The sequence below is a fragment of the Pseudomonas sp. R28(2017) genome (genome assembly GCF_002112505.1).
Lineage (GTDB): Bacteria > Pseudomonadota > Gammaproteobacteria > Pseudomonadales > Pseudomonadaceae > Aquipseudomonas.
Window position 1 is genome coordinate 106975 of sequence record NZ_NEHW01000014.1, and the last position, 42725, is coordinate 149699.

Here is a 42725-nt window from a genome sequence, read left to right on the forward strand (position 1 = left end):
TCGAAGCGATCAGGCAGGTGCCGAGCAGCAGCCGCGGCGCCGGGCTTGGGGCTTATGCAGTGTTCTTCGACATGGCACTGGCCATCGCCGGCCCGGTGATGGGCGCGGTGGCGGCGCACCTGGGCTATGCCTCGATCTTCTGCGTCGCTGCCCTGCTGGCCCTGGCCGGGGTCGGCCTGGCGCTGCTACTGGCGCGGCGCAGCCGTCGCGGCTGAACGCTCGGCCGGCGCTGGCGCGCCCAGGGCCTGGATGAAGAAGGCCGCCGTGTCACGTTGCAGCGAATGGTGGATGTGGCGCCGGTCGACGCCGTCGGCGTCCATGCACAGCGCCGGCATGCGCGCATGCTGCTCCTCGTCGCAGCGGGCCATGAACACGAAGTGCCCGGCCCCGGCCAGCAAGCGGTAGTCCGGGGTGATCGGCAGCTTGCGCGCCAATTCCTCGGCATTGCGGTCCACCGCCACCAGTTGGTCGCTGTCGCCGCTGTAGATCAGCGCAGGCACCTTCACACCGGCCAGCGCATGGCGGCCGAACATCAGGCTCAGCGGCGCCATCAGCATCACCGCGCCGACCCGTGCGTCAGCCTTGGGCGCCAGCTCGCTGCGGTCGGCAATCAGCACGCCGTGGGTCTTGCAGGCGTCGGCGTCACCCGGGCGTTCCAGGCAGTAACGGCGCAGGCGATCCAGGTCAGGCTGGGCGCCAGACAGGATCAACGCGGTTTCACCGCCGGCCGAATAACCGATCACCCCCACCTTGCCGTCATTCAGATAAGGGCCAAGCAGCGTGTCCTCACGGGCGGCGGTGATGGCTTCGCTGACCTGCAACGGCCGCCCATACAGGTTGCTCAGGGTGCCCAGGCGGCTGTGGTCGCGGGCATTGTCGCCCGGGTGCACGACCGCCACCACGACGAAGCCCTGGCGGGCCAGGGCGGTGGCCAGGTAATGCAGCGCCAGTGGGCTGCCGGTGTTGCCATGGGACAACACCAGCAGCGGAAACTGCCCGAGCGCGACCGGGGCCTCTTCAGCAACGTCGATGGGGTAGCCATCGATGCGGATATTGCGCGGTGTGCCATGGGATGGGTAGAACGCCAAGGCTTGCATCGGCCGGGCGTCGACCGGATCGTCGAGGGTCATGTGATGCAAACCGGCAACCCACGGGGAGGCTTCGGCATGGGCCAACAGGCTGCCGAGTAACAAAGCCAGCAAACAGCGGGGAGTGTTCATCGGTCAGCTATCGCGCAGCAGGCATCAGGATAGCGTCAGCATAGATCCGGCCTTGGCACCGGCAGATGAAAACTGGATGAAAAAAACCGGCTGGCGCTCGAAGCGCCAGCCGGTTTTTTGTCGCCAAGGGATCAGGCTGCAGCGAACAGCTCGTTGGCAATCTGCGCCTGGGCGGCGTCGATGGCCTGGGTACGGTGTTCCGGGCCATAGGCCAGGCCGTGGGCACGTACGACTTCGAGGTCGGTGATGCCGATGAAGCCGAGGAACACCTTGAGGAAGTCCTCATGGCCAACGCCGGTAGGCTGGCCAGCGTGCAGGCCACCGGCGGTGGATACCAGCACCACCTTCTTGTTGCCGCACAGGCCTTCCGGGCCGGCTTCGGTGTAACGGAAGGTCTTGCCGGCTACGGCCACACGGTCGATCCAGGCCTTGAGCTGGGTCGGTACGCTGAAGTTGTACATCGGCGCGCCAATCACCACGGCGTCGGCGGCGAGGAATTCTTCCAGGGTTTCGGCGCTCAGCTTGGCTTCGAAAGCCTGGGCGGCGTCACGGGCTTCTTCCGGGGTACCGGCTGCCACCAGGGTGGCGGACGAGAAGTGGGCGATGGCGTCGGCGGCCAGGTCACGGTAGACCACTTCGATGCTCGGGTCTGCGGCCTTCCAGGCGTCGACCACTTCGCGGCTCAGTTGGCGAGAGGCGGAATTGTCGCCCAGGATGCTCGAATCGATATGCAACAGTTTCATGGGACTCTCCAGTGAGTGAAGACCGCGGCGGTGGGCGATCACGATGGGGAGAATCCTACCGGGGTGTCGAATGGCTGATAAGTCGGTAAAAATGCGTTAGTTTGTCCCACAGATGGAACAGTGAGACATTCCCATGCAAGACCTCAATGACCTCTTCTATTTTGCCCAGGTCGTCGAAGCCGGCGGTTTCGCCGCGGCCGGGCGCCAGCTGGGCATCCCCAAGTCACGCCTGTCACGGCGCATCGCCGAGCTGGAAGAACGCCTCGGCACCCGCCTGCTGCAGCGCACCACGCGCCAGCTCAAACTGACCGCCGTCGGTGAACGCTACCTGCACCATTGCCAGGCCATGCTGCTGGAGGCCGAGGCCGCCGACGAAGTCGTGGCGAGCATGAGCAGCGAGCCGCGTGGGCGCCTGCGGGTGTCGTGCCCGGTGGCCCTGGCCCATGCGTTTCTTCCCGATGTGATCAGCCGCTTCCTCGAGCAGTACCCGCAGGTGCAGCTGGACATGGTCCTGCTCAACCGCCGCGTCGACCTGATTTCCGAAGGGATCGACGTGGCCCTGCGCGTCCGTGACCTGGGTGATGAAGACCCGGCACTGGTCACCCGTCGGCTGCGCCAGGCGCAGATGCAACTGGTGGCCGCACCCGGCTTTGCCGAGCATATCCGTGAACCGTCCGAGCTGGCCACGTTGCCGGTGCTGGGGGCCGCCGAGGCCGACCGCCTGGTGCACTTTCGCCTGTTCGGCCCCGATGGCCGGCAGCAGGAGATCGCGCTGGAGCCGCGGCTGGCCATCGACGATTTTGTCGTGCGCAACGCCGCTGTGCGCGCCGGCCTGGGCTTCACCGCACTGCCCAGCATGTTCTGTGAAGAAGAACTGGAACGGGGCGAGCTGGTCAGGTTGCTGCCCGACTGGTCGTTGCCAGGCGGTTACCTGCAGGCCGTCTACCCTCATCGACGTGGCTTGCTGCCGGCCGTGCGGGCATGGATAGACCACCTGGCGGCGTCGTTCGAGGCGTGTGGAGAGCGTTATGTCTAGGCAGAAAATGACCGAGGAACAGGTAGCCGCGTTCTGCCTGAGCCTGCCGGGTGCGCGGGAAGACTACAAATGGGGCGGCATCCGGGTGTTTTCCGTGGCCGGCAACAAGATGTTCGCCGTGCTCGACCTGGCCGGGGCGGGGTTGTCGTTCAAGGTCGCCGATGAGCTGTTCCTGGGCTATTGCGACCGGCCTGGCGTGCGGCCGGCGCCGTATCTGGCACGTGCCCGGTGGATCAGCATGGAACCGCCCTACCCCATGGGCCGGGATGAACTGTGCGACCTGCTGCAGCGCTCGCACCAGCTGGTGGTGCGGCGGCTGCCGAAACGGCTGCAGGCAGGGCTGCTGAGTTGATCAGTTGAACGGCAGGAACCGGCTGCCCAGGAACAGGTAGTCGAGCCAGAACACCTGATGCAGCAGCACGATGCCCCAGAACACCAGCTGGTAGGACAGTTTGCGTGTCTTGTGGCGCAGCAGTTGCTGAGCGACCAGCGCGCCGGGCCAGCCCCCCAGCAACTCGCTGGCATGCAGCACTTTCTCTGGCGTACGCCAGGCATTGCGCTGAGCCTGGCGCTTGTCCTGCCAGTACAGCAGCAGGCTGACCAGGCTGACCAACGGGTACAACGCCAGTGGCACCCAGGTCTGCCCGCGCCAGCCCATCTGTGCCGCGCCAAGCCCCGGCAACAGGCACAGCACACCCAGCAGCAACAGTTTCAGGCGCGCATTGCGCACGCCCGCTGTGCGGTCGGCGCCGCGTGGCGCCGTGCCCTGTGCGCGTGCCATGTCAGCTGTGCGCCGTCGACCAGTCGACCCAGCCGAACTGCCAGGTCGCCAGAATGAACAGCCCGAAGACGATGCGGTACCAGGCAAAGGCGGCGTAGCTGTGGTTGGCGATGAACTTCAGCAGCGCCCGCACGGCGATCATGGCGAAGATGAACGAGGTCACGAAACCGATGGCGAACACCGGCAGGTCGCTCGGTTCGAACAGGTGGCGGTACTTGTAGCCCGAATACACGGCCGCACCGACCATGGTCGGCATCGCCAGGAAGAACGAGAACTCGGTGGCTGCCTTGCGCGACAGGCCGAACAGCAGCCCGCCGATGATGGTCGAGCCGGAGCGCGAGGTACCCGGGATCATCGCCAGGCACTGCACGAAACCGATTTTCAGGGCATGGGTCCAGCGCATGTCATCGACATGGTCGACCGCCACGGTGTGCTGACGACGCTCGGCCCAGAGCATGATCACGCCACCGATCACCAGCGCCGTTGCCACGGTGATCGGGTTGAACAGGTACTCGTGAATCAGGTCGGCGAACAGCACGCCCAGCACCACCGCCGGCATGAACGCCAGCAACAGGTTGCCGGTAAAGCGCCGCGCCTTCGGCTGGCTGGTCAGGCCGAACACCACGTCGAGGATCTTGCCGCGAAACTCCCACACCACCGCCAGGATCGCTGCCAGCTGGATGATGATGTTGAACGCCATGGCCCGTTCGCCACCGAAACCGATCAGGTCGGCGACGATGATCTGGTGGCCGGTACTGGATATCGGCAGAAACTCCGTCAGCCCCTCGACCACACCTAAGATGATTGCCTGGAAGGCAGTCCAAAAATCCATTCTTCCCCCGATGGAGCACTGCTGCTTGCAGGCGCCTTGTTCTTGGTTTGCTTGTGATTGCCGCACGCGGCGCGGCCTTTTTACAGCGACTTGTGGGACCGGCGCCAGTGGAAAAGTTCAGCCTGGCTAAAGGTTTCATCTTGCCCGGCCGAGATCCTATCAAAGCGGCATGGCAAAGGCTCGTGCGGGCTGTGGCAGAGTAGCCAATAACTAGCACTTAGCCATTAGTCGAGTGCCTGCCGCCTGCAAAGCATGCTTGGATGCAGCTGAATAAAAAGAACAATGCGGGAGTAGATTCGATGAAGGCATTGCGGTCGATGTCGATCAGCCGGCGTCTGTGGCTGATTCTGGTGGTTGCGGTGGGCATGCTGGTGGTGCTTGGCCTGTTGATGCTGCGCCAGATCCATGGCGACCTGTACCAGGCCAAGGCGGAAAAGACCCGCCACGTGGTGCAGACCGCCGCTGGCGTGCTGGCCTACTACCAGGGCCTGGAGGCCGCCGGCACGCTCAGCCGCGAAGCGGCCCAGCAACAGGCCCTGCAAGTGGTGCGGGCGCTGCGCTACGACCAGAACGACTATTTCTGGATCAACGACCTGGGGCCGAAGATGATCATGCATCCGGCCAACCCTAAACTCGACGGGCAGGACCTCTCCGCGATCCGCGACCCGGACGGCTTCGCCGTGTTCAACGAGATGGTCGCCCTGGCCCGCAGCCAGGGCGCCGGCCCGGTCGACTACCGCTGGCCCAAGCCGGGTGCCAGCGAGCCGGTGGCCAAGACCTCCTATATCCAGCTGTTCAAACCCTGGGGCTGGATCATCGGCTCTGGCGTCTACGTCGACGATGTACAGGCAGAATTCGCCCGCCAGCTGCGTGATGCCTCATTGGTCGGCCTGGCCATCGCCGTACTGATGGCCCTGGTGGTCATGCTCATCGCCCGCAGCATTGCCCGCCCCTTGCAGGAAGCCGTGCAAGCGATGGGCAACATCGCCAGCGGCGAAAGCGACCTGACCCGTCGCCTGGACACCCACGGCCGCGACGAGATCAGCCACCTGGGCCAGCACTTCAACCAGTTCAACGGCAAGCTGCAGGGGGTGGTCGGCCAGCTCCAGGGCGCCGCCCACGCCCTGGCGCAATCGGCCGGGCACGTCGGCGACAATGCGGGCGCCGCACAGCAGCACAGCGCCCAGCAGTCGCTGCAGATGGACCAGGTGGCGACGGCGGTCAACGAAGTCACCTATGCCGTGCAGGATGTGGCCAAGACCGCCGAACAGGCCGCCGGCGAGATGCGCGCCGCGCAGCAGCAAGTGGCGCACGGCCAGCAGGCCATTCACGGCAGCCTGCAGCAGATCGACCGCCTCTCGGCGACCATCGAACAGGCGGTGCAGGTTATCCGTGATCTGGCCGGGCACAGTACCCGGATTGGCGGTGTGCTGGAGGTGATCCGCGCCATCGCCGAGCAGACCAACCTGCTCGCCCTCAACGCCGCCATCGAAGCCGCTCGCGCCGGCGAACAGGGCCGCGGCTTCGCCGTGGTCGCGGACGAGGTGCGCCTGCTGGCGCAACGCACCGCGCAGTCGACTGCCGAAATCCACACCATGATCGAGCATTTGCAAGGCCAGTCCGATGCGGCGGTCAAAGCCATCGACACCAGCAGCGAAGCCTCGCGCCAGACCGTGCAACAAGCCCGCGAGGCCGGCACCAGCCTGGATGCGATCAGCCAGGCGCTGCACAACCTCACCGCCCTCAACGCCTCGATCGCCAGCGCCACCTTGCAGCAATCGCATGTGGTCGAGGAGATCAACCGCAATGTGCTGGACACCGCCGGGCTGTCGCAGCAAACCGCCGATGCCGTACGCCAGTCCAGCGACGCGGGCGTGGCCCTGGGCCAGCTCAGCGAGGAGCTTGAACAACTGTTGCGCCAGTTCCGGGTCTGAGCCCGGTGTGATCCATCGGCCCGTTCGCCCCCGGCCCGGCGAACGGGCCGATCCAGGTTGCGCGCTACACCTGCTGCCCCGCACAGGCTACAATCGCCGCCCTTTGCCAACCAAGGAACGCCGATGTCCGGCCTCGAACTCATCGCCGCCGTGCTCGGCGTCACCGCCGTGTGGCTCACCGTCAAACAGAACGCCTGGTGCTGGCCGATCGGCCTGATCATGGTGCTTATCTATGGCTGGCTGTTCTACGAGGTGAAGCTGTATTCGGGCATGCTGCTGCAGCTGGCCTACGCCGTGCTGCAGCTGTACGGCTGGTGGCAGTGGAAGCGCCCGGACCGGGTCGAGGACGCTCGCCAGGTCTCGCGCCTGCCCGCCCGGGCGCTGATCGGCGGCCTGGCGGCAGGGCTGCTGCTGAGCGTGGCACTCGGTGCGGCAATGGCCGCCTGGACCGACGCCGCCCTGCCCTGGCTAGATGCCACGCTGACCGGTTTCAGCCTGGTCGCGCAGCTGTGGATGGCGCAGAAGCGCGTGCAGTGCTGGCCGCTGTGGATCGTGGTGGATGTGGTGTATGTCGGCCAGTACCTGCACCAGCAGCTGTACTTCACGGCCGGCTTCTTTGCCGTGCTGACCCTGATCGCGGTACGCGGCTGGCTGGAATGGCGCCGTGACCCAAAGTTGGTGCAAGCATGAAGGTTTTGGTCCTGTGCGGCCCCGAATCCAGCGGTAAGAGCTGGCTCAGCGGTGAAATCCAGGCGCATTTCGGCGGTTTCGTGGTGGCCGAATACGTGCGCCACTTCATCGACCAGGAATGCCGCGACACCTGCTATGCCGATGTCCCCACCATCGCCCGCGGCCAGCTGGCCTGGGAAGACCAGGCTCGCCAGCAGGCACCGGAGCTACTGATTCTCGATACCCACCTGCTCAGCAACATGCTGTGGAGCCACGCCCTGTTCGGCGCCTGCCCGCCCTGGCTGGAACAGGTTTTGCTTGACCGTCGTTACGACCTGCACCTGCTGCTCAGCCCGCAAGGGGTGGGCTGGGTCGCCGATGGCCAGCGCAGCCAGCCGGACATTGCCGACCGCCAGGTGTTCTTCGAAGACAGCCGCCAGTGGTTGCAGCGCCATGGGCAAACCGTGCAGATCATCGAGGGCGACTGGCCGCAACGCAGCGCAACGGCCCTGCTTGCCGTGCAGCGGCTGCTGGAAGGGAAAACCCCGCATTGCCCTACCGAGTGTTAACCCCGTGACACACCCGAATGGGGCCAACCCCCCGTATTTGCGGACTTCCGGCCATTAAAGGGGGCAGTGTCAAGGTTGTGAAACAATCGTGAAAAAGGCCCTTTGAGTAACGCAAATGCTGGGCCAAACGCCGGTTGACTGAAATTCTGTCTCAGCGCTGAAACAGATAATTCACGGCGATTTCAAACAATGCGTTCAACCCTCTGATTTACAAGAGATAAGCAAAAACGGCACGACTTTCGCTCTCCTCCTTCGCAACGCTGACAAGACCAGCGCACTCAGAAGGAGTAGCCGTCATGGGGAAACGGGATAAAGGCATTTTTCGCCTGCTGCTGGTCGGTTTTGCACTGGGTTCGGCGCTGCCCGCACTCGCCGACAACGGCATCATCGTAATTACCCGCGATGTACAACCGCGCATGGCCATTCGAGCGCCCATGGCGCCCGACCCCAACCCTACCACCGCCAACGCCAACCCCTCCGCGTACGTCATCAAGCAGACCAACGAACTGAGCGATGGCGACTTTGCCAGCATTACCAGCGGCACCGGCATTTCCTCACTGATTACACAGCAGACCAACAACCTTGGCGGCCCTATCGGCAACCAGACGCAATTGGCGAATCAGGCGGCCGGCCGTGGCACCGGTTCCGGCAATGGCATCGCCAACATGGTCAACTCGAGCGTCCAGCGCGGTCTTGCCCCCCTGCAGATCCTCACCGGAGGCAAATGAGATGAGGCAGACGCTGTTAATCCTGGCCCTGCTGAGCAGCGGCCCGGCACTGGCGCAATCGCCGGTTCCAGTGATCAACGACGCCACCATTGATAATTCCGGCGCGCAATACCAAGGCAACTTCAGCGTCAACCAGGCCGCGGGCGACGGGCAGCAACAGGCCAACGCCCGGGCACTCGCCACGGGCCATGGGGCCACTGCGACCACGCAGATCCGCCAACGCCAGCAGTCCATCGTCGACCCCAACATGGGCGCCAGTGCCAGCATCCAGGGCGATGCCTTCAGCCATGGCAGCGGCGCACTGGGCGTCAACCAGAGTGCGGGGGCTGCAACCCAACAGGCCAACGCCCTGCGCATCAGCATCAGTACTCAACCGCAAAGCATCGATGACAGCGTCCTGCTGCAACAGAACGTGGCGCTGATCAACAGCTCCGATCCATCTGATACCTCACCCGGCTATCGCCACGTCACCACCGGTGACCAGGCATTCACCGGTAGCCGCGGGGTCATCCAGCTGAATCAGAGCGCCGGGGTGGGCAACCAGACGGCAAACACCCTGAGCGTACGGGTCGCGAACTGACCCTGCAGGTAAACAGGTAAGAACAACACTTAACCTAAAGACGGAGAAACACCATGAAACCCTCGATGGCAATCAAGCCTCTGGTTTTCGCAATTGCTGCGGTCATGGCTGTTGCTGCACAAGCCCAACAAAACGATCGTCGTGGTCACGATCACCACAACAACCACACACCACCCGCACGTGCGGTGCTGACCGATGCCACTGCCAATGCCAATGACGGTCAGAGAAGCACTGGCAACACTATCAGAAACCAAGGCACCATCAACGAAGCCGAGATGAGCAGCTCGGGCACTGGCGCCAGCGGCAACGTGGGCGTCAACGTGGCGGCCGGTAACGGCAACCAGCAGGCCAACGCATCGGCTATCGCCAATACCTCGTCCGACAACGCGGCGATCGACAACAGCTTCGTCTTTGGCACCTCCACTGCCACTGCCGAGATCACCCAGCGCAGCAACAACAACAAGGTCAACAACTGGTCAACCCAAAGCTCCGCCATCATGAGCGGTTCGGCTGAGGGCAGCAGCGGCAACCTTGGCATCAACATCGCTGGCGGCGATCTCAACCAGCAGAAAAACAGCATGGCCATCGCCAACAACGCCGCAGCCATCGGCAACTCCACCGCCACTGCTTCGGCCAACCAAAATGGCCCTGGTCTGGAGGTGAACAACTCGGCCGACCGCACCTACACCGTCGATACGCTGACCTTCACCACTTCTTCGAGTGGCTCGTCCTCGCGTAGCGGTTCGTTCGATGCCAGTGTCGACAAGAGCTCCAGCTCGAGCTACAGCGCGTCGGGCAGCCAGTCTGCCAGCGCCAGCGGCAGCAAGAGCAGCAGCTCCAGCGGCTCGACCAGCATGACCGCCAGCGGCTCCAACAGCAGCAGCTCCAGCGGCAGCAACAGCATGAGCGCCAGCGGCTCCAACAACTACGCGGCAAACGGCTCTTCCAGCCGCGACCACAGCTCGACCTCCAACACCACCGTCAGCGCATCGCTCGATGCCAGTGCCAATGGCAGCGCCTCGTCGTCGCAAACCTTCGGCAACTTCACTCGCTCGCGCAGCAGTGACTTCGACGCCTCGCTCAGCGCTTCGCTGGATGCATCGGTCGACAAGTCGCATGACTCGTCCAGCAACTCCTCGTTCGACAAGTCGCTCAGCTCGTCCTTCGACAGGGCCTATGACTCTTCGTATGACCGCAGCCATGACTCGTCCTATGACAAGTCTCGCGATACGTCCTACGAGAAGGCCAACGCATCGGCTTGGGATAAAGCCAGTGAATCGGCCTACGAGAAAGCCGGCGAGAAAGCCTCGCAGTCGTCGGACAGCATCTCGAAGAGCTTCAGCGAGTCTAGCGAGTACGCGCTGAGCAACACCGTATCGTTCCAAGTACTGACCCCGACCGGCTGGGCCAACCCTGTGACCAACACCGCCACCCTGAGTGGATCGGTAAACGGTGGCAGCGGCAACCTGGGCGTGAACGTGGCAGCGGGTGTAGGCAACCAGCAAAGCAACTCGCTGGCCATCTCCAACACCTCGATGTAACAACTGCGGTCTGGAGGCTCCCTTCGGGGAGCCTCTTTCTAACAAGAAAAAGGCAGGGGGCGTCGAACATGCGCATTATCGCCTTGGCATTTCTGCTGTGCATCGCCAGTGTCAGCGAAGCCTCTCAGATGCCGTTGTCCGTACTGCCAGGTGGTGCAGTGATCTACAAACCGATCCAGAGCATCCGCGAACGCAAGTTCGCCGACCTGGTCCAGCAGAAAACCGATTTCAGCTGTGGCGCGGCATCCCTGGCGACCATCCTGCGCCAGGCCTACTGGCTGGACGTGGATGAGCACCAGGTGATCGAGGGCATGCTTGCGCATGCCAACGAGGACCTGGTCCGTACCCAAGGGTTTTCCATGCTCGACATGAAGAAATACGTGGAAAGCCTGGGCATGCGGGCACGCGGCTACAAGGTAGCCCCCGACACGCTGCACAGCATCCGCATTCCGGTGGTCGTGCTGATGGACATCCGCGGCTACAAGCACTTCGTGGTCATGCAGAAAGTCGACAGAGGCTGGGTCTACATCGGCGACCCGGTACTGGGCCACAAACGCTTCAAGCTCGACGACTTCGTCAAGGGCTGGAACGGCATCATCTTTGCCGTGATCGGCCAGGGTTACGACAAGAACAATATCCTGCTCGACCCGCCGCTGCCGCTGAGCGCCAAGAATCGCATCAGCAATTTCACGCCGGTGCAAGACGCAGAGTTGATGGACTTCGGTTTCATTCAAAGCGACTTCTTCTAACGACTTAGGGCGAGACGCGCCGGGAGCATCCCATGAAGACTTCCCTGTGGCTGGCAGCCATCTGCCTCGCCGCCAGCCTGCCGACCCATGCAGAAACGTTCAAACCCATCGAACTGAAGGACCAGGAGCTGGCCAACCTGCGCGGGCGCTATGTGATGCCTGGGCGAATCGTCAGCTTCGGCATCGTCATGAGCAGCACCTGGCAGAATGCCAATGGTGAAGTGATCGGTGCGACATCCACGATGCAGATCCAGCAATCGACCATCAAGCCGCAGTTCTATGTGTCGATGATCGATGAAAAAGGCGCTGGCAACAGCCAGGCCAGCAGCACCGGCACCGGAACCGTCACGGGCGGCAGTGGCCTGAACACCACCGAGGGCGTGACCCAGGTGGTACGGGCGGCTGGCGACTTCAACATGGCCCACAACAACGTCGACATCAACGTCACCAAGGGCAACCAAGCGCCGGCCGACCAACCGCAGGGCCAGGCCCTGGCGGCGGGCTCAACGTTGCTGGGGGCCAATGGCGCGGGCTCGATGAGTGTTTCGTCCAGCGGCACCGGGGTGCAGATGAACATCATCGCCAGCGGCAACCAGGGCAGCAGCCTGCAGCGCCTGGGCCAAGGTGGGTTGATGCAGAACACCACCCTGCTGGGCAGCAGCAACCGGGTCAGCAACCTGACATCGCTCAATGTCGTGCTGCGTGACAATGCGCCGATGGCCGGTTCCGTGAGCGCCAATCTTGAGCAGCTCAAAGGCCTTCGCAATCTCGGATACTGATCTACGCTCAAGTCTCATCGTATGTAGTCAGAAGGGACGGCTAATCCATGCACCGTTTGTTGACGTTCAGAGCTTTGGTTTGCGTTACGACATTGGCCCCGGCCACTCTGCTACAGGCGGCAACCGACCCTCAGGTCGAAGCACTCAAACAGGAACTGATTGCGCTGAAACAGCGCTACGAAGCCCAACAGAACGCACTGATGGTGCTGGAACAGCGGCTCAAGCAGGTCGAGGAGGCCCCCGCCCAGCCGGCACCCAAGCGCCTGACCAAGTCCCCGGCGGAGGGGGTAAAAGGTGGCCAGACCGTGGCCACCGGCACGCCGGGCAACAGCGGCAGCTCCTACGGGCAATCGCTGCAGGACAACTCGGAGCCGGCGCAGAGCGTGTCCAACCTGTATGACGAAGCCAGCGGCTTCTTCGGTGGCGGCAAGTTCAGCGTCGAAACCGGGCTGACCTACACCCATTACGACACCCGCGCACTGACCCTCAACGGGTTCCTGGCACTGGACTCGATTTTCCTGGGCAACATCAACATCGACCGCATCAAGGCCGATAACTGGACACTGGACCTGACTGCCCGGTACAACGTGGATCAACGCTGGCAGTTCGATATCAACGTACCAATCGTCTACCGCCAGTCCACCTATTCGTCTGGCGGCGCAGGCGGTGCGGCAGGCACCACCAACGACGAATCGGTGACGCGTGACCCCGCGATTGGCGACGTCAACGTCGGTATTGCCTACAAATTCCTCGACGAGGACGAAACCTGGCCCGACGCCGTGGCCACCTTGCGTGTGAAGGCACCGACAGGCAAGGACCCCTATGGCATCAAGTTGATCCAGAGCCCTGGCAACGACAACCTGGCCGTGCCGGAGGATCTGCCAACCGGCAACGGTGTCTGGTCGATCTCGCCCGGCCTCTCTCTGGTCAAGACGTTCGACCCGGCCGTGCTGTTCGCCAGCCTGCAATACACCTACAACATGCAGGACTCGTTCAGCGACATCAGCCCACAGGTCAATACCAAGGTGCCAGGGGACGTGAAACTGGGTGACTCGTGGCAGATCGGCGGGGGTATCGCGTTCGCCTTGAACGAGAAGATGAGCATGTCGTTCTCGGTAACCGACCAGTTCTCCCGCAAGAGCAAGATCAAACCTGACGGTGGTGACTGGCAATCGGTTACCAACAGCGACTACAACGCGGCCAACTTCAACGTCGGCCTGACCTTTGCTGCTACCAATAACCTGACGATCGTGCCGAACTTGTCGATTGGCCTGACAGATGATGCGCCGGACTTTTCCTTCAGTCTGAAATTCCCGTATTACTTCTGACAGCCGGGGCGCATCGCGCCCCCAATTGGTTACCAACCTTGTAGCCAACGGCTTTCCTGGTATCGGCCTGTTATCATCGCGCACAGATATGTGACGATTTCATGGCAAAAAGGAAAGTTTTCGTGAAGAACCTGCAAGGCCCACCACGCACCCGGCTGCTGGCCCTGACAACGCTGGTGCTGGTGATCCCGCTGGTCGTGCGCGCCCTGTTGGGTTGGTCCAGCCCGTATGGCTACCTGTCGGACCTGGCGCTGGGCAGCCTGCTGGTGCTGCTGTTGCAGCGCCGCCCGTGGTGGCTGGCGCTGCCGGTGCTGCTGGCCTGGGCGGCGCTCTGGGTGGCCTCGGCCGAACTGGTCAGCGCCGTTGGCAGGCTGCCGAACAGTGCCGACCTGGCCTACCTGTTCGACCCGCAGTTCATGGAAAACTCCACCGGTGGCGGCCTGGCCCATGCCTGGCTGCCCATCTTGCTGGCGGGCGGCCTGCTGGCCTGGCTGGGCAGCGCCTGGCGCAGCCGACGGCAACCCGGCGCCAAGTTCGCACGCAAGGCCTGGGCCATCCCGGCACTGCTGTTCGCGGCGCACTGGGGCAGCCAGCAGCTCGCGCCCAGCGAAGCCGACCAGTGGCGCCAGTACAATCTCGCCCATCAGTTGCTGTCTGCCGCCACCGGCGACCTGCAACGTCACGTCCAGCACTGGGCTGGCCACGCGCCCACGATCACGCCGTTGCCAAGCGCTGGCCTGACCCAGCATGACCTGAGCGGGCAAAGGCTGCTGGCAGCGCCGGGCCGCGCCCGCAACCTGCTGGTGATCACCCTGGAAGGCATCCCGGGTGCCTATGTGCGCCCCAACCGCCAGGCCCTGCACAGCCGTTTCGATGAAGACCTGATGCCCAGGCTCAGCCAATGGGCTGAACGCGGCATGAACACCCCGGACTACGTGTTGCACACGCACCAGACCATCCGCGGCCTGTATGCGATGCTGTGCGGCGACTACGACAAGCTCGCCAACGGCACGCCCAAAGGGGTCGAGCTGCTCACCCAGCACCAGCGCAACCAGGCCTGCCTGCCGGCACAGCTGCGCCAGGCCGGCTTCACCACCCACTACCTGCAAGGCGCAGGCCTGCGCTTCATGGCCAAGGACCGGATCATGCCGCACATCGGCTTCGACTCGGTGCATGGGCAGGAGTGGTTCAGCAACGACAACTACCTGGAGTTCCCGTGGGGCAAGGATGATCGGGCGTTCTTCGAAGGGGCCCTGGATTATGTCGGCCAGTTGCGCCAGCAGGAGCGCCCGTGGATGCTCACCTTGCTGACCGTGGGCACGCACCAGCCCTACTCCGCCCCCGAGGACTACCTGCAGCGTTACGACAGCGCCAAGCAAGCGGCGGTCGCCTACCTCGACGATGCGATCGGCGCGTTCCTCGACAACCTCGAACGCCAGGGCGTGCTCGAGGACACGCTGGTGGTGGTCACCTCGGACGAATCCCACGGTATCGATGGCATACGCCTGGCCTCGTCCTGGGGCTTCAACCTGACCCTGGCACCCGAGCAGGCACAGCTGCCGCACATCAAGAACGGGACCTACGGCCACATCGACCTGGCCACCTCCCTGCTCGACTACTTTGCCCTGCCCATCCCGGTCGCGCTCGGTGGGCGTTCGCTGTACCGCGATTACGACAGCGGCCGGGAGATGATTTCCTACACCAACGGCATGCTGCGCTACCACGATGGCAAGGGCGTGTTCACCGAATGCGACTTCCAGCAGCGCTGCCGGCGTTACGACAGCCCGGGCTTCATTGCCGACCAGGCCAGGTACCTCGGCCCCGGTGACGGCGCCCTCGGCGCACAGATCGGTGCATTGGCCGGGGTGCTCGACCAGTCCCTGCTGCAAACACCGCTCAACCTGCGTTACCAGTTCGGCGGCCCGTCCGCCATTCAACTGCAGGCGCGCATCCACGACGACTGGGCAGACAACCTGATCGGCGCGCAGTACCTGGAGATGCCCGAGGGCTCGCACACCCGGGTGCGGGTCAAGGTGCGTGCGCTGGATCCGCAGCACGCGGCCTACATCCAGCTCAAGGCCAAGGAACTGGAGCAGGACGTGCCGCTGGGGTTGCCCGAGGAGATCCGGGTGACAACCGACGAACCGCTGGAGATGGAGTTCGGCTTCGATAACCCGACCGTGCGCAAGGCGTTTTCCTTCCATTTGCTCGGTTATGGCGGCGGCGAAGTCGAGATCAGTGATTTCAGCGTGATTACCGCGCTACCGGGCGAAGAGGAGCCGTTGGACGACCTGTCTGACGGGCATATCGCCCAATCCAGCTGATCAGCGAATCTGGTGCTTGTGCAGCAGCCGGTAGAAGGTCGGCCGCGATACCCCAAGCACCTTCGCGGCAATGCTCATGTTGTTGCTGTGCCGGTCCAGCACATCGCACAGCGCCTGGCGTTCGGCCCGGTGCTTGTAGTCTTCCAGGGTACCCAGCGGCTGCTCTTCCTGCTCCAGGCCCTGCAGGCCAAGGTCCTGGGCCTCGATCTGGCGCCCTTCGGCCAGCACCAGCCCGCGCCTTACCCGGTTGGCCAGCTCACGAACATTGCCCGGCCAGTTGTGGCGCCCCATCGCTGCCAGTGCATGGTCACTGAATGACCGCGGCCTGCGGCCGGTTTCCAGGCTGTAGAAGTGGGAAAAATGGTTGGCCAGCATCGACAGGTCACCATGGCGGTCCCGCAGCGGGGCCGTCACCACTTGCAGCACGTTGAGCCGGTAGTACAGGTCTTCGCGAAAGCGCCCCTGTTCGATGGCTTTTTCCAGGTCCATGTGGGTTGCTGCCAGTACCCGTACGTCGACCGGTATCGGCTGGCTTCCACCGACCCGCTCGATGTGCTTTTCCTGGAGAAAACGCAGCAAATTGGCCTGCAACTCCAGGGGCAAGTCGCCAATTTCGTCGAGGAACAAGGTGCCACCATGGGCCGCCTCGATCCGCCCCACCTTGCGCTGGTGGGCGCCGGTAAAGGCACCTTTCTCGTGCCCGAACAACTCGGACTGGATCAGGTTCTCAGGGATCGCCCCGCAGTTGATGGCGATGAACGGCATTTCGCTGCGCTGTGATTGCCGGTGCAACGTGCGCGCCACCAACTCCTTGCCCGTGCCGCTCTCACCGCGGATGAGGACCGGGGATTCGGTCGGCGCCAGCTTGCCGAGCAACTTGCGCAACTCCAGGATCGGCCGGCTGTCACCGAGCAGTTCATGTTCAAGCCCGTCCACCCGCACCGCGCCCTTGCCGCGCAGGCGGGCCATGCCGAACGCCCGCCCCAGCGTCACCAGCACGCGGGAGAAGTCGAACGGCAAGGTATGAAAATCGAAAAACCACTCACAGACGAAGTCACCGACATTCTGCATGCGCAACTGCTCGGCGTTGAGCACGGCAATCCACTCGGTGTTGCTGCGCTTGATCATGTCCTTGACCGCGTCCGGATGCCGCAGGTGCGATGCCTGCAGGCGCAACAGGCCGATATCGCATCGGTGCTCCAGGGCCAGCTCCAGGCCACAGCTGTGAACCTCCCAGCCGGCACTTTCCAGGCCGGGTAACAGACGGTGGCAATCGTCGCAGGGGTCGACGATGAGCAAGCGACGCAGAGCGGCAGTCTCGTGCATGACCGTTCCTTGGCGCCAATTGTTAGTTTTTTACGTGAAAACAGTAAGTTGCGGCGCCGAATTAACAGTAGCAACGAACTTGACGCTCCCCACGACCGTCTGTCTGCCGGATTCTGCCAGGCCAGACCCGTCCGGGAATTTTTCATATTTATTGGCGTCACAGCCGGCGCCGGTAAACGAAAAAATGTGTAACCGGCAAAAAATTTACATGGCCTGTGTGACTCCACCCCTAACTTGGAGCATCAGTACGAATAACCCCGCGCTGCGGATCGCGATAACACCTGAAGCGACGTAGCAGTCAAGCGGACCTTATTTCGATGTTTGGGACCATAGAGAGACCGAACCATGAATGCCCCGCTCCGTGTCAACGAAGCTCTGCTGATTGCCGACCACGCGTTCGAACCTTTCCAGTGCGTGGCCTGGGATGCGCCTAACGGCACCGGTGAACTGAGCCTTGCGGTCATCGACCGGACCAGCACCCGTATTGGCAGCAAGCAAGTGTCGTCGCGTATCTATTCGGACCCTGCGCAATGGGCCAGCCTGATCGAAGAAGTGCGTGCCGAACTGTGCCAGAAAGGTTATGACCTGCAGCCTTGGTCGATGCCCAAATAATATTGATGTGCCCCTGCAAGTGCGTGCCCGGCACGCACTTGAACAACTTTTAGTGGCCCCGCCAGGCAACTTTCTTATTGCGACATAGTGTCGCGCCTGCCCCTTTCGCTTCACTCACTCCATTACCTTGAATTGCTCAAGATGCTGATACTCGGCCCGTAGTTCCGTGGCCAACTGTTGTGCCCGCCCGAGGCGAACGGGCGCCAATTCCATGTCCACCAATACGGTGGCGCAAGGCATGGGTTGCACAGCATGCCAACGCTGCAGGCGACCATCGGTAAAGACCAGGCAGCGCTGCAACTCGTGGGGGTGGACTTTTTGCCGCGCCTGCAGCCAGCGCCGGGCCTGCTCGAGCGCCGCGATCAAAGGCGTGCCACCGCCAGCCCCCAGCGCCTGCAACCAGGGCTGCAGGCTTGCCGACGCCTTGAGCCCATGACGCTGCCATTGCGGTGCGCCACCGCTGGCGGTCAGCAAGGCAAGGCGGGCGCGCTGCCGATAGGCCTGGTCGAAAAGCTCTGCCAGCAGCCCTTTGCACTGCCCCAGGGCCTGATGGCGCCGGGTCGAAGCCGAGGCGTCGACGATCACCAGCCACAATTCACTGGCCTGGGCTTGGCGCTGTTGCCAGCAGAGGTCCTGGCGCAGCGTCGGGCGCCCCTTGAGCAAGGTCGGCAGCCAGGCCACCCGGCCAGAGGATGCCACACGGGCGCGGCCACGACTGGCGCCGGCCAGTTTGCCGGCTCGGGGCATGGCATCCGCCAGCTTCACACCTGGTTGACGGATGCTCAGGGCTTTTTTGCCCAGTTCGGCACCTCTCGCCGCGCGCCGCTGCTGACAGGCTGCGCGGGCAGCGCCCCCCAGTCGCCCTGCCCGCCCTCGCCCGGCCTGTCGCGGCCATCCGCTGCACCTGGCGGCGGCGCGGAGGCTGGCGCATCAGGCGCCGTGCGGCGGCGATGGCGCAAGGCGAACTCGGCCACGGCCTCGACATCCCCTTCCTCGATCGCCTGCCCACCGCGCCAGGCGCAATGGGCACGGGCGGCGCGCAGCCAGACCAGGTCGGCACGCAGGCCATCAACCCCGGCAGCAAAGCAGCGCTCGGTGATCCAGGCCAGCGCCTGATCGTCCAGGGCGATCGCCGCCAGCCCCTGGCGCGCCGCCTGGCAGCGTTCGCGCAGTTGCGCCTGGGCGCGGGCCCACTGTTCACAGAACGCCTGCGGGTCGCTGTCGAAGGCCAGCCGCCGGCGAATGATCTGCTGCCGTGCCTGCGGGGCGGGCAGGCCTTCGAGCGCCACATTCAGGCCGAAGCGGTCGAGCAGTTGCGGGCGCAACTCGCCTTCCTCGGGGTTCATGGTGCCGATCAGCACGAAACGGGCACTGTGCCGATGGGAAATGCCATCGCGCTCGATGCGGTTGGTGCCACTGGCGGCCACATCCAGCAACAGGTCGACCAAGGTGTCGGGCAGCAGGTTGACTTCATCGACATACAGCACGCCGCCATCGGCATGGGCCAGTACGCCGGGAGAAAACTGCGCCTTGCCCTGGCCGAGTGCGGCATCCAGGTCCAGCGTGCCGACCAGGCGCTCTTCACTGGCCCCCAACGGCAAGGTCACGAACGGGCCCTCGCCCAGCAGGTCGGCCAGGCCGCGGGCCACGGTGCTCTTGGCCATGCCACGCGGGCCTTCGATGAGCACGCCACCAATCTTCGGGTCGATGGCGGTCAGGCAAAGGGCCAGCTTGAGGTCGTCGGCACCGACCACGGCAGCCAGCGGAAATTGTACGGGTTCACTCATTTCAAGCCTGTTCCTCGCCGTCGAGCAACTGCGCCTCGAGCGCCTCGCGGTAGTCACCGGGGGCTTCCCAGAGCCCGCGCTGTTGGGCTTCCAGCAAGCGCTCGGTGAGGTCGCGCAGGGCCTCGGGGTTGTGCTCGCGCATGAAGTCGCGGGTCGCCGGGTCGAGCACGTAGGCATCGGCCAGCGACTGGTAGTGATGGTCATCAATCAGGTGCGTGGTGGCGTCGAAAGCAAACAGGTTGTCGACGGTCGCAGCCAGCTCGAACGCCCCCTTGTAGCCATGGCGTTTCGCCCCGTCGATCCATTTCGGGTTCAGGGCCCGGGCACGGATCACACGGTTGAGTTCTTCCTTCAGGGTGCGGATCCGCGGCCGGTCGACCTGGCTGTGGTCGCCGTGGTAACTGGCCACTGCCGCACCGGACAAGGTCTCCGACGCCGCCAGCATGCCCCCCTGAAACTGATAGTAATCATTGGAATCGAGCAGGTCGTGCTCGTGGTTGTCCTGGTTCTGCAACACCGCCTGCACCTGGCCCAGGCGCCGGGCGAACTGGGCGCGCGCCGGCGTGCCCTCATCGCTGGCACCGTAGGCATAGCCGCCATGGTTGAGGTACACCTCGGCGAGGTCATCGCGGCTGTGCCACAGGCGACCGTCGATGGCATTCTGCACGCCGGCACCATAGGCGCCCGGTTTGGCCCCGAACACCCGCCAGCCGGCCTGGCGCGCCGCCTGTTCGGCATCCACGCCTTGAGCCTGCAAGCTGGCGCGTTCATTGCGCACCCGCGCCGCCAAGGGGTTGAGGTCGTCCGGTTCATCCAGTGCCGCCACCGCCTGCACCGCAGCGTCGAACAGGCGGATCAGGTTGCCGAAGGCATCGCGGAAGAAGCCCGACACACGCAGCGTCACGTCCACCCGCGGGCGATCGAGCAGGCTCAGCGGCAAGATCTCGAAGTCGTCGACGCGCTGGCTGCCGGTGGCCCACACCGGGCGCACGCCCATCAACGCCATGGCCTGGGCGATGTCGTCACCCCCCGTGCGCATGGTCGCCGTGCCCCACACCGACAGGCCCAGCTGGCGCAGGTGGTCGCCATGGTCCTGCAGGTGCCGTTCGAGGATCAGGTTGGCCGAGGCGAACCCCAGCCGCCAGGCCGTGGTGGTCGGCAGGTTGCGCACGTCCACGGTGTAGAAGTTGCGCCCGGTCGGCAACACATCCAGGCGACCGCGGCTGGGTGCGCCGCTGGGGCCGGCCGGTACGAAGCGCCCGGCCAGCGCGGCAAGCAGGCCGTTGATTTCTGCAGCGCCGCACGCATCCAGATCAGGCGCAACCTGCTCGCGCAGGGCTGTTATCACGTCGTGCACCGGCTGCCATTCGGGCTGCTCGGGCAACTGCACCGGCCCCACCAGTGCTTGCTCGATGATGCGCAGCGCCAGCAACTCAAGGCGCTCGCGGGTATCGCCACAGGTGCGCCACGGGTCCTCGCCCACCGCCTGCAGCAGCGCCGGACGCGGGCCTGACCAGGCCTCACCCAGCTCGCAATCGAGGGGGTCGAAGCCCAGCGCCAGGGCCTTGGCCAGCGTGCGCAACAGGCTGGCGTTGCCACCGCGGCCATCGCCACGCTCCACGCGCAGCAAGGCCAGCAAGGTATCGAGGCGCAGGCGTGCCTGCGGCGACTGGCCGAACACATGCAGGCCATCGCGAATCTGCGATTCCTTGAGGTCGCACAGGTAGGTGTCCAGGCGTGGCAGCCACACGGCGGCATCGTCCAGTTGGCCTTCCAGCTGCAACTCACGGTCGATATGGTTGGCCTTGACCAGCTCGAGAATGTCGCGCTGCAGTTCGCGTGCGCGGCGTGGGTCGAGCAACTGGGCTTCGTAGAATTCGTCCGCCAGCTGTTCCAGATGGCGCAGGGGGCCATAGGTTTCGGCGCGGGTCAGCGGCGGCATCAAGTGATCGATGATCACCGCCTGGGTGCGGCGCTTGGCCTGGGCACCTTCGCCCGGGTCGTTGACGATGAACGGGTAGATATTCGGCAGCGGGCCGAGTAGCGCGTCCGGCCAGCAGTGCGCCGACAGCCCGACGCCCTTGCCGGGCAGCCATTCCAGGTTGCCGTGCTTGCCGACATGGATGACGGAATCGGCGGCAAAGGCATGGCGCAGCCAGAAATGAAACGCCAGATAGCCGTGCGGCGGCACCAGGTCCGGGTCGTGGTACACCGCGCTGGGGTCGACCTGATAACCCCGCGCCGGCTGGATGCCGACGAAGGTCAGGCCAAAGCGCAGGCCGGCCACCATCAGGCGGCCTGCGCGGTACATCGGGTCCTGCTCGGGCGGCCCCCAACGTTCCAGCACGGCCTGGCGGTTGGCCTCGGGCAGGCGTTCGAACGCAGCCTGGTAGTCGGCCAGGCTCAGGCTCTGGGCGCAGGGGCGCTGGTCGAGGTGCTCGAGGTCGTTGGTGACCCCGCCGAGCAACTGATGAATCAATTGCGTGCCGCTGCCTGGCAGTTGCGCGAGCGGATAGCCCTCGGCCTGCAGCGCCAGCAGAATGTTCAAGGCAGCCGCCGGGGTGTCCAGGCCGACGCCATTGCCAATGCGGCCATCGCGGGTCGGGTAGTTGGCCAGCACCAGGGCCACGCGCTTCTGCCCATTGGGCAGGCGCGCCAGTTCGACCCAGCGCCGGGCCAGCTCGGCGACGAAGTCCATGCGTTCGGGGTGAGCGCGGTAACAGACCACGTCGGACTGGCTGCGCTCGCTGCGCCAGGCCATGTCCTTGAAGCTCACCGGGCGGGTGATGATGCGCCCGTCCAGTTCAGGCAAGGCGATGTGCATGGCCAGGTCGCGGGCACCCAGGCCCTGCTCGCTGGCCTCCCAACCGGGCTGGTTGTCCTGCGCGCAGATGGCCTGCAGCACCGGGATATCCCGGCGGAACGGCCGCAAGTTGGGGCGCTCCGGGCTGGACAGGGCAAAGCCTGTGGTGTTGATCAACACCTCGGCGCCCACTTCATCCAGCCAGGCCTCGACCTGCTCCAGGCAGGCGCTTTCCTTGAGGCTGGCCACCGCGATGGGCAGCGGGTTGAGCCCGGCCGCCTGCAGGCGCTCGCAGAACACGTCGATGAAGGCAGTGTTGGCGGCCTGCAGGTGCGAGCGATAGAACAGCAACGGCGCCACGGGGTACTCGCTGTTCCACTGGCTGAACCAGTCCTCGAGCAGCGCACCGGGATTGCGCGGGTGATACACCGAAGTCCGCGGCAAAGGCTGCGGTTCGTCCCAGCTGTACTCGCGCCCCAGCCACTGGCTGGCCAGGCATTTGAACAGGTTGACGGCATTGCTCTTGCCGCCCTGGCGCAGGTAGTGCCAGAGCCGCTCGGCCGGCTCGCCGGTGACGTTGCCCAGGCCGGTCAGTTCCGGGTCCGGGCGATCATCGCCGGGCACCAGGATCAGCTGCACACCGCGCGCGGCCAGTTCGACCAATTGCTCGACGCCGTAGCGCCAGTAGCCGACGCCGCCGTGCAGCGACACCAGGATCACCTTGGCATGGCGCAGTACCTCGTCGACATACAGGTCGACCGAGGCATGGTTCTGCACCTGCATCGGGTTGGCCAGGCGCAGGCTGGGGAAGTCGGCCGGCAGTTGCTCGGCGGTTTCGGCGAGCAGTGCCAGGTGCGAATCGCCGCTGCAGAGGATCACCAGGTCGGCGGGCGTCTGGCCGAGGTCGGCGATGCTGTCGTCCGGCACAAAGCCGCCGGGCTGGGTCCGCAGCAGGTGCATGGGTCAGGCGCCCAGGGCCTGGCGCAGGCGCGCTTCCAGTTGCACGGCGTCGAGGTCCTGGCCAATCAGCACCAGGCGGGTGATGCGTGGCTCATCGGCGCGCCAGGCGCGGTCGAAGTGTTTGTCGAAACGGGTCCCCACGCCCTGCACCAGCAGGCGCATCGGCTTGCCAGGGATGGCCGCGAAACCTTTGGCGCGCAGGATGCCGAACTCCACCACCAGCTGGGTCAAGGCATCGAGCAGCAGGCTTTCGTCGGCTTCGGGCAGGTCGATGGAGATCGAATCGAAGGCGTCGTGGTCGTGATCGTCATGGTCGTCGCCGTCATGGTGGCTGTCGTGGTGGGTGCGACGGCCATCGATGTGCGCCTCGGACTCCGCGCCCACGCCCAACAGCACCTCCAGCGGCAGCCGGCCACTGCTGGCTTCGATCACCTTGACCGCTGGCGGCAGCTCCTCGGCCACTTCGGCACGGACCTTGGCCAGGCCTTCGGCGTCGATCAGGTCAGCCTTGTTCAGTACCACCAGGTCGGCGCTGGCCAGCTGATCGGCGAACAGTTCGTGCAGCGGCGATTCGTGGTCCAGGTTGGGGTCGAGCTTGCGTTGCGCGTCGACCTGCTCCGGGTAGGCGGCGAAGGTGCCGGCAGCCACGGCCGGGCTGTCGACCACGGTAATCACCGCGTCGACGGTGCAGGCGTTGCGGATTTCCGGCCACTGGAAGGCTTGCACCAGCGGCTTGGGCAGTGCCAGGCCGCTGGTTTCGATGAGGATGTGGTCGAGATCGCCGCGGCGCGCGACCAGTTCGCGCATCACCGGGAAGAACTCTTCCTGCACGGTGCAGCACAGGCAGCCGTTGGCCAGTTCATAGACGCGGCCGCTGGCTTCTTCCTCGGTGCAGCCGATGCTGCATTGCTTGAGGATTTCGCCGTCGATGCCAAGCTCGCCGAATTCGTTGACGATGACCGCGATACGGCGGCCCTGGGCGTTGTCGAGCATGTGGCGGAGCAAGGTGGTCTTGCCGGAGCCGAGGAAGCCGGTAACGATGGTGACGGGGAGCTTGGCCAGTGTTTTCATGTCGCGTTGCCCTTGGCAGGTTGGCGCGGGCACACGGGACGAAAGCCACAGGCCAGGCCGGCCGGGCTCGTTCGCCACCGGATCACCCCGCCCGGTTGAAAGTCGAAATCGTCTCGAGGCAGGTCTCCTGGCTTGCACCGTTCCAGCTTTTACAAGCGTCTGGCGGGATGACGCCTTCCCGCGCATTGGCGCAGTGGCTGTGTCGTCCGTTGTCGGTGCTTACAGTTGCGGGGGCAGCCGCGGCTTGTACCGCGTTCCCGTCTTAGCTTCGGCCTGGCCGAAGAACCTCGAAGTCGCAAGGCTACGCGGGGGGTGGCGGGGGGTCAACTGTTGCCTGGCAGGTGTTCGCCGAATATGTTGCAGCGCCTATGAGATCGAGCGCCCTCACTCCAGCCTTCAAAGGAACTGCCAGCATCCGCTGCTGCCTGATGCTGTACCGATTTTCAGCTTAGCTATACAAGACAACCAGCGTTGTACACCTGCTGCCCCCCCAAGATGGAGCCGGCATGAAGAAGAACCCGCTGAGTCAACGCAAGGACGATCATCTGGATATCGTTCTGGCCACCAGCATTAGCGCCCACGGCGTGGACCCAGGCTGGTCGGCACTGCGCTTCGAGCACTGCGCACTACCGGAGATGGCCCTGAACGACATCGACCTGGGCACCCAACTGTTCGGCCATACCCTGCACGCCCCGCTGCTGATCAGTTCCATGACCGGTGGCGCGGAACGCGCACGCTTCATCAACCAGCACCTCGCCGAGGCGGCCCAGGCCCTCGGCATCGCCATGGGCGTGGGCTCGCAGCGCGTCAGCCTGCGCAGTGGCCACGACCAGGGCCTGACCGGCGAACTGCGTCGCCTGGCACCGGATGTGCCGCTACTGGCCAACCTCGGCGCCGCCCAGTTGCGCGAGGCAGATGGCCTGGACCTGGCGCGCCGCGCCGTCGACACCCTGCAGGCCAATGCCCTGATCATCCACCTCAACCCCCTGCAGGAAGCCGTACAGCCTGAAGGCGACCGTGACTGGCGCGGCGTGCTGAAACGCATCGAAACCCTGACCTCCCAGTTGCCGGCGCCGGTGATCGTCAAGGAAGTCGGTGCGGGCCTATCACCCAGCGTCGCGCGCATGCTCTGCGATGCTGGCGTGGCCATGATCGACGTGGCCGGTGCCGGCGGCACCAGCTGGGCAGCGGTGGAAGCCGAACGCGCCGGTAGCGCCGCCGAGCGCGAGGTCGCCCTGGCGTTTGCCGACTGGGGCATCCCCACCGCACACTGCCTGCTGGCCGTACGCCGCGCCGTGCCGGAAATCGGCCTGATCGCCTCCGGCGGTGTGGCCAACGGCGTCGATGCCGCCAAGGCCATTCGCCTCGGTGCCGACCTGGTAGGCCAGGCGGCCAGCGTATTGAGTGCCGCCGTGGTCTCCACCCAGGCCGTGGTGGAGCATTTCGACATTCTCCTGCGCCAGCTGCGTATCGCCTGCTTCTGTACCGGCTCGCGCAACCTCGCGCAGCTGCGCCGGGCGCGCTTGCTGCCGAGCCACCTGCCACCGCCATGAGGCCTGTCGCTGTGGCATGATCAGGGTCTTCCTTCCCGCTGGCCGATGCGCATGCTGATCGACGAAGAACTGACCCTGAAGAAGCTCGAAACCTTCCTCGCCTTCATGCGCAGCGGCAACCTCGGCCGCGCCGCCGCCGAACTGTCCACCAGCGCGGTCAGCGTGCACCGGGCCATCCACTCCCTGGAAAGCGCCCTGCGCTGCCCGCTGTTCAAGCACGAAGGCCGCCAGTTGATCCCGCTGGAAAGCGCCTACGTGCTGGAAAAGAAAGCCCGCCAACTGATCCAGGACGCCGAGCAGATGGTGCGCCAGACCCGCGAAGCCGCCGGTTTCTATGCCGAACGCTTCCGCCTTGGCGCGCTGTATTCGCTGACCGTCAAGACCGTGCCCAAACTGGTGATGGGCCTGAAGCTGCGGCGCAGCGAGCTGAACATCGACCTGACCTTGGGCTCCAACGTCGACCTGCTGCAACGCCTGAAGAACCACGAGCTGGAAGCCATCCTGGTGTCACTGGACGAGAGCGTGGCCGACCCGGCCTGCGAACAGCTGCCGCTGTTCTCCGACGACATCTTCCTCGCCGTGCCGACCGATTCACCGTTCGCCGTGCAGCAAGAAGTGGACCTGGCGGACCTGGCCGACTCCACCTTCATCACCCTGACCCAGGGCTTCGCCACCCACCGTGATGGGGCACGGGTGTTCCAGCAGGCGGGGTTCGAGCCCAAGGTGGCGATGCAGGTGAACGACATCTTCACCCTGCTGAGCATGGTCAGCTCCGGGGTGGGGTTCGCCCTGCTGCCGGGGCGGATCGCAGCGGTGTACGAAAACCGCGTGAAGCTGATTGCGCTGCAGGCGCGCTATCGCTTGCAGCAGCATATCGGGGTGGTGTTTCTCAAGGCCCGGGAGCGAGAGCCGAATCTGTTGGCCTTGTTGGCTGAGTGCCGGATGTATAGTCGACAAGTTGAGTAACCTCTCCGCCTCAAACGTTACATGCTGTTACGCCTGGCCGCTGAAAAAATCAGATATAGCCCCTTCCTCGTAGGACGTTTCCCAAAGATACTGCCGACGCCCATTTTTCGTTGCACAGGGTCAACGTGGCTTCTAGTCTCGGCCGGTCGCTGCCAATTCAGCGATCGGTTTTGACAGACCGTAGACGTTGTCCTCGTGTGCACACTTTAATGGTGGCTGTACGTGCGGGCACTTCTGGTGCGCCGAGTGCCAACGTCTCGGTCTGTCAACCCGCGTACAGCTGCCACCTCATTGTTTGACAGCAAGGCCGTGGTAGCTCCACTTATCTACGTTGGAGTTCGACCATGCTCAAGATCGTCCCCGATCCACCCCACTATCTCCACGCCCTCGAAGACACGCTGATGATGGCCGCCGACTACGCACTCTGTGCCGAGGTCGTTGCCCAACAGGCAATGCTGATGCAGCCCAAGTCACCCGTGTCGCTGTTGATCATGACGTCAATGCACGAGCTCGAAACCCTACGCAAATTGCTCGAATCGGCGCTGGTTCAAATCCAGAAACCAGCCGACCCGCAGACGTTGCATTAATCCACATCATGATTTGCCTGGCCTGACGCTATCACTGGCTGGCGCCCTCGCACAGCGCCGCCCCTGAGGTTGTAGACGACCCTTAGGCATGTGGTGAACCAGTGGGAGCCCGGCTTGCCGGCGATTGGGCCAGCCCAGGCAGTTTCAACTTCAGGGAGATCAAACCATGGCCACTGAAGAAACCCATTTCACAGTCGGCAAAACCACCTTCTACCAGGGTGATAACCAGACCCATCCCCTCTTCCGCATCGAACCCGGCATCCCTTGCCAAAGCGCCCGCGAACAGGCCTCTGAACTGATGGGCTACGTGCGCGACCTGACCATCGACGGCCTGATGGAAGACAAACCCCAGCTGCTCTGGGCCTCACACTATCTCAGCGCCCTGGCCAAGGCACTGCTCGATGATGCCGAACTGGGCATGATGAAGACGCCTTGAATAAGGGCAATGAATCGAGTCGGTGTTTCTCAAGGGCCAGGAGCGGGAGCCGCCGGCCTTGTTGGCTGAATTCCGGATGTACAGCCGAGAGAATTGAGCTGGACTCTTGGGGTCGCGTTGCGGCCCCGGCCGGCCTCTGCGAACCCCCAATTCTGCCAGTAGCGCCCTCATTGTAAGTAAGGCCATGCTTGAACCCTGGAAACACAGAAGGCTCGTAGGGTGCGTATGAACGCACAACTTTTTCCATAGCGCAGGACAGCGATGCTCGACGGGAGAGTTCAGTGTTTACTTATACTTGTTACGGCTATGACACAGAGGACAGCAAACGCCCGTCGCAGTTGGGGTTCAACGGCGAGCACAGGGAGACCTTGACCAGTAGTTACGGGCTGGGCAAGGGCTACCGTTTGTACAGCACCGTGTTGATGCGCTTCAACTCGCCCGATAGTTACAGTCCGTTCGCTGACGGGGGCCTTAATGCCTATGGTTACTGCGCAGGAGATCCCGTCAACCTGATCGATCCTGACGGGCACATGCCGGTGCGCCACCCTCCCAGCCGATCGCCGAGCCCTCCAAGCCGGAGCGGAGCTCAAGCACCATTACCACGAGGCCGAGCGCGAAACCGGAGCGCAGAACAAGCACGAATAGGACGGGGCCGCGCTCCAAGCCCGAGCCCAAATCGACCGCAAGCCCCGGACGGAAATCCTGGCGGCAACGGACGAGAAAGCCGCTCAAGCTCATCGGCATCCGATGACCGCAACTACCAACAGCTTTACCATTTAAGGCGAAGCCCCTCACCACAACCACGTCCTGAAAACCTTGCAGAACAACTGATAGCAGCGGCTCAAAGGCTCAATATACGTCGGGATATACACATATATCACCATGATGGACCGGTCCAGATTATCCAAAATCCCGGGCCTAGGCAGGTAGAACAACCCAGGCATCTACCACCACTGGTTAGCGAACTGCGTGACTCACGCTCCCCTTCAAGGTGATAGAACAGGTTGGGCCTCTACTAAGGCCCAACCTTCTATCCCATCAACCTGCGCGCACAGAAATACAAGATCGAAGGAGAGATGATCAAAAGATTGAGCTGAACCATCCGCGGCTTTAGCCGCGAAGAGGCCAGTACTAGCCAACCAGTCCCCTGACGCAGAAATACAGCACTGAAGGCCCCATCAAGCACCCAAGCCCAGTGTGGAAGGTCGCAGTCAGCGCACCGTAGGGCACCAGCCGCCGATCGGTAGCCGCGAGCCCGGCTGTCACACCCGACACCGTCCCCGCCAACCCACCAAACACCATCGCCGAGCGCGGGTTGTCCAACGCCAGCAACCGCGCCGACACCGGCGTGAACACCATCACCAGGATCGCCTTGATCAACCCGGTGGCAATCGACAGCGCCACCACGTCCGAACTCGCCCCCAGCGCCGCCCCGGTCACCGGCCCGACGATATAGGTCACTGCCCCGGCACCGATGGTGGTCATGCTCACCGCATCCCGATAACCAAAGGCATAGGCCACCGCGCAACCGACGATGAACGGCAGCACCGTACCCAGCAGCAGCGACACCGCACCAATCATCCCGGCCTTGCGCGCTTCGGTGGCCTGCACCTCGAAGGCCGTGGCGACGATGGCGAAGTCACGCAGCATGGCCCCGCCCATCAGGCCGATGCCAGAGAACAGCGCCATGTCGGCCAGGCCCTTCTGCCCGCCGGTCACGGTACCGCCCACCCAGGCCAGCACCAGGCCGATGACGATGGCGATGGCCGAGCCGTGCACCCGGCCAAAGGTCAGGTACTTTGACAGCAGCACCGACAACCACATGATCCCGCCAACCACCGCAAAGGCAGTGATCAGGCCATTGTGTTCCAGGGCATTGTCAATGATCGGCCACATGATCAGCGCCCTCCTGCAGGGGCGACCTGCGCATTGGCCACCTCAGGCGCATCAGGCGCCGGCAAGGGTTCGCCGCGATGGCTGCGGCTGATCACGGCAATGGTCAGCCCGCACACCAGCACCGCACCGATCGCCGCCAGCAGTGCCACCGGCCCGCCGTGCAGGGCGGTGACCACGTTCTGCTGGGCGGCCATGGCCACCACCACCGGGATGTACATGGCGCCCCAGAAGCCGACGCCGAGCTCGCACTCCTTGCTCATGCCGCCCTTGCGCTGCATGTACAGCCGTGCGCAGATCAGCAGGATCATGGCGATGCCAACCCCGCCCACATTGGATTTGACGCCCAGCAGCACGCCCAGGAAGTCGCCGACGATAACGCCGGCCAGCGTGCATACCGCCAGCAGAGCCACACCATAGATGATCATTGTTGTTGTCCTCAGCTTGAGTCGAAGTTGCTTGTTGTTGTTCTTCGAGTTGCAGCGCCGTCATCGGTTGTCGGCCACCTCCTGGCGCAACAGCGCATCGACGGTGTCCCAGCGGGTGGCTTCGAGGGCAACCACCCTGCCCTGTTCGAACACTGGGCGGGCCAGGCCGCTGAGCACGCTGCCCGGCGGCATCTCCAGGTGCAGGCGCACGCCGCGTTCATAGGCGTTGCGCAACGTAGCACGCCAGTCGACCAGGCGGGCCATGTTGCCGGCCAGGTCATCACGCAGGCGTTGTGGGTCGAAGATCGGCCGCGCACTACTGCCACTCAGGTAAGTGATGCCCGGGCGATGGAGTTCTACGCTGGCGAAGGCCGCTGCCAGCTCGGCGGCCGGGCCGTCGAGCAATGTGCAGTGGGACGGCACGCTCACCGCCAGGCGTCGAGCCACGCCCTGGCCAAGCCCGCGAGCCTTGGCGACAACCGCGGCCATGGCCGTGTCGCTGCCGGCGATGACGATCTGGTTGTCGCTGTTGAGGTTGGCCAGGTACACCTCACCGCCCACTTCCGCCAGCAAGCGTTCGACGCTGCTCAGGTCGAGGCCGCTCAGAGCGGTCATGCCGTAACCCTGTGGGTAGGCCCGCTGCATCAGTTCGCCACGCAGGGCGACCAGGCGTACTGCATCGGCAAACGGCAGCGCCCCGGCCGCAACGGCAGCGGGATAAGCGCCGATGGACAGCCCGGCAACATACTCCGGTGCCGGGCTGCGCTGCAGCAGCCAGCGCGCCCAGGCCACCCCGGTCAGCAGCAGGCAGAGCTGCACGGCACGGGTTGCCTGCAAAGCCTGGGCACTGTCCAGGGCCAATACCTGCTCGCCCAGCACATCACTGGCCTCTTCCAGCAGCCGTGAGGCGCCCTCAGGCAGGCGCTGCAGCATGCCTGGCTGTTGCGCGCCCTGGCCTGGGAACGCGAACAGGCTGCTCACGCTGCACGCTCCAGCGCGTTCCACGGGTCAGCGACAAGGCGTGCGCCGTGGGCCGATTTGAGCAACACCCGGCGCGCCACGCCGGCCCACTCGCGCAGGGCCACGGCACCCGCTGGCGCCTCCAGCTGCACATCGATGCGGCACGGGCCGCAATCGAGGATATCCAGCAGCTCGCGTGCCTTGGCCCGGGTCATGAATTGCGGCGTGCGCACCAGCAGATCGAGGTCACTGGCGCCATGCACGACGTTGCAGCCGGTGGCCAACTGGAAACCCACACTGCCCGTCGGCCCCCAAGCCAGCCCGCAAGCATCGAGCACGGGCGTCACCGAGGCCAGCGCCTGCAAGGCTGGCCAGGGACTTTGCGCCGCCCAGCGCAATGCCTCTGGGCGCAGCTGCCGCTGGATATCACGCAAGCGCATCAGCACACCCAGGCGCTGTTCCCGCCCCTGCCCGCGCACGCCTACCGCCACCCAGCCGCTGGCGCAGGCGGCGCGTCGCACCACCACCGGCTGCCCGGCGGCGAGTGCCTGCACGGCCCAGGCAGGCGCATCGGCAGGCAGCTCGGCCGAGGGCATGCCCCAGAGCAGGTCATGTGGCTGCGGCAGGTTCATCTCAAGCCTCCTGCCATTGGCTGCGCAAGCGTGCACGCACGTCACGGGAGGCACTGCGGTTTTCACCGCCCAGGCGCGACTTCAAATCTGTCGAATGGCCGATATCGCGCACCGCTTCGGCCAGGCAGGCGCGTACCTGGGCAATATCCCTGGCGCTCGGCGCGTCGGCGCTCTCGACCTGCAGGCGCCGCCACAGCAACCCCAGCGAGGCATAACTGGCGAGGTCATAGGCCATCGGCGGCACCTCGGCGGCCAGCGCCTCCAGCTGTTCGACACTGCGCAGGGTAATGCGCGCCGCCGCCGCCTTGCCCATCGCGTGCACCATCACCCCGCTGTCATCCAGCGCGATCAGCCGTTGCGCCTGGTAGCCATGGGCCAGAAACGCGCCGGACATGGCCTTGCCGACCAGCAGGCCAATCACCGGGTGCCCCGCCAGCCGCGCCTGGGCGTAGGCCTGCACGGCGGCGGCCAAGGCCTGGTGGATGCCCAAGGCTTCTTCGCGGCGGCCATAGGCCTGGCTCGGCACATCGATGATCGCGACGATGGCCCGTTTCACGCCTTCGCGGTCCAGCGCCATTGCATCGCTCACGGCCTTGGCCAGGCCCCAGCCTTCGAGCAGGCCGACTTCGCCGGTACGCGCACGCGGGAACGGGTTGTGCGCGTCGGGCACCACGGCGATGAAGCGCGCCAGGCGGTTATCCAGTTCGCCATCGACCACCTGCAGCGAGGCGGGATAGCCCGCCTGTGGTTCGCCACCGGCCAGGCCCGGCAGCCAGTTCAGGGCACGGTTCATTGGGCTTCTCCTTGATAAAGGGCACGCACGGCAGCGGCGTCCAGTTGCGGGCAGTCGGCACCCAGGCTGGCCAGGCGCTCCAGGTACACGGCATGGCGGCTGGCGCGGTTGGCCGATGGCGCGTCCAGCAGCTGCAGCAGTTGCTGGCGGATGCGGTCGACGTCGTCCGCCACATAGGCGTCCACCAGGCCGCTGGCGTAACGTTGTTCGCCACCGGTCAGGCTCCAGATGAAGGGGCGGTCCTTGGCGTCGTACTCGGCAATACCCGCCTCCTGCTCGATCACTTGCGGGCCGTTGAGGCCCAGGCGCGCCTCGCGGGTGACCAACAGGTGACTGCACAGCCCGGCGGCGATGGACATGCCACCGAAGCAGCCGACCGAACCTGCGACCAGGCCGATCACCGGCTGATGGGCGCGCAGCTCGACGATCGCTGCCTGGATTTCGGCAATCGCCGCCAGGCCGAGGTTGGCCTCTTGCAGGCGCACGCCGCCGGTCTCCAGCAACAGCACGGCGCAGGTGGGGATGCCGTTGTGGTTGTCCTCGATGGCCAGCTCCAGGGCGCCGGCGATCTTGGCACCGCCCACCTCACCCATGCTGCCGCCCTGGAACGCACCTTCGATGGCGGCGATCACGGCAGGCCGGCCGGCGAGCTGGCCCTTGGCGATGACCACGCCGTCGTCGGCCTGGGGCACGATGCCCTGGCGCGGCAGCCATGGCGACATCAGGCGGTCGAATGGGCCGAGCAGTTCACGGAAACTGCCAGCGTCGAGCAAGGCGCGGGCACGCTGGCGGGCGCCGAGTTCGACGAAGCTGCGGCTTTGCAGCAGGCGGGCGGTGTCAGTCATGGCCAATCTCCTCGAAACCTTGCTCCAGGCGCAGGCGCACCACGCCGGGGGTGGCGCCGAAGTCGTGAATGTCGATCTTCACCGCAGGTAGCGTGCGGCCATCGAACAGGCGCTGGAACAGCTGCTGCCAGCGTGCGCTGCTGCCGTTGACCGAAGTGACCACCTGGATGTCCAGGCGGCCGGCGCTGCCGGGCTCGATCAGCACTTCCAGGTCGCCGGAGCTGACGCAGCCGACCAAGGTGCGGCCACGGCCGGGCTCGGCGGCGGGGAATTGAAAGTTCAGGGTTTCCATTTCACAGGCTCCCGGCTTTGTCGAGGAACAGGCAGGCGGCCAACAGATCGGCGGCGCCGCCCGGTGAGGCGTTCAGTTGCAGCAGTTGCGCGTCCAGCAGCCGGAGCTGGCGGCGGCCGTCGAGGGTGGCGCTGCCACCGGCATCGAGCACCGCGCGGGCGCCCGCCTGCAGGGTTTGCAGGCCTTGCGGGCCGGCGCGCCAGAGCACGCAGGTGTCGCTGAGCGTGGCCATGATTGCCAGCAAGGCATCCAGCCGCGCGTTGCTTTCGCTGGCACCGTTGGCGCGGCTGTGGCGCAGCTGCGGCAGGCCGTGTTCGAGCACGGCGGGGAAACCTTGCTGGGCCTGTTCGCGGGCACCGCTGGCGCCGTAGCGCTGGTGGACCTGGGAGCCATGGCTTTGCTGGGCAGGCGCTGCGGGGTCATCGATCAGGGCGATGCGCCCGGCACGGGCGGCAACCGCCAGGGGCTCGGCCTTGGCATCGAGGGCTTGCGCGGCCACCAGCAGGCCAAGGGCCCAGATTGCACCGCGATGGGTGTTGATGCCGCCGGTGGTGGCGAGCATGGCCTGTTCACCTTCGCGGCCGATACGGCCCAGTTCGGCGCGCAGCGGCTGTGTGATGCCGCCATGGGCCTGCGCGGCCTCGGCCATCTGCCGCAGGCAAGGCCACAGGGCCAGCGCCGAGGCGTGCATCAGGGCCAGGGTCATGTCGGTGTGGGCGCCACTGCTGCGGCGGTCGACCAGGCCGGGTTTGGGCGACAGGTCGGCTTCGTCGATCAGGGCTTCAACTGCCAGGTCGGCGAGGTGCTCAGCCAGGGAGATAATGCTTTGCTGCGCCGGCCTCTTCGCGGGCAAGCCCGCTCCCACAGGTATCGCGCCGCCCCCAAGTCCGCCGGTATCCCTGTGGGAGCGAGCTTGCTCGCGAAGAAGCTGATACGGTTTCAAGTCATGCACATTCATCACCAACTCCTGAACCGTGCGGGCGGGTTGTAGAGGCCGCCGGACCACTCGACCAGGTCGGCGATGCTGCGCGCGGCGAGCAGCTCGCGGCTGGCGTCGGTGCGGCGGATGCCAAGGTCTTCGGGCAAGGCGACCAGGCCTTGCTGGCGCAGGCGCAGGGTATCCTTGGGGTCGTGGCGCAGGCCGATGGCGGTGACGCCGGCCACGGCGGCGATCATCTGCCGGCGCTCCTCCAGGCTGCGCGCCTTGTACAGGTAAGCGATGCCTTCCTCGGTGAGCAGGTGGGTGACGTCGTCGCCATAGATCATCACCGGCGCCAGGGGCATACCGGCTTTCTTCGCCACGTCCACCGCGTCGAGGGTTTCGACGAAGGTGGGTTTGCCGCCTTCCTGATAGGTCTCGACCATCTGCACCACCAGCTTGCGGCCACGTTCGAGCAGGGTCTCGGGCACCGTCATGTCGAGCCAGGCCGGGGTCGCATGGCGCCGACCGCGGGGGTCGTGGCCCATGTTCGGCGCCCCGCCGAAGCCCGCCAGGCGGCCACGGGTGACGGTCGAGGAATGGCCGTCGCCGTCGACCTGCAAGGTGGCGCCGATGAACAGGTCGACCGCGTACTGCCCGGCCAACTGGCACATCATGCGGTTGGAACGCAGCGAGCCGTCGCGGCCGGTGAAGAACACGTCCGGGCGCTGGGCGATGTAGTCCTCCATGCCCAGTTCGGTGCCGAAGCAATGCACGCTCTCGACCCAGCCGGTCTCGATGGCCGGGATCAGGGTCGGGTGCGGGTTGAGGGTCCAGTTGCGGCAGATCTTGCCCTTGAGGCCCAGCGACTCACCGTAGGTGGGCAGAATCAACTCGATGGCGGCGGTGTTGAAACCGATGCCGTGGTTCAGTGACTGCACCTGGTGTTTCTCGTAGATGCCGCGGATCGCCATCATCGCCATCAGCACATGCACCGGCTTGATGTGGCGCGGGTCGCGGGTGAACAGCGGTTCGATGTAGAACGGCTGGTCGGCGACCACCACGAAGTCGACCCAGGACGCCGGGATGTCCACGCGCGGCAGGTCGTCGACGCGCTCCACCAACTGGTTGACCTGGGCGATCACCAGGCCGTCGCTGAACGCCGCCGGCTCGACCAGCGCCGGGGTGTCTTCGGTGCTGGGGCCGGTGTACAGGTTGCCCTCACTGTCGGCCATGAAGCCGGCAACCAGCGTGACATTGGGGATCAGGTCGACCAGCAGCCGCGAATACAACTCGATGTAGGTGTGGATGGCGCCGACTTCGAGCAGGCCGTCTTCCAGCAGCTGGCCGATGCGCAGGCTCTGCGGGCCGGCGAAGGAGAAGTCGAGCTTGCGGGCGATGCCGCGTTCGAACAGGTCCAGGTGTTCGGCGCGGCTGACGCTGGGCATGATCATGTGCAGGTCGTGCAGGCGCTCGGGGTCGGCCTTGGCCAGCGAACGCGAGAGGAAGTCGGCCTGCTTCTGGTTGTTGCCTTCGAGTACTACGCGGTCGCCGGGGGCGATCAGCAGTTCCAGGGCTTCGACGATTCGCTCGGTGGGCAGCACCACACCATCGGCCAAGTGGCGGACGCGGTCCAGGCGGCGCTGCTTCTCGGCGCGCCGCCTGGACCATTGCGGCGGTGGATTCTTTGTTATGGTCATTGGGTGACTCCACGGGTTCGCTGTCGTGGGGGCACATTAGGGCGCGCAGGAGTGGGGGATCAATCAAGCTGGGGGGCTGTTCGTTACGGTCAGCGTAATGATCAGCCTGATAGGGCCTTCGGCAATACCTTGCTAGAGTGGCTGTACTCAGCCCGGTGTGCGCTACCTATAAGGCAAAAACGCACGATGCCCCTGCAGAATTGTCGATTGTGCAAGGCAAATTCGCATGACAGGATCCAGCGATCCTCCAGCGCACTCCAGACTTCACTTGGAAAATCAATAACAAAGCAGGGAGAACGCGATGACCGCGCACGCTCATACCTCGGCAACGGCTCATGTACTGGCCGAGGTCCGCAACCAGATTGGCCACCTCACCCTCAACCGCCCTGCCGGCCTCAACGCCCTGACCCTGGACATGGTGCGCAGCCTGCGCCAGCACTTCGACCAGTGGGCCGAAGACCTGCAGGTGCAGGCCGTGGTGCTGCGCGGCGAAGGCCCCAAGGGCTTCTGCGCCGGCGGTGATATCCGCTCGTTGCACGACAGCTACAAGGCCGGCGACACCCTGCACGAAGATTTCTTCGTCGAGGAATACGCCCTGGACCTGGCCATCCACCGCTACCGCAAGCCGGTGCTGGTGCTGATGGACGGTTTCACCCTTGGTGGCGGCATGGGCCTGGCCCAGGGCTGCGACCTGCGCATCGTCACCGAACGCAGCCGCCTGGGCATGCCCGAAGTCGGCATCGGCTACTTCCCGGACGTTGGCGGCAGCTACTTCCTGTCGCGCATCCCGGGCGAACTGGGCACCTACCTGGGCGTCAGCGGCACCCAGATCCAGGCCGCCGATGCCCTGTACTGCGGGCTGGCCGACTGGTACCTGACCAGCGACAAGCTCGCGGCCCTGGATGAAGGCCTGGACCAGCTGCGTTTCGGTGACCACCCGCTCAAGGACTTGCAGAACCTGCTGGCCAGGCTCGGCAGCCAGGTGCTGGACAATGCGCCGCTGGAAAAGCTGCGCCCGGTCATCGACCATTTCTTCGCCCAGCCGGACCTTGGGGCGATCATCGAGCAGCTGCGCGCCGTGAGCATCGGCGACAGCCACCCCTGGGCGGTCGCCACCGCCGACCAGCTGGAAAGCCGCTCGCCGCTGGCCATGGCGGTTACCCTGGAGATGCTGCGCCGCGGTCGCCACCTGGCACTGGAAGCCTGCTTCGCCATGGAGCTGCACATCGACCGCCAATGGTTCCAGTACGGCGACATCATCGAGGGCGTGCGCGCCCTGATCATCGACAAGGACAAGCAGCCGCGCTGGAACCCGCCAACCCTGGCCGGGCTGTCGCGCCAGCGGGTCGACCAATTCTTCGAAGGCCTGTGAGCCCGGGAGTACACAGATGCAAGACCTGGAACTGAGCGAAGAACAGATCATGATCCGCGACATGGCCCGGGACTTTGCCCGTGGCGAGATCGCCCCGCATGCCCAGGCCTGGGAAAAGGCCGGCTGGATCGACGATGGCGTGGTACGCAAGATGGGCGAGCTGGGCCTGCTCGGCATGGTCGTGCCCGAAGCGTTCGGCGGCAGCTACACCGACTATGTGGCCTATGCCCTGGCAGTCGAGGAAATCGCCGCCGGTTGCGGCGCCACCGGCGCGATGATGAGCATCCACAACTCGGTCGGCTGCGGCCCCCTGCTCGCCTATGGCACGCCCGAACAGCAACAGGCCTGGCTACCGCGCCTGGCCACTGGCGAGGTGATCGGCTGCTTCTGCCTGACCGAGCCCCAGGCCGGTTCCGAAGCGCACAACCTGCGCACCCGCGCCGAGCGGGTGGATGGCGAGTGGGTGATCAACGGCTCCAAGCAGTTCGTCAGCAACGCCCGCCGTGCCGGCCTGGCGATCGTCTTCGCCGTCACCGACCCGGAGCTGGGCAAGAAAGGCCTTTCAGCGTTCCTGGTGCCAACCGACAACCCGGGTTTCAAGGTCGACCGCAGCGAGCACAAGATGGGCATCCGCGCCTCCGACACCTGCGCGGTGACCTTCGACAACTGCCGCATCCCGGCGGCCAACCTTCTCGGCGAACGTGGCAAGGGCCTGGCCATCGCCCTGTCCAACCTCGAAGGCGGGCGCATCGGCATCGCCGCCCAGGCCCTGGGCATCGCCCGTGCGGCATTCGAGGCTGCGCTGGTGTACTCGCGTGATCGCATCCAGTTCGGCAAGCCGATCAACGAGCACCAGAGCATCGCCAACCTGCTGGCCGACATGCAGGTACAGGTGAATGCGGCGCGCTTGCTGATCCTGCATGCCGCACGGCTGCGTACGGCCGGCAAGCCATGCCTGTCGGAGGCCTCGCAGGCCAAGCTGTTCGCTTCGGAAATGGCCGAGCGGGTGTGCTCGATGGCCATTCAGGTGCATGGCGGGTATGGGTATCTGGAGGATTATCCGGTCGAGCGCTACTACCGCGATGCGCGTATCACCCAGATCTACGAGGGGTCGAGCGAGATCCAGCGCATGCTGATCGCACGCGAACTCAAGCACTACCCCTTGTAATCCCTCTCAATGGCGCTGCCTGAAGGTCTCCGAAGGCAGCTCGCCAAAGCGCTGGCGATACACCTCGGAGAACCGCCCCAGGTGCAGGAAGCCGTAATCCATGGCCAGCTCGGTGACGCTGCGCACCGCGCAGCTGCCATCGCTCAGGCACGCGTGCACCCGCTCCAGCTTGCGCTGGCGCACGTACTGCTTGGGGGTGGTGCCCAGATGGCGATCGAACAACCCATAGAGCGAGCGCACACTCATGCAGGCCTGCTCCGCCAGCGCCTCGGCGGGTAGCTCCAGCCTGAGATTACGGTCGATGTAATCGAGGATCCGCTCCAGGCTGGCACCCGGGGTACCGAGGCTCTCGCGACGGATATTGGTGCTCATCAGGGTCATCAGCTTGCTGGCGACGATCTGGCTGTAATGGCCCTGTACGCGCGGCAGCGAATCACTGACCTCGGCTTCGTGGCACACCATGGCCAGCAGGTTGACGAAGCCATCCAGTTCTTCCAGCCGGTAGTGGTTGCGCAAGAACCGCACACCGCCATCCGGGCGCTGCCAGCGCTGCTCATCGCAGATGGTGTCGAGCAGGCGGGTCGGCACCTTGAGGATGAACTTCTCGCAGTCTTCGGAATAGGTCAGGTCGACCGGGTCGTCCGGGTTGATCAGCAGCAGTTCGCCCGGCACCAGGTGGTGCTCGCGCTGGTGCCCGCGCCACAGGCAGTTGCCGTTGAGCAGCACCTGCAGGTGGTAGATGGATTCCAGCGCCGGCGAGGTGACCCGCACGCTGCCGCCGTAGCTGATGCGGCACAGGTCGAGCTCGGCGAACTTGCGGTGGCTGAGGCTGGCCTGGGGGTGGGTGGTGCGCGCCAGGCCGATGCAGTGCTGGCCGACGTGCTGGTTGACGTAGTCGGACACCGCATAAGGGTCGGCGTGATGGAACACGCTACTGCGCTCGCTCAGCAGGCGGCTTTCCATAGGCAAGGCACTCGGCATCGTTATTGTTCTGGGCGCCGCGTCCTACTGGCCCGGGGCCTGTGGTTGCGGTCGTTCACGGTCATTCTATCGGGCCAGGGTCGGGTATCTGGGGTCAGCTGACCACTGGCGCATTAGTGACACAGCTAAGCAAAAAGGCGGGGGGTTGGGCAATCAGATGTTCGGATTGGGTGGGCGGATAGCGGACAGTGGGCTTGCGGCGCCTGGGCGATTATCGAACATGGTTGATGTTCTATTGCCTGTACTGGCCTCTTCGCGGGCGCGCCCGCTCCCACAGAGACGGCGTGAGCTTGAGGCTTGCGCGGCCCCTGTGGGAGCGGGCTTGCCCGCGAAGAGGCCGGCGAGGACAAACATCAAATCATCAATGCACAGCGAGTTCCTGCCGCCCTGCCCAGCCCTGGCTGCGTGCCCGGAACTGGCGCGGTGCAATGGCGAACAGCTCGCGAAAGCGCCGATAGAAATGCGGAAAACTGACGAACCCACTGGCCACCGCCACCTCGGTCAGCGACTTGCTGGTGTGCTGCAGCAGCTGCCGTGCATGGGTCAGGCGCAACTCCAGGTAATAACGGGGCGGCGTGGCCTGCACATGACGGCGGAACAAACGCTCCAGGTGGCGCCGCGACAACCCGGCATGCTCGGCGATCTCGTCGATGCCGATCGGATCTTCGATATTGGCGTGCATCAACTCCAGTGCCAGGCGCACCCCACGCGGCAGGCTCGGGTCCACTTCCGGCGCGCTCGACGGTACGTCGCTCAGCACCCGCGAACGGTCACACGCCAGCATCTGCTCCACGGCCCGGCGCAGCGCCTCGCCACCTTTGAATTCGAGCAGCGCCAGCATCATGTCCAGCGCACTGCTGGCCCCGGCGCAGCTCATTCGCCGGCTGTCGAGCCTATGCGCCTGGCGGCTGACGCGTACCTTGGGGAACAACTCGCTCATCATCGCCCGACCGTCCGGGTGGAAGGCGCAATCGTGGTCGTTGAGCAGCCCGGCTTCGGCCAGGAAGTAGGCGCCATTCCACAACCCGCCCAACTGGCAGCCCAGGTGGTCGGCCTGGCGCAGCTTGCCGCGCAGCAGCGCCGACGCTTCCAGGCGCACGCGGAAACCGCCGCACACCAGCAGGCTGTCGAGCCCGTGCACATCCAGCTCGGCAAGCGCACAGTTAACGGGCAGCGCGATGCCAAGGTCGCTCATCACCTGCGCGCCCTCGCCCACCACCTGGATGTCGAACAGCGGCGTGGCGCTCATCAGGTTGGCGGTGACCAGGGTGTCCATGGCGGCGGTGAAGGCCATCATCGAGAAGTGCTCGCGCAGGACAAAGGCCACGCGACGGCATGGCAGGCCCAGGGTGGTGCGGCCAGCGGGGTCGAGGTGGGCCAGGTTGGTGTTCTTCAGGATGCTTTCGAAATGGCTCATGGCGGTGACTCTACGGCGGAGTTTTGCGGTGGATTCTTCGCGGGCATGCCCGCTCCCACAGGGGGCCGCGCAAGCCTGAGGCTGACGCTAACCCTGTGGGAGCGGGCTTGCCCGCGAATGCTACGACACCGCTGTAACGGGATTACTGGCTGGCCTGGGTGGCGGCAGCGCGGGAAGCCTGCAGCCACTGATCGAACTGCTGACGGTGCGCGGCGACCCATTCCTTGGCATGGCGGGTAATGTCGGCCGGCTTTTTCTCGCCGTTCTGCATCTTCAGGTTCTGGTTGCTCTCGTCATCGGTGCTGATCTGCACCAGTGACAGAAACTTCTCCGCGGCCGGGTTCTTCTTGGCAAAATCCTTGTTCAGCACCGCCACCACCTTGTCGATGGCAAACCCAAGGTTCTTGCCGTGGTACATCGTGTCGACGTCATTGTTGCCATCCGGCAGGTCGGTTTTCGGCACTTCCAGCCAGACCACGTCCTTGCCCTCGACCAGCACGCTGGCGATCCACTGCGGCACCCAGGTGAAGTACAGGATCGGCTTGCCTTCCTTGTAGCGGGTGATGGTGTCGGCCATCAGCGCGAAGTACGAACCCTGGTTGACGTTGACGGTCTTGCCGAGGTCGTAGGCCTTCATGTGGTGGGCGATCACCAGCTCGCAGCCCCAGCCTGGGTTGCAGCCGGTCATGTCGGCCTTGCCGTCGCCGTCGGTGTCGAACAGCTTGGCAATCTCGGGTTTCTTCAGGTCGGTGATGTACTTGATGTGGTATTGGTCGGCGGTCTTCTTGTCGATCAGGTAGCCCTGAGCGACCCCCGGCAGGATGTTGCCGGTCTTGACCATCACATCGTCACCACCGGCCTGCTGGTAGAACTTGTCGTGGAGCTTTTCCCACAGGTGCACGGTGAAGTCGGCATCGCCGTTGGCCAAGGCCACCATCATCACGCCGTACTCGGTCTCCTTCGGCTCCTGCACCTTGTAGCCCAGTTCGCGCAGGCCCTCCATGGCGACTTCGCCACGGAAGCGTTCTTCGGCGATGGAGGGGAAGATCGGGGTCACCTTGACCCCTTCCCCCGGCTTGTCGGCCGAGGCATGGGCGCACAGCGCGGCGGCGACCAGCGTCAGCGCCGTGGCGCATTTGAGCATGCTGCGGGTGAACGTGGATTCGTGCATCGTCGCTTACCTTCTTCTGATTTTTATCTTCAAGTGCGGCAGATCGAATACATCAAGGGTAAAACTCAGGCAGTCTTGCGCCGCCCTTGCGGTTGCACCGCGCCGCACAGGCGCAGGACCACGCCCACCGGCCCGGTGTGATACCAGCGCAGGCTCGGGTCGGCGCTGGTGCGCGCGCCCATGGCCTGGGTCAGGCGGTCGAGGAAGATCGCCAGCAGCACCAGGCCGACGCCACCGACG

At 64.8% G+C, this 42725-nt stretch carries 42 protein-coding genes, 1 pseudogene and 1 riboswitch (1 of these 44 running past the window's edge); of the genes and pseudogenes, 21 read left to right on the plus strand and 22 right to left on the minus strand.

The window, feature by feature from the left end:
* A protein-coding gene (locus CAF78_RS22595; RefSeq protein WP_085678251.1) for an MFS transporter crosses the window boundary here: on the plus strand, positions 1–215 show its final stretch. The gene continues 979 nt to the left of window position 1, outside the view; only the last 215 of its 1194 coding nucleotides appear in the window; its start codon lies beyond the left edge, outside the window; it ends in the stop codon at positions 213–215.
* Here the strand turns inward: CAF78_RS22595 and CAF78_RS22600 are convergent.
* Positions 186–1220: a dienelactone hydrolase gene (locus CAF78_RS22600; RefSeq protein WP_085678254.1), complete on the minus strand. Its 1035-nt coding sequence runs from the start codon at positions 1218–1220 to the stop codon at positions 186–188. The genes CAF78_RS22595 and CAF78_RS22600 overlap by 30 nt on opposite strands.
* 131 nt (positions 1221–1351) lie before the next feature.
* Positions 1352–1963: an FMN-dependent NADH-azoreductase gene (locus CAF78_RS22605; protein ID WP_085678257.1), complete on the minus strand. Its 612-nt coding sequence runs from the start codon at positions 1961–1963 to the stop codon at positions 1352–1354.
* A 133-nt stretch (positions 1964–2096) separates the two neighbouring features.
* On the opposite strand from CAF78_RS22605, the gene CAF78_RS22610 reads away from it, so the two are divergent.
* The gene (locus tag CAF78_RS22610) at positions 2097–2999 is read left to right on the plus strand and encodes a LysR substrate-binding domain-containing protein (protein ID WP_085678260.1); all 903 of its coding nucleotides are present in this window, start codon (positions 2097–2099) and stop codon (positions 2997–2999) included.
* Positions 2992–3351 carry an MmcQ/YjbR family DNA-binding protein gene (locus tag CAF78_RS22615; protein ID WP_085678263.1) on the plus strand — a complete coding sequence of 120 codons (360 nt, stop codon included), beginning with the start codon at positions 2992–2994 and terminating at the stop codon, positions 3349–3351. The genes CAF78_RS22610 and CAF78_RS22615 overlap by 8 nt, the downstream gene beginning before the upstream one ends.
* Here CAF78_RS22615 and CAF78_RS22620 read toward each other — a convergent pair whose 3' ends face one another.
* Positions 3352–3780: a DUF1294 domain-containing protein gene (locus CAF78_RS22620; protein WP_085678266.1), complete on the minus strand. Its 429-nt coding sequence runs from the start codon at positions 3778–3780 to the stop codon at positions 3352–3354.
* A 1-nt stretch (position 3781) separates the two neighbouring features.
* On the minus strand, positions 3782–4612 hold the full coding sequence (locus CAF78_RS22625; protein ID WP_085678268.1) for an undecaprenyl-diphosphate phosphatase: 831 nt from the start codon (positions 4610–4612) through the stop codon (positions 3782–3784).
* 299 nt (positions 4613–4911) lie between these two features.
* Between CAF78_RS22625 and CAF78_RS22630 the strand changes: the two genes are divergently transcribed.
* From CAF78_RS22630 to CAF78_RS22675, 10 genes are all read left to right on the plus strand, one after another.
* Entirely contained in the window at positions 4912–6546 is a 1635-nt protein-coding gene (locus CAF78_RS22630; protein WP_085678270.1) for a methyl-accepting chemotaxis protein, read from the plus strand.
* A 123-nt stretch (positions 6547–6669) separates the two neighbouring features.
* Positions 6670–7236, plus strand: coding sequence for a nicotinamide riboside transporter PnuC (gene pnuC, locus CAF78_RS22635; RefSeq protein ID WP_085678272.1), 567 nt, complete (start codon positions 6670–6672; stop codon positions 7234–7236).
* A complete protein-coding gene (locus tag CAF78_RS22640) occupies positions 7233–7784 on the plus strand; it encodes an AAA family ATPase (RefSeq protein WP_085678274.1) in 552 nt (183 codons plus the stop codon). The genes pnuC and CAF78_RS22640 overlap by 4 nt, the downstream gene beginning before the upstream one ends.
* Positions 7785–8080: 296 nt before the next feature.
* Complete coding sequence (locus CAF78_RS22645) at positions 8081–8512, plus strand: hypothetical protein (protein WP_085678277.1); 432 nt, start codon at positions 8081–8083, stop codon at positions 8510–8512.
* A 1-nt stretch (position 8513) separates the two neighbouring features.
* Positions 8514–9092, plus strand: coding sequence for an adhesin (locus CAF78_RS22650; protein WP_085678280.1), 579 nt, complete (start codon positions 8514–8516; stop codon positions 9090–9092).
* 53 nt (positions 9093–9145) lie between these two features.
* Positions 9146–10633, plus strand: a complete 1488-nt coding sequence (locus CAF78_RS28600; protein ID WP_085678283.1) for a heme utilization protein — start codon at positions 9146–9148, stop codon at positions 10631–10633.
* Positions 10634–10701: 68 nt separating this feature from the next.
* On the plus strand, positions 10702–11382 hold the full coding sequence (locus tag CAF78_RS22660) for a C39 family peptidase (protein WP_085678286.1): 681 nt from the start codon (positions 10702–10704) through the stop codon (positions 11380–11382).
* Between the two features lie 32 nt (positions 11383–11414).
* On the plus strand, positions 11415–12161 hold the full coding sequence (locus tag CAF78_RS22665) for a hypothetical protein (RefSeq protein ID WP_085678290.1): 747 nt from the start codon (positions 11415–11417) through the stop codon (positions 12159–12161).
* A gap of 47 nt (positions 12162–12208) precedes the next feature.
* Positions 12209–13489: a transporter gene (locus CAF78_RS22670; protein ID WP_085678294.1), complete on the plus strand. Its 1281-nt coding sequence runs from the start codon at positions 12209–12211 to the stop codon at positions 13487–13489.
* Between the two features lie 122 nt (positions 13490–13611).
* The gene (locus tag CAF78_RS22675) at positions 13612–15813 is read left to right on the plus strand and encodes an LTA synthase family protein (protein ID WP_085678297.1); all 2202 of its coding nucleotides are present in this window, start codon (positions 13612–13614) and stop codon (positions 15811–15813) included.
* Here the strand turns inward: CAF78_RS22675 and CAF78_RS22680 are convergent, their stop codons facing one another.
* On the minus strand, positions 15814–17139 hold the full coding sequence (locus tag CAF78_RS22680; RefSeq protein WP_085678300.1) for a sigma-54 dependent transcriptional regulator: 1326 nt from the start codon (positions 17137–17139) through the stop codon (positions 15814–15816).
* Positions 17140–17484: 345 nt separating this feature from the next.
* Between CAF78_RS22680 and CAF78_RS22685 the strand changes: the two genes are divergently transcribed.
* A complete protein-coding gene (locus CAF78_RS22685; RefSeq protein ID WP_027919312.1) occupies positions 17485–17751 on the plus strand; it encodes a hypothetical protein in 267 nt (88 codons plus the stop codon).
* A 114-nt stretch (positions 17752–17865) separates the two neighbouring features.
* On the opposite strand, the gene CAF78_RS22690 is transcribed toward CAF78_RS22685, so the two are convergent.
* From CAF78_RS22690 to cobW, 4 genes are read right to left on the minus strand one after another with little or no spacing between them, the layout of a single operon-like run.
* Positions 17866–18498 carry a VWA domain-containing protein gene (locus CAF78_RS22690; RefSeq protein ID WP_085678384.1) on the minus strand — a complete coding sequence of 211 codons (633 nt, stop codon included), beginning with the start codon at positions 18496–18498 and terminating at the stop codon, positions 17866–17868.
* A 35-nt stretch (positions 18499–18533) separates the two neighbouring features.
* Positions 18534–19538, minus strand: coding sequence for an ATP-binding protein (locus tag CAF78_RS22695; protein WP_085678303.1), 1005 nt, complete (start codon positions 19536–19538; stop codon positions 18534–18536).
* 1 nt (position 19539) lies between these two features.
* A complete protein-coding gene (gene cobN, locus CAF78_RS22700) occupies positions 19540–23301 on the minus strand; it encodes a cobaltochelatase subunit CobN (protein WP_085678305.1) in 3762 nt (1253 codons plus the stop codon).
* Positions 23302–23304: 3 nt separating this feature from the next.
* Complete coding sequence (cobW, locus tag CAF78_RS22705; RefSeq protein WP_085678308.1) at positions 23305–24372, minus strand: cobalamin biosynthesis protein CobW; 1068 nt, start codon at positions 24370–24372, stop codon at positions 23305–23307.
* Between the two features lie 99 nt (positions 24373–24471).
* Positions 24472–24677, minus strand: a riboswitch (cobalamin riboswitch).
* A gap of 201 nt (positions 24678–24878) precedes the next feature.
* Between cobW and fni the strand changes: the two genes are divergently transcribed.
* The 5 genes from fni (at position 24879) to CAF78_RS29110 (ending at position 28909) form a co-directional block, all read left to right on the plus strand.
* Positions 24879–25925: a type 2 isopentenyl-diphosphate Delta-isomerase gene (fni, locus tag CAF78_RS22710; protein WP_085678311.1), complete on the plus strand. Its 1047-nt coding sequence runs from the start codon at positions 24879–24881 to the stop codon at positions 25923–25925.
* Between the two features lie 51 nt (positions 25926–25976).
* Positions 25977–26891 (plus strand): LysR substrate-binding domain-containing protein, encoded by a 915-nt coding sequence (locus CAF78_RS22715; protein WP_085678387.1) that lies wholly within the window; start codon positions 25977–25979, stop codon positions 26889–26891.
* A 344-nt stretch (positions 26892–27235) separates the two neighbouring features.
* Complete coding sequence (locus CAF78_RS22720) at positions 27236–27478, plus strand: hypothetical protein (protein WP_085678315.1); 243 nt, start codon at positions 27236–27238, stop codon at positions 27476–27478.
* A 166-nt stretch (positions 27479–27644) separates the two neighbouring features.
* On the plus strand, positions 27645–27914 hold the full coding sequence (locus CAF78_RS22725) for a DUF3077 domain-containing protein (RefSeq protein WP_085678318.1): 270 nt from the start codon (positions 27645–27647) through the stop codon (positions 27912–27914).
* Positions 27915–28195: 281 nt separating this feature from the next.
* The gene (locus CAF78_RS29110) at positions 28196–28909 is read left to right on the plus strand and encodes an RHS repeat-associated core domain-containing protein (protein ID WP_371856921.1); all 714 of its coding nucleotides are present in this window, start codon (positions 28196–28198) and stop codon (positions 28907–28909) included.
* A gap of 136 nt (positions 28910–29045) precedes the next feature.
* On the opposite strand, the gene madM is transcribed toward CAF78_RS29110, so the two are convergent.
* The 9 genes from madM to mdcA are packed head-to-tail and all read right to left on the minus strand — an operon-like array spanning position 29046 to position 36376.
* Positions 29046–29810 carry a malonate transporter subunit MadM gene (gene madM, locus CAF78_RS22735; RefSeq protein WP_085678325.1) on the minus strand — a complete coding sequence of 255 codons (765 nt, stop codon included), beginning with the start codon at positions 29808–29810 and terminating at the stop codon, positions 29046–29048.
* 2 nt (positions 29811–29812) lie between these two features.
* Complete coding sequence (gene madL, locus CAF78_RS22740; RefSeq protein ID WP_085678328.1) at positions 29813–30235, minus strand: malonate transporter subunit MadL; 423 nt, start codon at positions 30233–30235, stop codon at positions 29813–29815.
* 60 nt (positions 30236–30295) lie between these two features.
* Complete coding sequence (mdcH, locus tag CAF78_RS22745) at positions 30296–31216, minus strand: malonate decarboxylase subunit epsilon (protein WP_085678332.1); 921 nt, start codon at positions 31214–31216, stop codon at positions 30296–30298.
* A complete protein-coding gene (locus CAF78_RS22750) occupies positions 31213–31827 on the minus strand; it encodes a malonate decarboxylase holo-ACP synthase (RefSeq protein ID WP_085678336.1) in 615 nt (204 codons plus the stop codon). Before CAF78_RS22750 ends, mdcH begins: the two co-directional genes overlap by 4 nt.
* A gap of 1 nt (position 31828) precedes the next feature.
* Entirely contained in the window at positions 31829–32620 is a 792-nt protein-coding gene (gene mdcE, locus CAF78_RS22755) for a biotin-independent malonate decarboxylase subunit gamma (protein WP_085678339.1), read from the minus strand.
* Positions 32617–33465 (minus strand): biotin-independent malonate decarboxylase subunit beta, encoded by an 849-nt coding sequence (locus CAF78_RS22760; protein WP_085678343.1) that lies wholly within the window; start codon positions 33463–33465, stop codon positions 32617–32619. Before CAF78_RS22760 ends, mdcE begins: the two co-directional genes overlap by 4 nt.
* Positions 33458–33757 (minus strand): malonate decarboxylase subunit delta, encoded by a 300-nt coding sequence (locus tag CAF78_RS22765; RefSeq protein ID WP_085678346.1) that lies wholly within the window; start codon positions 33755–33757, stop codon positions 33458–33460. The genes CAF78_RS22760 and CAF78_RS22765 overlap by 8 nt, the downstream gene beginning before the upstream one ends.
* Position 33758: 1 nt before the next feature.
* Positions 33759–34715: a triphosphoribosyl-dephospho-CoA synthase gene (locus tag CAF78_RS22770; RefSeq protein WP_085678349.1), complete on the minus strand. Its 957-nt coding sequence runs from the start codon at positions 34713–34715 to the stop codon at positions 33759–33761.
* Complete coding sequence (gene mdcA / locus CAF78_RS22775; RefSeq protein ID WP_085678352.1) at positions 34715–36376, minus strand: malonate decarboxylase subunit alpha; 1662 nt, start codon at positions 36374–36376, stop codon at positions 34715–34717. The genes CAF78_RS22770 and mdcA overlap by 1 nt, the downstream gene beginning before the upstream one ends.
* 301 nt (positions 36377–36677) lie before the next feature.
* On the opposite strand from mdcA, the gene CAF78_RS22780 reads away from it, so the two are divergent.
* Both CAF78_RS22780 and CAF78_RS22785 read left to right on the plus strand, forming a co-directional pair.
* Complete coding sequence (locus CAF78_RS22780; protein WP_085678355.1) at positions 36678–37748, plus strand: enoyl-CoA hydratase/isomerase family protein; 1071 nt, start codon at positions 36678–36680, stop codon at positions 37746–37748.
* 16 nt (positions 37749–37764) lie between these two features.
* Positions 37765–38916: an acyl-CoA dehydrogenase family protein gene (locus CAF78_RS22785; RefSeq protein WP_085678358.1), complete on the plus strand. Its 1152-nt coding sequence runs from the start codon at positions 37765–37767 to the stop codon at positions 38914–38916.
* A gap of 6 nt (positions 38917–38922) precedes the next feature.
* Here the strand turns inward: CAF78_RS22785 and CAF78_RS22790 are convergent, their stop codons facing one another.
* From CAF78_RS22790 to CAF78_RS28815, 4 genes and pseudogenes are all read right to left on the minus strand, one after another.
* Positions 38923–39879, minus strand: a complete 957-nt coding sequence (locus CAF78_RS22790; protein WP_085678361.1) for an AraC family transcriptional regulator — start codon at positions 39877–39879, stop codon at positions 38923–38925.
* A 379-nt stretch (positions 39880–40258) separates the two neighbouring features.
* Entirely contained in the window at positions 40259–41314 is a 1056-nt protein-coding gene (locus CAF78_RS22795) for a GlxA family transcriptional regulator (RefSeq protein WP_085678364.1), read from the minus strand.
* Positions 41315–41456: 142 nt separating this feature from the next.
* Complete coding sequence (proX, locus tag CAF78_RS22800) at positions 41457–42485, minus strand: glycine betaine/L-proline ABC transporter substrate-binding protein ProX (protein WP_085678366.1); 1029 nt, start codon at positions 42483–42485, stop codon at positions 41457–41459.
* A 65-nt stretch (positions 42486–42550) separates the two neighbouring features.
* A pseudogene (locus tag CAF78_RS28815) lies at positions 42551–42725 on the minus strand (glycine/betaine ABC transporter permease); the annotation flags it as partial.

What these genes read in the sequence shown, in the direction of transcription:
- CAF78_RS22605 (WP_085678257.1), bottom strand. Translation starts at nt 1,963, where the DNA reads ATGAAACTGTTGCATATCGATTCGAGCATCCTGGGCGACAATTCCGCC.
- CAF78_RS22665 (WP_085678290.1), top strand. Translation starts at nt 11,415, where the DNA reads ATGAAGACTTCCCTGTGGCTGGCAGCCATCTGCCTCGCCGCCAGCCTG.
- CAF78_RS22670 (WP_085678294.1), top strand. Translation starts at nt 12,209, where the DNA reads ATGCACCGTTTGTTGACGTTCAGAGCTTTGGTTTGCGTTACGACATTG.
- CAF78_RS22780 (WP_085678355.1), top strand. Translation starts at nt 36,678, where the DNA reads ATGACCGCGCACGCTCATACCTCGGCAACGGCTCATGTACTGGCCGAG.
- CAF78_RS28600 (WP_085678283.1), top strand. Translation starts at nt 9,146, where the DNA reads ATGAAACCCTCGATGGCAATCAAGCCTCTGGTTTTCGCAATTGCTGCG.
- CAF78_RS22640 (WP_085678274.1), top strand. Translation starts at nt 7,233, where the DNA reads ATGAAGGTTTTGGTCCTGTGCGGCCCCGAATCCAGCGGTAAGAGCTGG.
- CAF78_RS22645 (WP_085678277.1), top strand. Translation starts at nt 8,081, where the DNA reads ATGGGGAAACGGGATAAAGGCATTTTTCGCCTGCTGCTGGTCGGTTTT.
- CAF78_RS22750 (WP_085678336.1), bottom strand. Translation starts at nt 31,827, where the DNA reads ATGAACCTGCCGCAGCCACATGACCTGCTCTGGGGCATGCCCTCGGCC.
- CAF78_RS22625 (WP_085678268.1), bottom strand. Translation starts at nt 4,612, where the DNA reads ATGGATTTTTGGACTGCCTTCCAGGCAATCATCTTAGGTGTGGTCGAG.
- madM (WP_085678325.1), bottom strand. Translation starts at nt 29,810, where the DNA reads ATGTGGCCGATCATTGACAATGCCCTGGAACACAATGGCCTGATCACT.
- CAF78_RS22725 (WP_085678318.1), top strand. Translation starts at nt 27,645, where the DNA reads ATGGCCACTGAAGAAACCCATTTCACAGTCGGCAAAACCACCTTCTAC.
- CAF78_RS22600 (WP_085678254.1), bottom strand. Translation starts at nt 1,220, where the DNA reads ATGAACACTCCCCGCTGTTTGCTGGCTTTGTTACTCGGCAGCCTGTTG.
- CAF78_RS22770 (WP_085678349.1), bottom strand. Translation starts at nt 34,715, where the DNA reads ATGAATGTGCATGACTTGAAACCGTATCAGCTTCTTCGCGAGCAAGCT.
- CAF78_RS22685 (WP_027919312.1), top strand. Translation starts at nt 17,485, where the DNA reads ATGAATGCCCCGCTCCGTGTCAACGAAGCTCTGCTGATTGCCGACCAC.
- CAF78_RS22615 (WP_085678263.1), top strand. Translation starts at nt 2,992, where the DNA reads ATGTCTAGGCAGAAAATGACCGAGGAACAGGTAGCCGCGTTCTGCCTG.
- CAF78_RS22760 (WP_085678343.1), bottom strand. Translation starts at nt 33,465, where the DNA reads ATGACTGACACCGCCCGCCTGCTGCAAAGCCGCAGCTTCGTCGAACTC.
- CAF78_RS22695 (WP_085678303.1), bottom strand. Translation starts at nt 19,538, where the DNA reads ATGAGTGAACCCGTACAATTTCCGCTGGCTGCCGTGGTCGGTGCCGAC.
- cobW (WP_085678308.1), bottom strand. Translation starts at nt 24,372, where the DNA reads ATGAAAACACTGGCCAAGCTCCCCGTCACCATCGTTACCGGCTTCCTC.
- CAF78_RS22795 (WP_085678364.1), bottom strand. Translation starts at nt 41,314, where the DNA reads ATGAGCCATTTCGAAAGCATCCTGAAGAACACCAACCTGGCCCACCTC.
- CAF78_RS22790 (WP_085678361.1), bottom strand. Translation starts at nt 39,879, where the DNA reads ATGGAAAGCCGCCTGCTGAGCGAGCGCAGTAGCGTGTTCCATCACGCC.
- CAF78_RS22650 (WP_085678280.1), top strand. Translation starts at nt 8,514, where the DNA reads ATGAGGCAGACGCTGTTAATCCTGGCCCTGCTGAGCAGCGGCCCGGCA.
- madL (WP_085678328.1), bottom strand. Translation starts at nt 30,235, where the DNA reads ATGATCATCTATGGTGTGGCTCTGCTGGCGGTATGCACGCTGGCCGGC.
- CAF78_RS22715 (WP_085678387.1), top strand. Translation starts at nt 25,977, where the DNA reads ATGCTGATCGACGAAGAACTGACCCTGAAGAAGCTCGAAACCTTCCTC.
- CAF78_RS22630 (WP_085678270.1), top strand. Translation starts at nt 4,912, where the DNA reads ATGAAGGCATTGCGGTCGATGTCGATCAGCCGGCGTCTGTGGCTGATT.
- CAF78_RS22785 (WP_085678358.1), top strand. Translation starts at nt 37,765, where the DNA reads ATGCAAGACCTGGAACTGAGCGAAGAACAGATCATGATCCGCGACATG.
- pnuC (WP_085678272.1), top strand. Translation starts at nt 6,670, where the DNA reads ATGTCCGGCCTCGAACTCATCGCCGCCGTGCTCGGCGTCACCGCCGTG.
- CAF78_RS22690 (WP_085678384.1), bottom strand. Translation starts at nt 18,498, where the DNA reads ATGCCCCGAGCCGGCAAACTGGCCGGCGCCAGTCGTGGCCGCGCCCGT.
- cobN (WP_085678305.1), bottom strand. Translation starts at nt 23,301, where the DNA reads ATGCACCTGCTGCGGACCCAGCCCGGCGGCTTTGTGCCGGACGACAGC.
- proX (WP_085678366.1), bottom strand. Translation starts at nt 42,485, where the DNA reads ATGCACGAATCCACGTTCACCCGCAGCATGCTCAAATGCGCCACGGCG.
- CAF78_RS22680 (WP_085678300.1), bottom strand. Translation starts at nt 17,139, where the DNA reads ATGCACGAGACTGCCGCTCTGCGTCGCTTGCTCATCGTCGACCCCTGC.
- mdcE (WP_085678339.1), bottom strand. Translation starts at nt 32,620, where the DNA reads ATGAACCGTGCCCTGAACTGGCTGCCGGGCCTGGCCGGTGGCGAACCA.
- CAF78_RS22610 (WP_085678260.1), top strand. Translation starts at nt 2,097, where the DNA reads ATGCAAGACCTCAATGACCTCTTCTATTTTGCCCAGGTCGTCGAAGCC.
- mdcA (WP_085678352.1), bottom strand. Translation starts at nt 36,376, where the DNA reads ATGACCATAACAAAGAATCCACCGCCGCAATGGTCCAGGCGGCGCGCC.
- CAF78_RS22720 (WP_085678315.1), top strand. Translation starts at nt 27,236, where the DNA reads ATGCTCAAGATCGTCCCCGATCCACCCCACTATCTCCACGCCCTCGAA.
- fni (WP_085678311.1), top strand. Translation starts at nt 24,879, where the DNA reads ATGAAGAAGAACCCGCTGAGTCAACGCAAGGACGATCATCTGGATATC.
- CAF78_RS22620 (WP_085678266.1), bottom strand. Translation starts at nt 3,780, where the DNA reads ATGGCACGCGCACAGGGCACGGCGCCACGCGGCGCCGACCGCACAGCG.
- CAF78_RS22660 (WP_085678286.1), top strand. Translation starts at nt 10,702, where the DNA reads ATGCGCATTATCGCCTTGGCATTTCTGCTGTGCATCGCCAGTGTCAGC.
- CAF78_RS22765 (WP_085678346.1), bottom strand. Translation starts at nt 33,757, where the DNA reads ATGGAAACCCTGAACTTTCAATTCCCCGCCGCCGAGCCCGGCCGTGGC.